This is a genomic window from Staphylococcus caprae, assembly GCF_002902725.1.
In the GTDB taxonomy this organism is placed as follows: domain Bacteria; phylum Bacillota; class Bacilli; order Staphylococcales; family Staphylococcaceae; genus Staphylococcus; species Staphylococcus caprae.
The window spans coordinates 1-57,671 of the sequence record NZ_PPRT01000021.1 but is presented as its reverse complement, the minus strand read 5'-3'; the positions used below and the strand labels follow the sequence as shown (position 1 = coordinate 57,671).

Sequence of the window (57,671 nt, the reverse complement as noted above, 5' to 3'; positions counted from 1 at the left end):
TGTTCATCAGGGTGACCGCTTAAATATACTTTTAACTAAGATGGGGAAAGAACCTGGTCAAGGTGTAGGTTATCTAGATGATGGTACGATGGTAGTTGTTGACAACGCGAAGAAATTAATTGGTCAACAGGTTAATTTAGAAGTAGTGAGTCTATTACAAACTTCTTCAGGTAGGATTGTTTTTGCGAAACATCATGAAGAAGACACTCCCAATTCTGAAAATTAAATCAAAAGCAGGTTTCATGTGAAACGGTATATTTTGAACTGAAATATGAATTTTACATGAAACCTTTTTATATATAAAGAGAAGTTTGAAGAAGACTTACGTAAACAATAGACTTATCAAAGACGGATTTAAGTGCTACAATATTACTGAATGTTATGTAAGAATGAATAATCAATTATTGAGGGAAGTTATTCACAAAGGAATGGTCCAACACATCATTAACTTTTGAATAACTTTTTTAAAATTGAATTAAACCATCAAAAACTTGGCAGCTTACATGCTTAAATTGGTTTGAAAAGTGGCTAAAAAATAAAGAAATTACAATTGCTTTTAAAATGTAATGATTTCTTTTAATCAACTTCTGCCATTACATCAGCCCATAATTAATAATCATAGGAGTGAATATAATGAGTGAACGCATTAGAGTAAGATATGCACCGAGTCCAACTGGATACTTGCATATTGGTAATGCTCGAACAGCATTATTTAACTATTTATTTGCGAAACATTATGATGGAGATTTTGTTGTTCGTATTGAAGATACAGATAGCAAACGTAACCTCGAAGACGGAGAATCTTCTCAATTTGATAACTTAAAATGGTTAGGCTTAGATTGGGATGAATCTATCGATAAAGATAAAGGTTATGGCCCATACCGCCAATCTGAACGTGCGGACATTTATAACCCACTAATTCAACAATTACTTGACGAAGATAAAGCATATAAATGTTATATGACAGAAGAAGAATTAGAAGAAGAACGTGAAGGACAAATTGCTCGTGGTGAAATGCCTCGTTACGGTGGTCAACATGCACACTTAACAGAAGAACAACGTCAACAATTCGAGGCAGAAGGCCGTAAACCTTCTATTCGATTCCGTGTGCCTAAAGATAAGACTTATACATTTAACGATATGGTTAAAGGTGAAATTTCATTCGACTCTAATAATATAGGCGACTGGGTTATCGTGAAAAAAGACGGTGTACCAACATATAACTTTGCAGTTGCTGTAGATGATCATTATATGAAAATTTCAGATGTTATTCGTGGCGACGACCATGTTTCTAACACACCAAAACAATTAATGATTTATGAAGCGTTTGGTTGGGAACCACCACGTTTTGGACATATGGCCCTTATTGTTAACGAAGAACGTAAGAAGTTAAGTAAACGCGACGGTCAAATCCTACAGTTTATTGAACAATATCGTGACTTAGGCTACTTACCAGAAGCACTATTCAACTTTATTACATTATTGGGTTGGTCACCTGAAGGCGAAGAAGAAATCTTTTCTAAAGAAGAATTTATTAAAATCTTTGATGAAAAACGTTTATCTAAATCACCTGCAATGTTTGATAGACAAAAATTAGCTTGGGTAAACAACCAATACATGAAAACGAAAGACACTGAAACAGTATTTGAATTGGCTTTACCGCATCTAATCAAAGCAAACCTCATCCCTGAAAATCCTTCTGAAGAAGATAAAGATTGGGGACGCAAACTTGTTGCACTTTATCAGAAAGAAATGAGTTATGCAGGTGAAATCGTTCCATTATCAGAAATGTTCTTCCATGAAATGCCTGAACTTAATGAAGAAGAACAAGAAGTTGTGAATGGTGAACAAGTTCCAGAATTAATGAACCACTTGTATGGTAAATTAGAAGCTTTAGAACCATTTGAAGCTGCTGAAATCAAGAAAACAATTAAAGAAGTTCAAAAAGAAACTGGAATCAAAGGTAAACAATTGTTTATGCCTATTCGTGTAGCTGTAACAGGACAAATGCACGGACCAGAATTACCAAATACAATTGAAGTATTAGGTAAAGAAAAAGTATTGTCTCGTTTACAAAAATATGTATAAGAGCTTTCAAGATTGTCATTTACATTCGCTAAACTCATTTTTCCAAGAAGCGTATGTTACGACTTGAAATTTCACTACTAACGCCCTATTATTATAACTATAAAATGAATCAAAGGATTAGTAATTAATCATTATATGACTCAGAGAGTGTGCGGTAGCTGCGAGCATACCATATAGATTAATGAATGCACCTTTGCTACTTTAAATAAATAATGATAATGAGAGTAATGAATACGAGTAAAAGTATCATTGCTGAATGAAGAGTGGAACCGTGCGATAGCGCCTCTAGCAACTGAATTGTTAGAGGCGCTATTTTGATATCATGAATTTTTAAATCAGGCACATGTATTAAAAAAGCATTGATGAAATAAAAATCAATTTGATTAGGCTAAGGGGGAGAAGGTCTTGTTAAAAAGAATGAGAGACGATATAAAAATGGTGTTTGAACAGGATCCAGCAGCACGCTCAACTTTAGAAGTTGTTACTACTTACGCGGGATTACATGCAGTATGGAGTCATTTAGTAGCGCATAAACTTTATAATAAAAAGCGCTATGTTGCAGCGAGAGTTATTTCACAAGTGTCACGATTTTTCACAGGAATAGAAATTCATCCTGGTGCTAAAATAGGCAAACGTTTATTTATTGACCATGGTATGGGTGTCGTTATTGGTGAAACATGTACAATCGGGGATAATGTCACAATTTACCAAGGTGTGACACTAGGCGGTACAGGAAAAGAAAAAGGGAAACGTCATCCTGATATTGGAGATAATGTTTTAATCGCCGCAGGTTCTAAAGTTTTAGGTAATATACAAATTGATTCAAATGTAAATATTGGTGCGAATTCTGTTGTACTACAATCTGTACCAAGTTATACAACTGTTGTCGGTATTCCAGGTCACATTGTTAAGCAAGAAGGCAAACGAATTGGTAAAACATTTGACCATCGTAATTTACCGGATCCACTTTTCGAACAAATTAAACATTTAGAACGACAACTTGAAAAAGCTAAGAATGGAGAGATTCAAGATGATTACATTATATAATACGTTAACACGTCGGAAAGAAACATTTGAGCCGATTGAACCAGGTAAGGTGAAAATGTATGTGTGTGGTCCGACGGTTTACAATTATATTCACATCGGGAATGCACGACCTGCGATTAATTATGATGTAGTCAGAAGATATTTTGAATATAAAGGATACGAAGTTATTTACGTTTCAAATTTTACTGACGTAGATGATAAGTTAATCAACCGCTCTAAGGAATTAAATGAAAGTGTCCCAGAAATTGCTGAGAAATATATCAAAGCATTTTACGAAGATGTTGGCGCTTTAAACGTCAAAAAAGCAACATCAAATCCACGCGTGATGAATCATATGCAAGAAATTATTGATTTCATCAAAGAACTCGTAGATGAAGGATATGCTTATGAAAGTGATGGCGATGTTTATTTTAGAACACGTCAGTTTGACGGATATGGTAAACTCAGCCATCAATCGTTAGATGACCTCAAAGTAGGTGCACGAATTGAAGCTGGTGAGCAAAAGGAAGACGCCCTAGACTTTACGTTATGGAAGAAAGCGAAACCTGGAGAAATTAGCTGGGATAGTCCATTCGGTGAAGGCCGTCCAGGTTGGCATATTGAATGCTCTGTAATGGCTTACCACGAGTTAGGACCAACGATAGATATTCATGCTGGTGGTTCCGATTTACAATTCCCACACCATGAAAATGAAATTGCCCAATCAGAAGCACACAATCACGCACCATTTGCTAACTACTGGATGCATAACGGTTTTATTAATATCGACAATGAAAAAATGAGTAAATCATTAGGTAACTTTATTTTAGTGCATGACATTATTAAAGAAATAGATCCTGATGTGCTTCGATTCTTCATGATTAGTGTACATTATCGTAGTCCTATCAATTATAATTTAGAACTTGTGGGTGCAGCTCGAAGCGGTTTAGAACGTATACGTAACAGCTATAAACTTATAGAAGAACGTGAAGCGATTGCTACAGATTTAGAAGAACACACAGACTATATGAATCAAATTGATGAAATTCTTAAACAATTCGAAACTGTAATGGATGACGACTTCAACACTGCCAATGCTGTAACTGCATGGTATGATTTAGCTAAACTCGCTAATAAATATGTTCTTGAAAATACAACTTCCACAAAGGTATTCAATAAATTTAAAGAAGTATATCAAATCTTTAGTGATGTTCTTGGCGTTCCTCTTAAAGGAAAAGAAGCTGATGAGTTATTAGATGAAGAGATTGAGAAATTAATAGAAGAGCGTGATGAAGCCCGTAAAAATAAAGATTTCGCTCGTGCGGATGAAATTAGAGATATGCTTAAAGAACGCAACATTATTTTAGAAGATACACCACAAGGTGTAAGATTTAAGCGTGGTTAAATGATGAATGTTAAATTGTTAAATCCGCTTACACTTGCATACATGGGCGATGCTGTTTTGGATCAACATATTCGAGAATACATTGTTCTTAAGTTGCAAAGTAAACCCAATCGTTTACACCAAGTATCAAAACAATATGTTTCTGCTAAAAGTCAAGCACAGACATTAGAACGATTAATCTCAGATGATTGGTTCACTGAAGAAGAGTTGAATGTCTTGAAAAGAGGGCGCAACGCTAAAAGTTACACAAAAGCTAAAAATACAGATATTCAAACATATCGAAAAAGTTCAGCATTAGAAGCTGTTATAGGTTTTTTATATTTAGATCATCAACAAACGCGTTTAGAAGAATTACTTCATAACATTGTTGAAATAGTAAATGAAAGGTAGTGTGGATGTGGAAGATATCGTCATAGTAGGCAGACATGCAGTTAAAGAGGCAATTATTTCAGGCCATGCCATTAATAAAATTTTGATTCAAGATGGTATAAAAAAACAACAAATCAACGAAATTTTAAAAAATGCAAAAGCTCAAAAACTGATTGTTCAAACAGTACCGAAATCTAAATTAGATTTTTTATCAAATGCACCTCACCAAGGCGTTGCTGCATTAGTCGCCCCATATGAATATGCAGATTTTGACCAATTTTTACAAAGTCAAAAAGATAAAGATGGTTTTTCTACTGTAATGATTTTGGATGGTTTAGAAGATCCGCATAATCTTGGTTCAATATTAAGAACTGCTGATGCTTCAGGTGTCGATGGCGTTATCATACCTAAAAGACGTTCAGTAGCCTTAACACAAACTGTTGCTAAAGCTTCAACAGGAGCAATACAACATGTTCCAGTTATTCGTGTAACTAACCTTTCTAAAACGATTGACGAATTAAAGGATAATGGTTTTTGGGTTGCAGGCACTGCAGCGAATAATGCTACAGATTATAGAGACTTACAAGCGGATATGTCTTTAGCTATCGTTATTGGCAGTGAAGGTCAAGGTATGAGTCGCTTAGTCAGTGATAAATGCGACTTTTACATTAAAATACCTATGGTCGGTCATGTAAATAGTCTTAACGCTTCTGTAGCAGCGAGTTTGATGATGTATGAAGTTTTCCGTAAAAGAAATGAAACTGAGGCATCCTCATGAAAGAAAGATATTTAATTATCGATGGCTATAACATGATAGGGCAATCGCCGACACTCAGTGCGGTAGCTAAAGAAAGTTTAGAAGAAGCACGAGAACAACTTTTAGACGCTATTGCGAATTACAATGCACTGATTGCAGATGAAATTGTTTGTGTTTTTGATGCGTATGAACAATCAGGTATCGAACGAGAATATGTGTATCACGGTGTAAAAACAGTGTTCACTAAAGAAAAGGAAACTGCAGATAGCTTTATTGAGCGCTATGTCTATGAGTTATATGACAAACATACAACGCATATTACTGTTGTAACGAGCGATATGAGTGAACAACATGCAATATTTGGCTCAGGTGCCTACCGTATTTCCTCAAGAGAAATGTGGCGCGATTTAAAAGAAAATGAAATAACAGTGAGTAAATCCATTGATGATTTTAGTGAAAAGAAGCCAAGAACTCGAATTCAGCTATCAAATGAAATACTAGAAGAATTTGAAAAAATAAGACGCGGAAACCATCATAAAGACTGATTTGGTACTATTGCGAATTTGACCTTTCTTCATTTAAACTAACCTAAATTTATGCGGAAGGTTAGGTAAATCAGTTTGAACAATAAACATCACGAGCAAACATCAAAGTGTTATTTTACTGATGCAAATGAAGACATTGATCAATTATTTATAACGTTACTTGAAGAATTAAGTCCATTTATTTTTAGAAAGATTGGTTACTTAACATCAAATCAATTTGATATTGAAGATATGTATCAAGATATTCTCATAAAAATGTATCTAGCTCTTCAAAATTTTGATTTTAGTAGGTCTATACCATTTAAAAGGTATTTATATTTTCTTATCCGTTCTGTTAAATATGACTATTTGAGAAAGTTGAAAGCTGAACGCCACCGTGAGCCATTACTTATAAATGAGTGTGTAGTGGATTACAATTGTGCTTTAGCAATTGATGAAGTTGAGCGGTCATTTTTCAGAAAGGAATTGTCGAAGGAATTCAACAAACAAGTATTTACATTAAGCAGAATGGAAAAGGAGATTATACATTTAGTAAGAAGAGAGTATAAACCGAGAGAAATAGCGCATATATTAAGATTAAGAGATAAAGACGTTTACAATGCTATACAACGTTGTAAAATTAAAATGAAACGGCAATTAAAGAAGTAATATATGTATGATAATTCTTATTATCTAAGCAATTTCATCTAGAAAAGGAAGTTTGACATTTATAACGACATTTATGTATAGTATATTGGTATTATAATGAGTAAAGGTGAATAAACGTGAAGAAAGTACCTTTAAATTGTGAAGTTTGTGGCAATCGAAATTATAATGTCCCTAAAAAGGAAGGTTCAGCAACAAGATTAACTTTAAAAAAGTATTGCCCAAAGTGTAATGCGCATACAGTTCATAAAGAATCAAAATAGAGTAATATTAAGTTGAATGTGACTTTGAATTGAGTCTGAAAATGTGGAGGTCTTACTAATGGCTAAAAAAGAGAACTTCTTTAAAGGCGTTAAGTCAGAAATGGAAAAGACAAGTTGGCCAACAAAAGAAGAATTGTTCAAATATACTGTAATCGTTGTATCTACAGTTATTTTCTTCTTAGTCTTTTTCTATGCGTTAGATATAGGAATTAATGCATTGAAACAATTATTATTAGGTTAGGAGTGGAGACATGTCTGAAGAAGTGGGCGCAAAGCGTTGGTATGCTGTGCATACCTATTCTGGATATGAAAACAAAGTTAAAAAGAATTTAGAAAAAAGAGTAGAATCTATGAATATGACAGAACAGATTTTCAGAGTTGTCATACCAGAAGAGGAAGAAACACAAGTTAAAGACGGTAAAGCGAAGAAACTTGTTAAAAAAACATTCCCTGGCTACGTACTTGTAGAATTAGTAATGACTGATGAATCATGGTATGTAGTTAGAAATACACCTGGTGTTACAGGGTTCGTAGGTTCAGCAGGAGCAGGTTCAAAACCGAACCCGCTACTTCCTGAAGAAGTGCGCTTCATTCTTAAGCAAATGGGACTTAAAGAAAAAACAATTGATGTTGAACTTGACGTAGGTGAACAAGTTCGCATTAAATCAGGACCTTTTGCAAATCAAGTTGGCGAAGTACAAGAAATTGAAGCTGATAAATTTAAATTAACTGTACTTGTAGATATGTTTGGTCGTGAAACACCTGTAGAAGTTGAATTCGATCAAATAGAAAAGCTGTAATCTGAATTTATAAAGGCTCATTTGAAAAACGATAAAAAACTTTCGATTAAAAGATGAAATTTTACTATTGATTTTTCAATAGGGCGAGTGTTAAAATAATGTGGTCGCGCTTTTAGAGCGTTCATTTCGTCACGAAATGTTTAAGAGTGGGAGGGCAAAACTGAGCCCTGTGACCACATCACGATATCAAGGAGGTGCACATCGTGGCTAAAAAAGTAGAAAAAGTAGTTAAATTGCAAATTCCTGCAGGTAAAGCGAACCCAGCACCACCAGTTGGTCCAGCATTAGGTCAAGCAGGTGTGAACATCATGGGATTCTGTAAAGAGTTCAATGCACGTACTCAAGAACAAGCAGGTTTAATCATTCCGGTAGAAATCAGTGTTTATGAAGACCGTTCATTCACATTCATTACCAAAACACCACCGGCTCCAGTACTACTTAAAAAAGCAGCTGGCGTAGAAAAAGGTTCAGGTGAACCTAATAAAACAAAAGTTGCATCAGTAACTAAAGATCAAGTACGCGAAATTGCTCAAACTAAAATGCAAGACTTAAACGCTGCAGACGAAGAAGCAGCTATGCGTATTATCGAAGGTACTGCACGTAGCATGGGTATCACTGTAGAATAATTGAAGTTAAACTATAAATTAATTTTTTAAAACGAACTTAATTTAGACGATAAAAGCAGGTAACAGAGAAGGTAAACAATTGATATTGTCTATTCATATGAGGTTGAGATAATGCAATCATTCGTTAAAGATAAGATGATTATCTCGCTCAATTTCCACTGTTATCTGCTCTTAACTTGCAAGAGGCAAGTAAATGTGGGAGGAAATTCCGCTAAAACCACTAAAGGAGGAACAATAAATGGCTAAAAAAGGTAAAAAGTATCAAGAAGCAGCTAGTAAAGTTGACCGTACGCAACACTACAGTGTTGAAGAAGCAATTAAATTAGCTAAAGAAACTAGCATTGCTAACTTTGACGCATCTGTTGAAGTAGCATTCCGTTTAGGAATTGATACACGTAAGAATGACCAACAAATCCGTGGTGCAGTTGTTTTACCAAACGGAACTGGTAAATCTCAACGTGTATTAGTATTCGCTAAAGGCGATAAAATCACTGAAGCTGAAGAAGCAGGTGCAGATTACGTAGGCGAAGCAGATTACGTACAAAAAATCCAACAAGGTTGGTTTGACTTTGACGTAGTTGTAGCTACTCCAGACATGATGGGCGAAGTTGGTAAATTAGGTCGTGTGTTAGGACCTAAAGGTTTAATGCCAAACCCTAAAACTGGTACAGTAACGATGGACGTTAAAAAAGCAGTTGAAGAAATCAAAGCTGGTAAAGTAGAATACCGTGCTGAAAAAGCTGGTATCGTACATGCTTCTATCGGTAAAGTTTCATTTGACGATGAAAAATTAGTTGAAAACTTCAAAGCTTTACAAGACGTTTTAGCAAAAGCTAAACCATCTTCTGCTAAAGGTACTTACTTCAAATCTGTTGCTGTTACTACAACAATGGGTCCTGGAGTTAAAGTTGATACTTCATCTTTCAAACTATAAATTTAAAATAGTCAACACGATTACAGACTGAAGGAAGCAATCTTTCGGTCTGTAAATTTTTTGTTGACTTATTACATCAAAGAAGTTATATTATTAATTGTGATTATTTTACCTAAGACAGTAGGAGTTATTTATAACTTAAAACTTATCCTACCGAGGCTAAAATTGACTTGAACGTGATGATTAATGATCTTTCAAGCACTTTTTGCCGTGGGTAGAAAGTGCTTTTTTTATTGCAATTAAAAAAAGCACCAAAAAATATAAATGGAGGTGTCTGAATGTCTGCTATCATTGAAGCAAAAAAACAACAAGTAGATGCAATTGCTGAACAACTTAAAAATTCAGTATCAACAGTTATCGTTGACTACCGTGGTTTAACAGTAGCAGAAGTTACTGAATTACGTTCACAATTACGTGAAGCTGGTGTTGAGTACAAAGTTTACAAAAACACTATGGTTCGTCGTGCAGCTGAACAAGCAGGTATCGAAGGCTTAGATGAATTCTTAACAGGTCCAACAGCTATCGCAACTTCAACTGAAGATGTTGTAGCTCCAGCGAAAGTTATCGCAGGATTTGCTAAAGAACACGAAGCTTTAGAAGTTAAAACAGGCGTTATGGAAGGTAGCGTAATCTCAGCTGAAGAAGTTAAAACTGTTGGTTCATTACCTTCACACGATGGTCTTGTATCAATGCTTTTATCAGTATTACAAGCTCCAGTACGCAACTTCGCTTATGCAGTTAAAGCCGTTGGTGAACAAAAAGAAGAAAGCGCTGAATAATTGCGCATAATAAAATTAAAATTAATGGAGGAATTATAAAATGGCTAATCAAGAACAAATCATTGAAGCAATTAAAGAAATGTCAGTATTAGAATTAAACGATTTAGTAAAAGCAATTGAAGAAGAATTTGGTGTAACTGCAGCAGCTCCAGTAGCAGCAGCAGGCGCAGCTGGTGGCGGCGACGCAGCAGCTGAAAAAACTGAATTTGATGTTGAATTAACTTCAGCTGGATCTTCAAAAATCAAAGTTGTTAAAGCAGTTAAAGAAGCAACTGGCTTAGGCTTAAAAGATGCTAAAGAATTAGTAGACGGAGCTCCTAAAGTAATTAAAGAAGCTATGCCTAAAGAAGACGCTGAAAAACTTAAAGAACAATTAGAAGAAGTTGGAGCTACTGTAGAATTAAAATAGTTTCTACTTTCTAATTAAATAGTTAGGTTGAAACGTCATGTTCGATCAACTTCTTTAGTCTAGTCAACATGCATACAACCTGAATTCTTTGAGAAATTAAAACCCCGTTATTGCGATAACGGGGTTTTTAGTTAGTTTATGGTAATATATCGTATTTTGTAATCACGCACATGCGTATTTGATAAATTTGATTCGAGGTGGAGAAATGGGTCACTATTATGATGAAAATCCAGAAGTGAAAAGTAATCAAAAGAAAATTAGCTATCATTTCGATAAAACACGTCTAGAGTTCACTACGGATGCAGGAGTATTCTCGAAAGATAAAGTAGATTTTGGTTCAGACTTACTGATTCAAACCTTTTTGAAAGAGCATCCTCCAGGTCCTAGTAAATATATTGCAGATGTAGGGTGTGGATATGGGCCAATTGGTTTAACAATTGCAAAGATTTCTCCGCATCATCAGCTGTCATTACTAGACGTTAATAACAGGGCTCTAGCGCTTGCGGAAATAAATAAAACAAAAAATCAAATTGAAAACGCTGAAATTATTGAAAGTGATTGTTTATCAGCTGTAGATAATCAACGATTTGATTATGTTTTAACTAATCCACCCATTCGTGCAGGTAAAGATATTGTGCATCGTATTTTTGAAGAAGCTTATGAAAAGCTTAAAGCACAGGGCGAACTTTACGTTGTGATTCAAAAGAAACAAGGTATGCCATCTGCGAAGAAAAAGATGGAAGCTCTTTTTAATAACGTAGAAGTTGTTAATAAGAGTAAGGGATATTATATTTTGAAAAGTTCAAAAGGTTGATTTCAAAATCGTATTCTGATATAGTTATAAAATGTAAAAATTTATGTTCAATAAGTGTGTACTTTTACGTAAAAAGGATAAATAAATTAAGTATAAATATAAATCGAAAATGGTGTCATCATAAGTGTTGCCGTTTTCTTTTTGTCTTTTATATTCGTTATTGTTTCCTTTTAAAAAGTATCAGTAAAACACACAATTTTTGAGGGGTGAATCTGTTTGGCAGGTCAAGTTGTCCAATATGGAAGACATCGTAAACGTAGAAATTACGCGAGAATTTCAGAAGTATTAGAATTACCAAACTTAATAGAAATTCAAACTAAATCTTACGATTGGTTCCTTAAAGAAGGTTTATTAGAAATGTTTAGAGACATTTCTCCAATTGAAGATTTCACAGGTAACCTATCTTTAGAATTTGTAGATTATAGATTAGGTGATCCGAAATACGATTTAGAAGAATCTAAAAACCGTGACGCTACTTATGCTGCACCTCTTCGTGTGAAAGTACGTCTCATTATTAAAGAAACAGGCGAAGTGAAGGAACAAGAAGTCTTCATGGGTGATTTCCCATTAATGACTGACACAGGTACATTCGTTATCAATGGTGCTGAACGTGTTATCGTTTCTCAATTAGTACGTTCACCATCCGTTTATTTCAACGAGAAAATTGATAAAAATGGACGCGAAAACTACGATGCAACTATCATTCCTAACCGTGGTGCTTGGTTAGAATATGAAACAGATGCGAAAGATGTAGTATACGTTCGTATCGATAGAACTCGTAAATTACCATTGACAGTATTATTACGTGCACTAGATTTCTCAACTGATCAAGAAATTGTTGATTTACTAGGTGAGAGTGAATATTTACGTAATACATTAGAAAAAGATGGTACTGAAAATACTGAACAAGCATTATTAGAAATTTATGAACGTTTACGTCCTGGCGAACCACCAACAGTTGAAAATGCTAAAAGCTTATTATACTCACGCTTCTTCGACCCTAAACGTTATGATTTAGCAAGTGTTGGTCGTTACAAAGCTAACAAAAAGTTACATTTAAAACACCGTTTATTTAATCAAAAATTAGCAGAACCTATTGTTAATAGTGAAACAGGTGAGATTGTAGCTGAAGAAGGTACTGTATTAGATCGTCGTAAAATTGACGAAATCATGGACGTTTTAGAAACAAACGCTAACAGTGAAGTTTTCGAATTAGAAGGTAGCGTTATTGACGAACCTGTTGAAATTCAATCAATTAAAGTCTATGTACCTAATGATGAAGAAGGTCGCACAACTACTGTAATTGGTAATGCATTACCAGATTCAGAAGTTAAATGTATTACTCCAGCTGATATCATTGCGTCAATGAGTTATTTCTTCAACTTATTAAATGGTATTGGTTATACAGATGATATCGACCACTTAGGTAACCGTCGTTTACGTTCAGTTGGTGAACTTTTACAGAACCAATTCCGTATCGGTTTATCAAGAATGGAACGTGTTGTTCGTGAAAGAATGTCTATTCAAGACACTGATTCAATCACACCACAACAATTAATCAACATTCGTCCGGTTATTGCGTCTATTAAAGAATTCTTCGGAAGTTCACAATTATCGCAATTCATGGACCAAGCTAACCCATTAGCTGAGTTGACTCATAAACGTCGTCTATCAGCATTAGGACCTGGTGGTTTAACGCGTGAACGTGCCCAAATGGAAGTGCGTGACGTTCACTATTCTCACTATGGCCGTATGTGTCCAATCGAAACACCTGAGGGACCAAACATTGGTTTAATCAACTCATTATCAAGTTATGCACGAGTAAATGAATTTGGTTTTATTGAAACACCTTATCGTAAAGTAGATTTAGATACGAATTCTATCACTGACCAAATTGATTACTTAACTGCTGATGAAGAAGATAGTTATGTTGTTGCCCAAGCGAACTCTCGTTTAGACGAAAATGGTCGTTTCTTAGATGACGAAGTTGTTTGTCGTTTCCGTGGTAATAACACAGTTATGGCTAAAGAGAAAATGGACTACATGGATGTATCTCCTAAACAAGTAGTATCTGCAGCGACAGCTTGTATTCCATTCTTAGAAAATGATGACTCTAACCGTGCATTAATGGGTGCGAACATGCAACGTCAAGCAGTACCATTGATGAATCCAGAAGCGCCATTTGTTGGTACAGGTATGGAACATGTAGCCGCACGTGATTCAGGTGCAGCGATTACTGCTAAACATAGAGGACGCGTTGAACACGTTGAATCTAACGAAGTATTAGTACGTCGTTTAGTAGAAGAAAACGGCACTGAACATGAAGGTGAATTAGATCGTTACCCATTAGCTAAATTCAAACGTTCAAACTCTGGTACATGTTATAACCAACGTCCAATTGTTTCTGTTGGTGATGTAGTAGAATACAATGAAATTTTAGCTGACGGTCCTTCAATGGAATTAGGTGAAATGGCATTAGGACGTAACGTTGTAGTTGGTTTCATGACTTGGGACGGTTATAACTACGAGGATGCTGTTATCATGAGTGAACGTTTAGTTAAAGATGACGTTTATACTTCTATTCACATTGAAGAATATGAATCTGAAGCTCGTGATACTAAGTTAGGACCTGAAGAAATTACTCGTGACATTCCTAACGTATCTGAAAGTGCACTTAAAAACTTAGACGATCGCGGTATCGTTTATGTTGGTGCTGAAGTTAAAGACGGTGACATCTTAGTAGGTAAAGTAACGCCTAAAGGTGTAACTGAATTAACAGCTGAAGAAAGATTATTACATGCTATCTTCGGTGAAAAGGCTCGTGAAGTCCGCGATACATCATTACGTGTACCACATGGTGCAGGCGGTATCGTTCTAGATGTTAAAGTATTCAATCGTGAAGAAGGCGATGATACGTTATCTCCAGGTGTAAACCAATTGGTACGTGTTTATATCGTTCAAAAACGTAAAATTCATGTAGGGGACAAAATGTGTGGTCGTCACGGTAACAAAGGTGTTATCTCTAAAATTGTTCCTGAAGAAGATATGCCATACTTACCAGATGGTCGTCCAATCGACATCATGTTAAACCCACTTGGTGTACCATCACGTATGAACATCGGACAAGTACTTGAGTTGCATTTAGGTATGGCTGCTAAGAACTTAGGCATCCATGTAGCATCTCCAGTATTCGATGGTGCAAACGATGATGATGTATGGTCAACAATTGAAGAAGCAGGTATGGCTCGTGATGGTAAAACTGTATTATACGATGGACGTACAGGTGAACCATTCGATAACCGTATTTCTGTAGGTGTCATGTACATGCTTAAACTTGCTCACATGGTTGACGATAAATTACACGCACGTTCAACTGGACCATACTCACTTGTTACACAACAACCACTTGGTGGTAAAGCACAATTCGGTGGTCAACGCTTCGGTGAGATGGAGGTATGGGCACTTGAAGCATATGGTGCTGCATACACATTACAAGAAATCTTAACTTATAAATCTGACGATACAGTAGGTCGTGTTAAAACTTACGAATCTATCGTTAAAGGTGAAAATATCTCTAGACCAAGTGTTCCAGAATCATTCAGAGTATTGATGAAAGAATTACAAAGTTTAGGATTAGATGTTAAAGTGATGGACGAGCAAGACAACGAAATTGAAATGGCGGACGTTGATGATGAAGATGCAACTGAACGCAAAGTAGATTTACAACAAAAAAATGCTCCCGAATCACAAAAAGAAACAACTGATTAATAAGCACTTAAGATAAATGAATCCTAAAGAGGTTATGAGATGGTTGCCATTTCAACCTCTTTAAGGTATTCGATTTCAATGAATGTAAATCAATCAAATAGCACAGCTAATCTAAATTGAAGGAGGTAGGCTCCTTGATTGATGTAAATAATTTCCATTATATGAAAATAGGATTAGCTTCACCTGAAAAAATTCGTTCTTGGTCTTATGGTGAAGTTAAGAAACCTGAAACAATAAACTATCGTACTTTAAAACCAGAAAAAGATGGTCTTTTCTGTGAAAGAATTTTCGGACCTACGAAAGACTGGGAATGTAGTTGTGGTAAGTACAAACGTGTACGCTACAAAGGTATGGTATGTGATAGATGTGGCGTTGAAGTAACTAAATCAAAAGTGCGTCGTGAAAGAATGGGACACATAGAATTAGCAGCACCTGTATCACATATTTGGTATTTCAAAGGAATTCCAAGTCGTATGGGTCTATTGCTTGATATGTCTCCAAGAGCATTAGAAGAAGTCATCTACTTCGCTTCTTATGTTGTAGTTGATCCAGGTCCAACTGGTTTAGAAAAGAAAACTTTACTATCTGAAGCTGAATTCAGAGAATACTATGACAAATATCCAAATCAATTCGTAGCTAAAATGGGTGCTGAAGGAATTAAAGACCTATTAGAAGAAATTGATTTAGATGAAGAATTAAAAATGTTACGTGACGAGTTAGAATCAGCTACTGGTCAAAGATTAACTCGTGCAATCAAACGTTTAGAAGTTGTTGAATCATTTAGAAATTCTGGTAATAATCCTTCATGGATGATTTTAGATGTACTTCCAATTATTCCACCAGAAATTCGTCCAATGGTTCAATTAGACGGCGGACGTTTTGCAACAAGTGACTTAAACGATTTATATCGTCGTGTAATCAACCGTAACAATCGTTTAAAACGTTTATTAGATTTAGGTGCTCCTGGCATCATCGTTCAAAACGAAAAACGTATGTTACAAGAAGCAGTAGATGCTTTAATTGATAACGGTCGTCGTGGTCGTCCTGTAACTGGTCCAGGTAACCGTCCATTGAAATCACTTTCACACATGTTGAAAGGTAAACAAGGTCGTTTCCGTCAAAACTTACTTGGTAAACGTGTTGACTACTCAGGACGTTCAGTTATTGCGGTAGGACCTAGCTTGAAAATGTATCAATGTGGTTTACCGAAAGAAATGGCACTTGAACTATTCAAACCATTTGTAATGAAAGAATTAGTTCAACGTGAAATCGCAACAAACATTAAAAATGCGAAAAGTAAAATCGAACGTATGGATGACGAAGTTTGGGACGTATTAGAAGATGTTATTACTGAACATCCAGTACTACTTAACCGTGCGCCTACGCTTCACAGATTAGGTATCCAAGCATTTGAACCAACATTAGTTGAAGGACGTGCAATCCGTCTTCACCCACTTGTAACTACTGCTTACAACGCAGACTTTGATGGTGACCAAATGGCTGTTCACGTACCTCTATCTAAAGAAGCTCAAGCCGAAGCACGTATGTTAATGTTAGCTGCTCAAAACATCCTTAACCCTAAAGATGGTAAGCCGGTCGTTACACCATCTCAAGATATGGTATTAGGTAACTATTACTTAACATTAGAACGTAAAGATGCTGTTAATACTGGTGCTATCTTTAATGATACAAACGAAGTATTAAAAGCATATGCGAATGGCTATGTTCATTTACACACTCGTATTGGTGTACATGCAAGCTCATTCAACAATCCAACGTTCACTGATGAACAAAATAGTAAAATTTTAGCTACGTCTGTAGGTAAAATTATTTTCAATGAAATTATTCCGGATTCATTTGCATATATAAATGAACCAAGCCAAACAAACTTAGAAAGTACAACACCTGATAGATACTTTGTAGACCCTACACAATTAGGTGAAGGTGGCTTAAAAGAATACTTTGAAAATGAAGAACTTATTGAGCCATTTAATAAGAAATTCTTAGGAAATATCATTGCAGAAGTATTCAACAGATTCAGTATTACAGATACTTCTATGATGTTAGATAGAATGAAAGACTTAGGTTTCAAATTCTCATCTAAAGCTGGTATTACAGTTGGTGTATCTGACATCGTGGTACTTCCAGATAAACAAGATATCTTAGACGAACACGAAAAATTAGTTGAACGTGTTACTAAGCAATTTAACCGTGGTTTAATCACTGAAGATGAACGTTATAACGCTGTTGTTGAAATTTGGACTGATGCGAAAGACCAAATTCAAGGCGAATTAATGCAATCACTTGAGAAAACAAACCCAATCTTCATGATGAGTGACTCTGGTGCCCGTGGTAACGCTTCTAACTTCACGCAATTAGCAGGTATGCGTGGATTAATGGCTGCACCATCAGGTAAAATCATCGAGTTACCTATCACATCTTCATTCCGTGAAGGTTTAACAGTGTTAGAATACTTCATTTCTACACACGGTGCGCGTAAAGGTCTTGCCGATACAGCCCTTAAAACAGCTGACTCAGGTTACCTTACTCGTCGTCTTGTTGACGTTGCACAAGATGTTATCGTTCGTGAAGAAGACTGTGGTACTGACAGAGGTTTATTAGTTTCTGATATCAAAGAAGGTACAGAAATGATTGAACCGTTTATCGAACGTATCGAAGGTCGTTATTCTAAAGAAACAATTCGTCATCCTGAGACTGATGAAATTATTATCCGTCCAGATGAACTCATCACAGCAGATATCGCTAAACAAATCACAGATGCTGGTATCGAACAAATGTACATCCGCTCAGCATTTACTTGTAACACGCGTCACGGTGTATGTGAAAAATGTTACGGTAAAAACCTTGCAACTGGTGAAAAAGTTGAAGTGGGTGAAGCAGTTGGTACAATTGCCGCTCAATCAATCGGTGAACCAGGTACACAGCTTACAATGCGTACCTTCCACACTGGTGGTGTAGCAGGAAGCGATATCACACAAGGTCTTCCACGTATTCAAGAGATCTTCGAAGCGCGTAACCCTAAAGGTCAAGCGGTTATTACTGAAATCGAAGGTGTCGTTGAAGATATTAAATTAGCTAAAGACCGTCAACAAGAAATCATCGTTAAAGGTGCTAATGAAACTAGATCTTATCTAGCTTCAGGTACTTCAAGACTTAAAGTAGAAGTAGGTCAATCTGTAGAACGTGGTGAAGTTCTTACAGAAGGTTCTATTGAACCTAAGAACTACTTAGCCGTTGCTGGCTTGAATGCAACTGAAAGTTACTTACTTAAAGAAGTACAAAAAGTTTACCGTATGCAAGGTGTTGAAATTGACGATAAACACGTTGAAGTAATGGTAAGACAAATGTTACGTAAAGTTCGTATAATCGAAGCTGGTGACACTAAATTATTACCAGGTTCACTTGTAGACATCCACAGCTTTACAGATGCTAACAGAGAAGCATTCAAACATCGTAAACGCCCTGCAACTTCTAAACCAGTATTGCTTGGTATTACTAAAGCTTCACTTGAAACTGAAAGCTTCTTATCAGCTGCATCATTCCAAGAAACAACACGTGTACTTACAGATGCGGCTATCAAAGGTAAACGCGATGACTTACTCGGACTTAAAGAAAACGTTATTATCGGTAAGTTGATTCCAGCTGGTACTGGTATGAGACGTTATAGTGATATTCAATATGAGAAAACATCAGCTCCTGTAACAGAAGTTGATGAAGAAGTAGAAATCACTGAATAAGATATTCTTTGAGAGTGGGAGAGACCATTTCCCACTCTCTTATATTAATTTATAAAAGCATAGATATAATGTTGACTATGTGTACTAAAAAATGTTAATATATTAAAGGTTGATGCAAGCAGAACTTTGGAGGATATGTACATGTCTAATGAAAAAGTTGCACGCTTTAACAAACAACACTATGTAGTTGGTCTTAAAGAAACGCTTAAAGCGTTAAAGAAAGATCAAGTTACATCATTGATTATTGCTAAAGACGTTGAAGTTCATCTATTGACTCGCGTGTTAAGCTATATCAATCAAGAAAATATACCAGTTACATTTTTCCGAAGCCAACGTGCTTTAGGAGAATATGTAGGTATCAACGTTAATGCAACGATTGTTGCGTTATTGAATGAGAATTAGTAAGTATTTTACTTACTAAATTTTATTTAACCTTAAAATGAACCACCTGGATGTGTGGGATTAAAAAATGAAGAGAGGAGGACACATTCAATGCCAACTATTAACCAATTAGTACGTAAACCAAGAAAAAGCAAATCTAAAAAATCAGATTCACCAGCTTTAAACAGAGGTTTCAATAGTAAAAAGAAACAATTTACTCACTTAAACTCACCTCAAAAACGTGGTGTTTGTACTCGTGTAGGTACTATGACACCTAAAAAACCTAACTCAGCGTTACGTAAATATGCACGTGTGCGTTTATCAAACAATATTGAAATCAACGCATACATCCCTGGTATCGGACACAACTTACAAGAACACAGTGTAGTACTTGTACGTGGTGGACGTGTAAAAGACTTACCTGGTGTGCGTTATCATATCGTACGTGGTGCACTTGATACTTCAGGTGTTGATGGACGTAGACAAGGACGTTCATTATACGGAACTAAAAAACCTAAAAATTAAGTTTAAGATTACGTAAATTTTAAATACATTTTTAAAGATTATACTATAATAGGAAGGGAGGATTTACATTATGCCTCGTAAAGGATCAGTACCAAAAAGAGACGTATTACCGGATCCAATTCATAACTCTAAGTTAGTTACTAAATTAATTAACAAAATTATGTTAGACGGTAAACGCGGAACAGCTCAAAGAATTCTTTATTCTGCATTCGACCTAGTTGAACAACGTAGTGGTCGTGATGCATTAGAAGTATTCGAAGAAGCAATCAATAACATTATGCCAGTATTAGAAGTTAAAGCTCGTCGTGTGGGTGGTTCTAACTACCAAGTACCAGTTGAGGTACGCCCAGAACGTCGTACTACTTTAGGATTACGTTGGTTAGTAAACTATGCTCGTCTTCGTGGTGAGAAAACTATGGAAGATCGTTTAGCTAACGAAATCTTAGACGCTGCAAATAATACAGGTGGTGCAGTCAAAAAACGTGAGGACACTCACAAAATGGCTGAAGCAAACAAAGCATTTGCTCACTACCGTTGGTAAGATGAAAGCTTTTACCCTGAGTGTGTTCCGTTATATGGTTTACCAATAATGGCTCATGCTTAGGGCATCGCCATATCTATAGTACTTATTCAGTAAATACTGGAAGGAGAAAAACACATGGCAAGAGACTTTTCTTTGAAAAATACTCGTAACATCGGTATCATGGCTCACATTGATGCTGGTAAAACTACTACGACTGAACGTATTCTTTATTACACAGGTCGTATCCACAAAATTGGTGAAACACACGAAGGTGCTTCACAAATGGACTGGATGGAACAAGAACAAGACCGTGGTATCACAATCACATCTGCTGCAACTACAGCACAATGGGATGGACACCGTGTAAACATTATCGATACACCTGGACACGTAGACTTCACTGTAGAAGTTGAACGTTCATTACGTGTATTAGATGGTGCGGTAACTGTACTTGATGCTCAATCAGGTGTAGAACCACAAACAGAAACTGTTTGGCGCCAAGCAACTACTTACGGTGTACCACGTATCGTGTTTGTAAACAAAATGGATAAATTAGGTGCGAACTTCGACTATTCAGTAAGCACTTTACATGATCGTTTACAAGCAAACGCTGCACCTATTCAATTACCAATTGGTGCTGAAGATGAATTCGAAGCAATCATTGACTTAGTTGAAATGAAATGCTTTAAATATACAAACGATTTAGGTACAGAAATCGACGAAATTGAAATTCCAGACGATCACAAAGAAAGAGCTGAAGAAGCTCGTGCTCAATTAATTGAAGCCGTTGCTGAAAACAATGACGAATTAATGGAGAAATATCTTGGTGACGAAGAAATTTCAATCGACGAATTAAAAGCTGCTATCCGTAAAGCAACTACTGACGTAGAATTCTACCCAGTACTTTGTGGTACAGCATTCAAAAACAAAGGTGTTCAATTAATGCTTAACGCAGTAATTGATTACTTACCTTCACCATTAGACGTTAAACCAATTATTGGTCACCGTGCTAATGACCCTGAAGAAGAAGTGATTGCTAAACCAGACGATTCAGCTGAATTTGCTGCATTAGCATTCAAAGTTATGACTGACCCTTACGTTGGTAAATTAACTTTCTTCCGTGTATACTCTGGTACATTAACTTCAGGTTCATACGTGAAGAACTCAACTAAAGACAAACGTGAACGTGTAGGTCGTTTATTACAAATGCACGCAAACTCACGTCAAGAAATCGATACTGTTTACTCAGGCGATATCGCTGCTGCGGTAGGTCTTAAAGAAACAGGTACTGGTGATACTTTATGTGGAGAGAAAAACGACATTATCTTGGAATCAATGGAATTCCCAGAACCAGTTATCCACTTATCTGTTGAACCAAAATCTAAAGCTGACCAAGACAAAATGACTCAAGCTTTAGTTAAATTACAAGAAGAAGACCCAACATTCCATGCACACACTGATGAAGAAACTGGACAAGTTATCATTGGTGGTATGGGTGAATTACACTTAGACATCTTAGTTGACCGTATGAAGAAAGAATTTAACGTTGAATGTAATGTAGGTGCGCCAATGGTTTCATACCGTGAAACATTCAAGCAAGCTGCACAAGTTCAAGGTAAATTCTCTCGTCAATCTGGTGGTCGTGGTCAATACGGTGATGTTCACATTGAATTCACACCTAACGAAACAGGTGGCGGTTTCGAATTCGAAAACGCTATCGTCGGTGGTGTAGTTCCACGTGAATACATTCCATCAGTTGAACAAGGTCTTAAAGATGCTATGGAAAATGGTGTCTTAGCTGGTTATCCATTAATCGATGTTAAAGCTAAATTATTTGATGGTTCATACCATGATGTCGATTCATCAGAAATGGCCTTCAAAATTGCTGCATCATTAGCACTTAAAGAAGCTGCTAAAAAATGTGATCCAGTTATCTTAGAACCAATGATGAAAGTAACTATCGAAATGCCTGAAGAATACATGGGCGATATCATGGGTGACGTAACTGCTCGTCGTGGACGTGTAGATGGTATGGAACCTCGTGGTAATGCACAAGTTGTAAATGCCTTTGTACCACTTTCAGAAATGTTCGGTTATGCAACTTCATTACGTTCTAACACTCAAGGTCGCGGTACTTACACTATGTACTTTGACCACTATGCAGAAGTTCCTAAATCAATCGCTGATGAAATCATCAAGAAAAATAAAGGTGAATAATATAACTTGTTAAGACTAGCCATGCTAGGTTAAAATACAGGTTGAGCTTATTGTTAAGCTATCACTTTTATGATTTGATTTTTAGGGGTAAATGCATTATAAAAGAATTATAAATTCTTTTAGGCTAAACTCAATCAATTATCTTCTCATGATGGTGAGAAACTATCATGAGAGATAAATTTGAAATAACTTTTACTAAGAATAGGAGAGATTTAATAATGGCAAAAGAAAAATTTGATCGCTCAAAAGAACATGCCAATATTGGTACTATCGGTCACGTTGACCATGGTAAAACAACTTTAACAGCTGCTATCGCAACTGTATTAGCTAAAAATGGTGACACTGTTGCACAATCATACGACATGATTGACAACGCTCCAGAAGAAAAAGAACGTGGTATTACAATCAATACTGCACACATCGAGTATCAAACTGACAAACGTCACTATGCTCACGTTGACTGCCCAGGACACGCTGACTATGTTAAAAACATGATCACTGGTGCTGCTCAAATGGACGGCGGTATCTTAGTAGTATCTGCTGCTGACGGTCCAATGCCACAAACTCGTGAACACATTCTTTTATCACGTAACGTTGGTGTACCAGCATTAGTTGTATTCTTAAACAAAGTTGACATGGTTGACGACGAAGAATTATTAGAATTAGTTGAAATGGAAGTTCGTGACTTATTAAGCGAATATGACTTCCCAGGTGACGATGTACCTGTAATCGCTGGTTCAGCATTAAAAGCTTTAGAAGGCGATGCTCAATACGAAGAAAAAATCTTAGAATTAATGCAAGCAGTTGATGACTACATTCCAACTCCAGAACGTGATTCTGACAAACCATTCATGATGCCAGTTGAGGACGTATTCTCAATCACTGGTCGTGGTACTGTTGCTACAGGCCGTGTTGAACGTGGTCAAATCAAAGTTGGTGAAGAAGTTGAAATCATCGGTATCCACGAAACTTCTAAAACAACTGTTACTGGTGTAGAAATGTTCCGTAAATTATTAGACTACGCTGAAGCTGGTGACAACATCGGTGCATTATTACGTGGTGTTGCTCGTGAAGACGTACAACGTGGTCAAGTATTAGCTGCTCCTGGTTCAATCACACCACACACTAAATTCAAAGCTGAAGTATACGTTTTATCTAAAGACGAAGGTGGACGTCACACTCCATTCTTCAGTAACTACCGCCCACAATTCTATTTCCGTACTACTGACGTAACTGGTGTTGTAAACTTACCAGAAGGTACTGAAATGGTTATGCCTGGCGACAACGTTGAAATGACAGTTGAATTAATCGCTCCTATCGCAATTGAAGACGGTACTCGTTTCTCAATCCGTGAAGGTGGACGTACTGTAGGATCAGGCGTTGTAACTGAAATCTTCGAATAATATTAATTATTTGATACAAAGGACTCCCTTTTGGGGGTTCTTTTTTTGTGCGCAATTTATCCTATCATGTTTCACATCGTCTTCTAGAGTTATTATTTCTAAAAAAGCGATACTCGAAATACAACCACTTGATATATTTTTCAAAAATAAAAAAGGTAGCGTATGAGTGCTCACTTGTTTAAAAGTAAGAATCATACACTACCTTTGTATCTAAAAACTAAAATACCTGTTCAATTTCTAAAATCTTCAAGAATTCACTTGCTGCATATTTAAAAGCTGTCTCATCAATATCGAAATATGGATTATGATGAGGTGCTGTAATTCCTTTATCCTCATTACCACAGCCTGTTAAGAAGAAAGCACCAGGACGTACTTTAAGATAATGTGAGAAATCTTCTCCAATCATCATCAAATCAGACTCATTAAATCTCAAATGTAAATCATTTGCTGCTTGTTTAACGACTTCATACGCTTGAGGATGATTATGCACTGGAAGATACCCTTTAATATACTCCATCTTATATGTGATGTCGTTAGCAACTGCTAACCCTTGTAAAAGTTTATCCATTTTTTCTTGGATATGATTTTGTAGTGCAGTATCAAAGGTGCGAACGGTTCCTTTACAGAACGCGGTATCAGGAATCACACTATCTGTAGAACCAGCTTGAACCATGCCAAACGTTAATACGGCTTCTTTAACTGGATCAATCGTACGAGAAACAATCTTCTGAGCACTCAATATAAATTCAGCCATGATAACGATAGGGTCAATCGTTTCATGAGGCTTTGCACCATGACCACCTTTTCCTTGGATCGTAATACTAAATTCATCAGGCGATGCCATAATCGCTCCGGGTCTTGAATAAATTGTACCTGATGGATAACCACTCCATAAATGCGTTCCATAAATCTTATCAACATCTTGAAGACATCCAGCATCAATCATTTCTTGAGAACCACCTGGCATGATTTCCTCACCATATTGAAAAATGAACACCACATTACCCTTCAACAAATGACGATGTTCATTCACAATCTCAGCAACGCCAAGTAAGATGGCAGTGTGACCATCATGACCACATGCATGCATACAGCCTTCATGTTTAGAGCGATATGGAACATCATTTAATTCTTGAACAGGTAAGGCATCAAAATCTGCACGAAACGCAATTGTAGGACCGTCTTCAGCGCCTTTGAACGTCGCCTTAATACCATTGCGTCCAACTGGCGTTTCAATGTTGCATGATAACTGGCTTAATTGATTCACAATAAAGTCATGTGTACGTTTTTCTTCGAAAGAGAGTTCAGGATATTGATGTAAATATCGTCGCAGCTGAACCATTCTCTTCTCTTTTTTGCTTGCCAATTGGAACCAATCAAACACGTTTACCACTTCTTCCGTCATATTATCGTTATAAGTATATCATTATTGCCATAGCTACAGTAGACCTTCATATGAATTATTTTCAAGAGTGTTAAACAGTTATAATGCTCAAATGATAAGGCTTTCATGATTTTGAAAATTAAGGTATCATTAAAGAAAATAGACAATGCAAGGGGGATTCCATTGTGGTTCAATCACTACATGAGTTTTTAGATGAAAATATTCAATACTTAAAAGACAACGGCTTATACAATGAAATTGATTCAATTGAAGGTGCCAACGGACCTGAAATTAAAATTGATGGAAAAACATATGTTAATTTATCATCAAACAACTACTTAGGACTAGCAACAAACGATGATTTAAAAGCAGCAGCCAAACAAGCTATCGATACACATGGTGTGGGTGCAGGTGCTGTACGATCTATTAATGGTACGTTAGATTTACATGATGAATTAGAAGAAACACTTGCAAAGTTTAAAGGAACTGAAGCAGCTATCGCATATCAATCAGGATTTAACTGTAATATGGCTGCTATTTCAGCTGTCATGAATAAGAACGACGCGATTTTATCTGACGAACTCAACCATGCTTCTATTATTGATGGCTGTCGTTTATCTAAAGCTAAAATTATCCGTGTAAATCATTCAGATATGGATGATTTACGTGCAAAAGCTAAAGAAGCGGTAGAGTCAGGTCAATATAATAAAGTGATGTACATCACTGATGGCGTATTCAGTATGGATGGAGACGTTGCCAAACTACCAGAAATCGTTGAAATTGCTGAAGAATTTGGTTTATTAACATACGTTGACGATGCGCACGGTTCAGGCGTGATGGGCAAAGGTACAGGTACAGTTAAACATTTTGGATTACAAGATAAAATCGATTTCCAAATTGGCACATTGTCTAAAGCAATCGGTGTAGTAGGTGGTTACGTTGCCGGATCTCAACAATTAATCGACTGGCTGAAAGCACAATCAAGACCATTCTTATTCTCAACATCACTTGCACCTGGAGATACGAAGGCTATTACTGAAGCTGTTAAAAAGTTAATGGCTTCTACAGAACTACACGATCAGTTATGGGAGAATGCACAATACTTAAAGGATGGACTTTCTAAATTAGGGTTCGATACTGGAAAATCAGAATCACCAATTACTCCTGTAATAATTGGTGATGAGAAAGATACACAAGCGTTCAGTAAACGTCTTAAAGAAGAAGGCATCTACGTTAAATCAATCGTCTTCCCAACAGTTCCTAGAGGCACTGGCCGTGTAAGAAACATGCCTACAGCTGCGCACACGAAAGACATGTTAGACAAAGCGCTCGCTGCTTATGAAAAGGTCGGAAAAGAATTAAATATTATATAAATTGCTATTATATAGGGAGTGGGAAATGAAAGTAATTTTACTAAATTATATTTCTACCCCACTTCCTTAATTTTTCTATTTAAAATGCTTTAATATGATGGGGCATTCATTTTACAATAAAAAGTGACAAGAATGGATGAGAAGAGGTATGACGGTGTGGAAGAATTAAGGCAACTTACGTATAAAGACGAAGAAGCATTCAAAGTTTATATTCAAGAATGGTATGACAATGATGAGAAAGTAGTCCCAGGAAATACAAATTTGAAAGAATATCAATCATTTAAAGCTATGGTTGATGAGCTTAATCAAGAAAAGCCGAGTGAGGGTGGTGTTCCTTCAACGACACTATTCTATTTTGTTGACGGAAATATCGTGGGCGCAGTAGATATTAGACATGAACTTAATCATAGGTTAAGTAATATTGGTGGTCATGTTGGATACGGTGTCGCGTCATCATATAGAGGTAAAGGGTATGCCTCAATCTTATTAGGACAAGCTCTTAATTATTTAAAATCTCTCAATGTTGAAACAGTGCTCATGACTACAAATCCATTCAATTATGCTTCACAAAATGTAATAAAAAAGTACGGTGGCTATGAAATCGAACCCTATATTAAAAAGAATGGGAAAGTCGTTAATCGATATCAAATTTTGAATAAATAATAAAAATAAAAAAATCATCCTTCGAAAACGAAGAATGATATGTGTCAAAAGTTAGTTAAATAGTTTTGCTTATATAAAAGCAAAATCGCAAGGTAATGTGTTAGTGCACATTGCCTTTTATTTATAAATAAAAGAATAGCACGGAATTTACATTGCCACAACATAAATTTAATAAATCCAACACTTTTGTTTCAAATATCGGATTTAGTCAATATATCATCTAGAAAAGTTAAATGCTTATGTATCATAGCACATGAAAATAAAGTCACATAAATAGGAGCAAACAATGAAGTATTTAATTTATGGAATGAACCTATTGAATTATCTTATTTTAATCATTTGGATTTGTATCAATTTCAACAATATAAGTAAATTTGGGCTAGATATTATATCAATTTTTGGTTTGTTTAGTATCACTTTACTTATCATTTCATTATGCTTGAGATTTCTACTTCAACGTCAAAATTTGATTAAAAATGTTCTTAATGTCAGTATTTTCATTAATCTCTTTAATGTCATTGTACTTCTTCCAATATTACTACCGATTTTGTTTTAAAATTAATTAAAGTGTTACATCCTCTTTTCATAGGGAATGTTATTAAAAAAGAGGCTTTTTCATTAATAAGGAGTGATTAAATGCGATATTTAGACGAACAAACTCAAGCAGAGTTATTAAATATGAATGAAGTTATCGAAGAGGTAGGACAAGCGCTTCAGGCATTTTCAGAAGGTAAGACAGAAACACCGCTACGACATGTCATACCATTTAATGAAGAGAATCGTTATTTAGTCATGCCAGCATTATCAGATGAATTAAAAATTGTTGGGTTAAAAACAGTTTCTTTCGTTCCTGACAATCCTAAAAAAGGAAAATCAACGATTACTGGTTCAGTCATATTAAGCGATTATGAAACAGGGGAAACGCTAGCAGTATTAGATGGTGGTTATTTAACTAAAATTAGAACAGGCGCGATCTCTGGTGTTGCTACCAAATACTTGTCTCGTGAAGATGCTAAAGTACTAACCATCATTGGTGCTGGTGTACAAGCTGAAGGTCTCATAGAAGCTGTAATGGCTGTGAGAAATATCGAGGAAATTCACTTTTCAAGTAGGACAAAGGAAAAGGCTGAAAAACTTGCTAAAGCAACTCAACAACAATTCGGAGTTAAAGTAAAAGTTTATGATGAAGCTGATGAGGCAATGGAAGGAGCAGATGTTGTTGTAACAGCTACAAATGCTTCAAAGCCAGTATATTCACATACGTTACATCCGGGCGTACATCTTAATGCAGTAGGATCATTCAAGCCTGATATGCAAGAGTTACCTTCAGAGTCTATGATGGTTGCTAATAAGATCGTTGTAGAATCAACTGAAGCAGCTATGGAGGAAACAGGTGACTTAAAAGTGCCTCAAGATGAGGGTGTATTGACTGAAGATATGTTATACAGTGAGTTAGGTGATATCGTATCAGGAAAGAAAGAAGGTCGTGAAGACGAAAAAGAGGTCACATTATTTAAATCAGTAGGATTAGCAATTGTAGATATCGTTGTTGCACAGTATTTTTATAAAAAGTCACTAGAAAATAAAAAATCATAATCAGATGAGGGTAAACAAAAGCATTATCCTTAAAAGATAAACAAAAAGTAGCAGTAAGATGATTTTCCATTGAAGTCATCTTGCTACTACTTTTTTAATGGAATTATGTCCCGATCTCCTATTTAAAATCACTTATGGTCGGCGACGATAATTTGAAATAATGCGCATAACGTTGAGCACACAAAGAAACAGAAATCCAATTAAACTAAAGCTACAAAGAAGAATACGAGTTAATTCTTGTTTCGTGCAAAGGATATGTATATCTTGATAGATAAAACATATAAACACGATTAAAGAAATGATTAAACCCAATTGTTCTTGTTTATATGTTTTTGGTGCCTCTTTCATGTCAATCATCCTTGTACTTTACGATTATATAATAAATGATACCGTTCTCAATTATCATTTTCAAATGTTTTCAAAAAAGAGGGTGTTCACTCTGACTTCAGACAAACCTCAGACTGAATAGAAGAGATTAATGCTTTAAGTTATTTCCCGAGAAATAATACTTCCAAATAACATGATAAACTATTCATAATCTTTGGGATCAATTGCTACAACGTTCGAACATACTTCACGATATGCACTTAAATCATGTTGGTTATCTGTAATAAGTGTATCAATCTTTTCAATTGGACTCACTTGATAGAATGCAACTTTATCTAACTTCGTACTATCAGTAAGTAAATAGACTTCATGCGCTTGTTCGACCATTTGTCTTTTTGCAGCAATAAATTCTTCACTATAATGCGTCATACCTTTGACAGCGTCTAAAGCAGGCGTCGCTATAAATGCCTTCATAGAATTAAAGGATTGTAATGTTTGAGTTGTTATAAAGCCGTTGAGTACATAGTTATTATGATATAATACGCCACCTGTTACGATGACACGATGATTCGTGGAACGTAAAACTGAGGCAATATGAATATCATTAGTGATGACAGTGAGATTCTGTTTATGTACTATCGCTCTTGCAAATTGTAATGTCGTTGAGCCAGAATCAATGATGAGTGTATCTCCGTCATTGACAAATTTCGCTGCCTTTTGACCGATTCCTAATTTTTCATAGTAGTTTGTAGTTTCTCGATCATCAAAATTAAGTTCACTTGATACGTCAGTGCTGTTTAAGACGACACCACCATGAGTACGTCTAATTTGATTATATTGTTCAAGTTTAATTAAATCACGACGTATGGTTGCGTCATGTACGTTGAACTCTGCAGCTAAGGTATGAACCGTTGCAGTTTTATGTTTTTTCAAGTATGAAATTATATTTTGTTCTCTTTCTGCTGGTAACATAGGCGTCGTCTCCATTTTCGATATCATTGATTTGTGTAAAATGTATGATATGTATTTGTATCTCGAGATTTTATATTAATTTTCAATAAATAAGAGTTATCTTCAACGTTATTATAACAAACGAAGAGAAAAGGCTGTAGAAAGAAAGGAATCTAATTCTCTCTACAGCCTATTACCTATTCTATTTCGCCGTATTGTTGGCTTTTAGGCATCTTTATAAAGAACGTTAAAATAGTACTAATGAAATACAATATACCAAGAATCCAAATGACTCCTAAATCACCTAAAGGATCTAAGAAGAATCGTACAATCATAGGACCTACGAATACAGGTAAACCTGCACCTAAGTTTAATATAGAAAGTGTTGCACCTTTGTCTTTCTTAACGAGTGAAGGGATTAAAGCAGTTAAAGGAACATAAGCTGCGATGAAGATACCCCAAGCAACACCGACTACTGTAAGTAAGATAATATTACCATGAGTCCAAATAGGCACATAGCCCATTAATAGACATGAAATACCACTACCAATACCACCAAAAATCATAACAGTATTACGACAACCAATTTTATCACCGATCATTCCCCAAATTAGATTAAAGACGATATTTCCGAAGAAAATAGCTGACCATACAGCAAGCCATTTAGAGGTAGGAATACCATAATGTTCTAAATAGAGAGGTAGGAATACAGGAAATGCAAATTGTGCAGTTGTGTTAATTACACGGACAATACCGCCTAAAAGAACTTTAGGTTGTTCCACTACAATTGTAAAACCTTTGCCCATCTCTAATAATTTAGATTTAGCATTACTTTTATCCGTAGGTAATTTATCTCGATTCAACGCTAACGCTAAAATAGCACCGAGAATAACCCAGAAGAGTGAGCTCCATAATGTTCCAATATGTCCGAAATATTTAATCGCGAAAATTGAGTATAACGCACCTAGCACATTTAAACCGCCAGTAAAGACGAGCCAGAACCAGCCAACTGCTGCGCCTAAAGTACGTTGTTCAGAACGATAAGAAATCCAAACTAAGAAAGAATAGGCGAATAGTGGATAACCTAGTCCTCTTAATGCATAAGCTGGATACATAATTGCTAAACTTTCTGATGGTAGGGCAATACCTACGAAGCAGACAGTTCCAATCACATATAAAATGAGCCCAATAAACATCGTACGTTTTCCACCAAGTGCTTCTGCAAGTACACCACTGAACCAACTTGCAATGGCTACTGTTATACCGTAACAACTGAATAACCAACTTACTTCGTGACTATTAAAACCATTATGTTGTAAGTATGGACTTAGCCATCCAATTTCTAAGCCATCACCCATCATAAAGACAAGTATACCTATATATCCCCAAACAATTTTGCGTGGCATACCTAAAATAGTGTTTTGATTTATCATATGACTCTCTCCTTAGATGTAATTAACCTAAGCCCAGTGATATTGAAGATATGTTTTCTTCCAACCTTTATGAGCTGCAGTGTCATCCATTGCTTTTTTAAGATCCTCAGTGCTATAAATATCATAGTAATCTTCTGGAATTAATTTTTTTAACGCTTCTTGGTATTCCTCGTTTTCGAATGCTTGAATTAATTGTTCGAATTCTCTTTTTGTACTTCGAGAACTACCAGATAGAGTTAATCCTTTTTCTAAGACATCTCTCGTATTTATTCCAACAAGTTCTTCAGTGACACCCATCAATACGAGTTGGCCTTGACGATCGATTAAATCAATCGCTTGGTTAATTGCTGACTCTGAGAATTTACCACCACAACATTCAAACACAGTATGTACACCTCTATGACTGTTAAAGTCATAATCAAAAACAAGATGCGTTGTAGCAAAACTTTCGAATGATTTTAATTTCTCTTCAATCGCACCGAAGACAATTAAATTTTCTTTATCGATACCATAAATGTAGTGAAGTGCAGTAGCAGCAAGATAGCCTACAGGTCCGTCACCAAAGACTGCTACTTGAGGAGAAGACTGAGTTGTGACTTCTTTTAATTGATTAATTGGAAATAGTGATACAGAACAAAGTTCTGCTAATAATGCGACGTCTTCATCCAAATGATCAGGAATTTTTACGATATTTTCTCCAGGTACGACCATTCTATTTTGGCAAATACCGTCATAACCGCTACCCATAAACACGGCATTTTCATCGTAATTATCTAATAAATCTGTCTCTGCGAAATCACCTGTTCTAAGACGAGATGGAATATTTGGTACAATCACTACTTTGTCGCCTTTATTAAAATTAGGATGTTTCGATTCTTCGATTGTGCCAATACCTTCATGGAATAATGCCATAGGTAATTTTTTCTCTAACGCTTCTTTACGACGATTACCTGTGTAATAACGTAAATCTGCGTGACACACACTTGCTTTTTTAGGATTTACGATGACATCTCCATCGTTAAATTCATGTGTGATAGTAGTGAATTCAAATTCTCCCGGTTTTACTAAACGATATGCATCTGCATTAATGCTCATTTATGTTCAACTCCCCTTAATTCGATTGCTCTTTTTTGTTTATGTGAATAATAGTAAACGCTTACAATTGTAATTGTCAATCACTTTTGTTCAAAATCTGCACATTTATGTTTCGTTGGAAACTTTATCATTGATTTATTGTTTATTTATGCTTATTATTTAAGAAAACGCTTTCTTAAGCTATTGATAAAGAGATGTTAAAGATAGATACTATCGGGGGTATTACGAATGACATATAGTATAGGTGTAGATTATGGTACAGGCTCAGGTAGAGCTTTTTTAGTGAATACAGATAATGGGAGCATTGTTGCTAAGTATGTAAAGCCGTATACACATGGCACAATAGAACGATCATTAAATGGTACAAAGTTACCTCAAAGTTTTTCTTTACAAAATAGTAATGACTATATGGAAGTTTTAGAAGAAGGGATACCAGCAATTATTGAAGAATCTGGTGTCGATGCAAGTGAAATCGTAGGAATTGGAATAGATTTCACATCTTCTACGGTCATGTTTACAGATGAACATTTAACACCGATTCATAACCTGCCGGGGTTCGAAAATAATCCGCACGCATACGTCAAATTATGGAAACATCATGGAGCTCAAGCTGAAGCAGATTTACTATTTCAAACAGCACTAGATAACCAAAATCGTTGGCTAGGATATTATGGATTTAATGTGAGCAGTGAATGGATGATTCCAAAAATTATGGAAGTGAAAAATAAAGCGCCTGAAGTTATGAATGTGACTCAGAATATTATGGAAGCCGGTGATTGGATTGTTAACCAACTTACTGGTCAAAATGTGAGATCGAATTGTGGGCTTGGTTTCAAATCATTTTGGGAAGAAAATGAAGGATTCCATTATGATTTATTTGATAAAGTCGACGATGAATTATCTGCAATCGTGCGTGACAAAGTCGATGCGCCAATCGTAAAAATTGGAGAAACAGTTGGTACAATATCTAAAGAAATGGCTCAGAAATTAGGTTTGAGTAAAGAAACAAAGGTCAGCCCATTTATTATCGACGCCCATTCTAGTTTATTAGGTATTGGTTCACAAAAAGATAAACAAATGACGATGGTTATCGGTACGAGCACATGTCATTTGATGCTTAATGAGGAACAACATAAAGTCCCAGGTATCTCTGGTTCGGTAAAAGGCGCAATTATTCCGGAATTGTATGCATACGAAGCTGGTCAATCAGCAGTTGGAGATTTGTTTGAATACGTTGCGAAACAAGCACCGAAAGAATATGTAGATGAAGCACAACAAAGAGACATTTCAATATTTGAATTATTAAATGAAAAAGTTGAACATCAATTACCAGGTGAGAGTGGGTTGGTTGTGTTAGATTGGCACAATGGTAATAGAAGTGTACTTAGTGATAGCAATCTTAAAGGTTGTATATTTGGAATGTCTTTACAAACAACTCATGAAGAAATATATCGTGCTTATTTAGAAGCTACTGCGTTCGGTACTAAAATGATTATGCAACAGTATCAAAGTTGGAATATGGATGTAGAAGAAGTCTTCGCTTGTGGTGGTATTCCTAAAAAGAATCCTCTAATGATGGATATTTACGCTAACGTGTTAAATAAAAAAATTACAATCATTGATAGTGAGTATGCACCTGCTATAGGAGCAGCAATACTAGGTGCGTTATGTGGTGGGGCACATAGTAATTTAAATCAGGCAATTGGTGCAATGAAAGAACCTGTACTATATGAAATTGAGCCAACACCAGAGAAAGTGAAACGTTACAAAAAGTTATTTAGTGCGTATAAAGAACTTCATGACATACATGGTTATAAAAAAGCGAGAATTATGCGCAATGTGGGTAAACTAATGGAAGTATAGAACGATCATTAAATTTTAAAAAGTGACTCTGAGAATAGAGGTTCAACTCAGAGTCACTTTATTTTTATGCTGACTTCTTATGAGGTTGTGCTGTTTTTGATGTTGAATTTTTAGAGTGAGTATGTTGGTTAGAATCACTTGTGGATTTCTTAGCTGAGCTTGGTTTACCATTAATCACTCTTACAGGATGAGTAGTATTATATTTACTTAGATCATGTTTTTGGATATAACTGCCTACAACTTCGTCTAACGAAATACCTTCTTCACGTTTTCCTCCAAACATATCATAGCCATCACCTTTATTAGCAGTGAAGTCATTCGTAGCTACATAATATGTCTTATTAGGGTCTAATTTTTCAAACTTTCCAGTATCGTGATTAACCACTTGAATGTCTTTCACTCTTGAACCAGATTTTTGATTGATATCATAATAAACGCGTATGGATTTAGAAACCTGTAAGAAACCGCCGTTTGATGAGAGTTGTTTCTTGCCATTCTTAGTTTCAGTTGGTGCACTTAAGCTATGTTCAAAAGCTTTCTTCACATCTGAACCTTTAACTTTAATTTGAGATATTAAATTACCGAAAGGAAGAACAGATATAATATCATATTTTGTAACCTTCCCTTTGGAAATTGATGCACGAATACCGCCACCATTTGTGATAGCGAAATCAGGTTTATGTTTAAAGTTCTTAGTTGCATAATCTTCCATTGCATCCGTAATTAAATTGCCTAGATTTGTTTCTTGTTTACGAGCTATATTTCTTTCGCCGTTTAATTCGACTTTATTATTAGGAATGACAACAGTGGAAGTTTGTTTTTTGAATTCATCATTTGCTTTATTGACTTGTTTTTCAAGAGCTGGGTCAGCTTTCACATTGCTTGTGTCTTTAACATTAATCAGACTCGCTGTTAAATCTGAAACTTTACCATGGTTAAAAGTGAAATCAATTTTACCAACATTTTCTAAAGCAGTCCCAGTCTGAGCTAAGATGTCATTATGAAATTTCATACCATGTTTAATAGCCGTGTGAGAATGACCGTCTAATACAATAATAGGTTGTTTAAATGATTTGTCCTTCGATAATTGATCCGTTAAATAATCGCCTCGCCACTGTTCTTTCGTATTTTTATCGATACCAAGGTGAGATAAAACAATATAAACGTCAACTTTGCCGTCAATGTGTTTCATAGCATTTTTAACGCTATTTAAAGGATCTTTAAACTCTACATTCTTAACAGCGTCTGGAGAAGTTTTAATTTTGGTTTCTGGAGTTGTGACACCAATAATTCCATAACGTACGCCATTCCTTTTAATCACTGTGGAAGGTTTGAAAACTCTTTTGCCGTTTTTATAAATATTAGAAGAAAGCATCGGAAATTTCACTTTACTTTGTAACTTTAATAATTGGTTATAGCCAAAGTCGAATTCATGGTTACCGATAGCCATGGCATTATAACCAACCGTATTCATCGCTTCAGCCATTTCTTCACCTTTTGAATGGTTTGAAACAGGTAATCCTTGAAAGGCATCTCCTGAATCTAGAACTAAATCAGGATTTTCTTTATTTTTTAATCCTTTTAATTTTGGCATGCCTATCACACGACCTTTTTCTTCTACAAAGCGACCGTGAATATCATTTGTATGTAATATCTTATGTTTACTTAGAGACTGGTCTTGATTCGAGTGACTCGAACTCGTATGTTCAGCTGCAAAGACGTCATTTACGTTAGGTACAATACCTAAACCAACGAGTAGTGTAATGATGATACTAATAAGTATTCTCTTCATATTTTCCTCCTTTATAAAAATGGATTTACAATGTAATATTACCATATAAAAAGAATAGATAATTATTTTATTAAAATTTTTAACTTTAAATTTAGACCTATTTAACAAAAAGTAAAATCACTGAGTATAAAGCACAGTCACTAATATGGTTATAACTCCAAATTTTAAAACTCCAAATATTATTTTCATACAATTATGTGCTCACTACATATACAAGAAAGCGCTTTTATAATATAATATAGATGTAAATTAAGAATATGTACATATCAGAAGGACATCGCATTTTTATAAATGAACAAGGGGAGATTTCGTGATGAAAAAGATAATGATTACAGGCGCATTAGGCCAAATTGGAACCGAGTTAGTTGTGAAATGTAGGGAAATTTACGGTACTGAAAATGTATTGGCTACTGATATAAGGGAACCTGAAGTCGATTCTCCGGTTCAAAATGGACCGTTCGAAATTTTAGATGTTACAGATAAAGATCATATGTTTGAATTAGTAAAAGACTTTGAAGCAGATACATTGATGCATATGGCAGCATTATTATCTGCGACTGCTGAAAAGAACCCATTATTTGCATGGGATTTAAATATGGGTGGGTTAATGAATGCCTTAGAAGCGGCACGTACATATCACTTGCAATTCTTTACACCAAGTTCTATTGGGGCGTTTGGTGCGTCAACGCCTAAAGTCAATACGCCACAGGTAACAATTCAACAGCCTACAACGATGTATGGTGTAAATAAAGTCGCAGGTGAATTATTATGCCAGTATTATTTCGTTAAGTTTGGTGTAGACACTCGTAGTGTAAGATTCCCTGGACTTATTTCACATGTGAAAGAGCCTGGCGGAGGTACAACAGACTATGCAGTAGAAATATACTTTAAAGCAGTGAGAGAAGGTCGTTATACAAGTTATATCGATAAAGACACATACATGGATATGATGTACATGGATGATGCAATCGATGCCATTATTAAATTAATGGAAGCTGATGGTGCTAAATTAGAAACACGCAATGGATATAACTTAAGTGCAATGAGTATTGAACCTGAAATGGTTAAGAATGCGATTCAAGAATTTTATCCAGACTTTGAATTAGATTATGATGTTGATCCAGACCGTCAACAAATTGCATCAACTTGGCCAGATAGTATTGATACAAGTTGTTCTCGTGGCGAATGGGGATTTGATCCTAAGTATGATTTAGCTTCAATGACAAAGGTAATGCTTGAGGCTATCGAAGAGAAAGAAAAGGTTGCTAAATAACCACTCACTATTTACAACGAAGTTCACTTATTTTTTACTCCTTTTAAAGTTAAAATTCTTTAAAAGGGGTTTTTTTAATTTGTTGCGAAGTTAATTTCTTATTCAAGTATTTTGTATAATATAAATAACGAAACTTGTAACTTTAGTATGGTAATGTTTAACTAATTAAGAATACATAATTACATTTGGGTATTTATTTTGAATATTTAGAAAACTTATTGAATAGTAAATATACGATTGATATAATCTAGTATAACTATTCGATTGGGAGAAATTATTAGGAGGCAATAATCATGTCAGAAAAAGTAAAATTTGAACAACGAGATAACTTAAAAGAGAAGCCAGATCCATCCAATTTAGGCTTCGGTCAATATTTCACAGACTACATGTTAAGTCTGGATTATGACGCAGATAAAGGTTGGCATGATATGAAGATTGTGCCTTACGCACCATTAGAAGTTTCACCAGCTGCGCAAGGTTTACATTATGGTCAAGCAGTTTTCGAAGGTCTTAAAGCATATAAACATAATGATGAAGTCGTTTTATTCCGTCCAGACCAAAATTTCAAACGTATTAATAATTCATTAGCACGTTTAGAAATGCCTGAAGTAGATGAAGAGGCTTTACTAGAAGGATTGAAACAACTTATTGATGTTGAACGTGATTGGGTACCAGAAGGAGAAGGACAATCTTTATACATTCGTCCGTTCGTCTTCGCAACAGAAGGTATACTTGGTGTACGTGCGTCTCAACAATATAAATTATTAATTATCTTATCACCATCCGGTGCTTATTACGGTGGAGACACATTGAAAGCAACAAAAATCTATGTGGAAGATGAATATGTACGTGCCGTTCGTGGTGGTGTAGGATTCGCTAAAGTTGCTGGTAACTATGCTGCTAGCTTACTTGCACAAACCAATGCTAACAAGCTCGGATATGACCAAGTTTTATGGCTAGATGGTGTTGAGCAGAAATATGTTGAAGAAGTGGGTAGCATGAACATCTTCTTCGTTGAAAATGGAAAAGTAGTTACGCCAGCATTAAATGGTAGTATTTTACCAGGTATCACTAGAAAATCAATTATCCAATTAGCTGAAGATTTAGGATATGAAGTTGAAGAACGTAAAGTTTCTATCGAAGAATTATTCAATGCTTACGATAAAGGTGAACTTACAGAAGTATTTGGTTCAGGTACAGCAGCAGTTATTTCACCTGTTGGTACACTTCGCTATGAAGACAGAGAAATTGTTATCAATAACAACGAACCTGGTGAAATTACACAAAAACTTTACGATACTTATACAGGAATCCAAAGTGGCAAATTAGAAGATAAATACGGCTGGAGAGTAGAAGTCCCTAAATATTAATTTGTCTTTTTCAGAAAGAGCTTTCTCATATGAGAGGGCTCTTTTTAAATACCATTATTATCAATAACAATCCTCTTTTCTATAATTATCGATGTCTCTATATTACAATAATAGATAAACGTATAAACTAATAAAATCATTTTCAGGAGAGAAGTAAAGATGGAATGGATATTATTTGATAAAGATGGCACGCTCATCGAATTTGATAAAAGTTGGGAGAAAATTGGTGTCCGTCTCGTTGATAAACTATTAGAAACATTTCCGGTTCATGACAAAGAGGTTGCGCATCGTCAACTTGGAATTATCGATGACAAAATTGTTCCTGATTCAGTGATGGGTTCAGGATCTCTAGGAGATATGATTAAATCTTTTAATGATGTGACGGGTCAAGATACAACGGACTGGACAAGAGATACAAGTCAAGAACTTGTTGATACGAGAGTTCCTGAAAATAACTGGATTGAAGGCGTACAAGATGTGATTCAAGAACTTAGAAATGAAGGCTATAAAATTGGTATTGTCACAAGCGATACGAAAAAAGGCGTGAATCAATTTTTAGAGGAAACACAGTCGAAATCATTATTCGATCTCATCATCTCTACAGAAACACATGCTGAAGAGAAACCTAATCCAAAGGTGTTGGCACCCTTATTTGATGCATATGATGTTTCACCAAATCAAGTGGCGATGATAGGTGATACAGCCAACGATATGAAAACGGCAATTAATGCTAAACTAGGACTAGGCATTGGTGTACTCACTGGGATTGCTAAAAGAGAAGAATTGCATGGAGCGGATGTCATTATTGATAGTGCTAAAGATGTGAAACAAATTTTAGACCAGTACAAAAATGAATCAAATTGATATAGAAAAGCGTGGGAACTTGAATCACTATACTAAACCAAAGTACAACTTTTGGGTACAGTACAGACTCAAGAAAAAGACCACGCTTTTTAAAATATCTTAGTTGCGCTTTAACGTTTTGCTTTATTCTAATCCTAAACGCATACGGAAGGTTTCATCTTGATAAGCACTTCTGAATCGTCCACGTTTTTGTAATTCAGGTACAATCAATTCCACAAAATCTTCTAAACTATAAGGTAAAGAAGGTGGCATAAGATTAAAACCATCAGCGACGCCTTCATCTATCCATTTCTCCATGGTATCTACAATTTCTTCGGGTGTACCTATTAGAGTAAGATGGCCACCTCCCGCACTCAAATATCCTAGTAATTCGCGTACAGTAGGTTGTTTGTCTTCAATAATGGCGAGCACGGTTTCATAACGGCCAACGGGGCCTTTGAACGCTTCAACAGGTGGTAAGTCTGGTACAGGTTGATCCAGTTCCCAATTTGAACAATCTTGTTGAACGAAAAAGCTCAATTGCTTTAAGGCATCTTCAATAGGTAGGTAACGATCTAATTCTGCTTTTTTAGCCATTGCTTGCTCGTGTGTCTCTGCCACGTACGTAACTAAACCAGGAAAAATTTTGATGGTTCTATTTGGGTTTTCACTTTTAGCAATGGCATCAGACAATTTGTCACGGTAAGCACGTGCTTGTTCAATATTCCAAGAGACAGAATAAACAGCATCAGCATATTTTGCGGCTAGTGCGACACCTTCTTTAGAGGCACCGGCCTGCATAGATATTGGTTTTCCTTGAGGGCTTTGTGGCGTTGTTAATGGCCCACGTACTTGAAAGTTGTCATCTTTATGATTGAAAGGTTGAATATCGTTAGATTCTAGTATTTTATCGTCCTGTCTGTTAGGAACGAAAGATGAAGTTGACCATGATGTAAACAATTGGTTCATGACTGACGCAAATTCATCCGCTTTTTTATAACGTTCAGATCTTTCTGGTAACTTTTTAAGACTGTGATTTTGAGCTTCTGCATCGGTCATAGATGTGACTAAGTTCCATCCCACTCGACCTTGAGTTATATGATCTAGACTGAGTAATTGTCGTGCTGCTGTAAATGGATTTGAAAAGGTGCTAGAGATTGTGGGTACCAAACCAACATGAGAGGTCACTTGAGCAATTGCGGTTAAATTAATGATAGGGTCAAACCAAAACGCAGGCAACGTTGTATCATCACTTGCATTAAAAGCTTGATTATCTGCAAAAAATACAACATCAAAATATCCTTTTTCAGCAATTTGAGCCAGATGCTGATAGTACGATATGTCTCCGATTTGTTCTATATACGAATCATCCATTCGCCATGCTGCTTGATGATGTCCACATCCATAAAGTAAAACACCTATGTTAAGTTCACGAGATTCTTCCAATTATGACACCTCTTTGTCTCTCTATTTTAATAAAGAATGACTCGAAAAATTGAGACATTAATTCATTGTTAATCCGCCATCAACTGTAATATTTTGACCAGTGATGCCACGAGCTTCATCTGATGCCAAATAGGCCACCATATTTGCTACATCTTGTGGTGTAGTTACCTTTTTTAAAGGTGTAGTTTGAGCAATTAAATCAAATACTTCAGGTGTCGTGACTGCACTTGCGTCTGTTGTTTTTAATAATCCTCCAGAAACGACATTTGCAGTAATCCCATATTGTCCTAACTCTGCTGCAATGTTACGTGTGAATCCTATCAAGCCAGCCTTTGCAGTAGTATATTCATGATAAGGAACTACAGGATTTTGATATAAATTTGTGCCGATATTTATAATTCTGCCATCTTGCTGGTTGATAAATTGCGGAATGACACTTTGAGTGACATTGAATGCAGCTTTTAAAGTGCCGTCCAGTTGTTGTTGGTAATCATCCCATGTTAAATCTTTGAAACTTTTTTGTTGATTAGGATCAAATTTAAAGTTAACTAACGCATTATTAATCACAATATCGATGTTTCCAAAGTGTGCTGTAGCTGTTTCAATCATTTGTTTAACTTCATCACGACACGTCACATCTGCTTGAATTGCGATGGCTTTTTCATCACTTATATGTTCAATTAACGCTTCGGCTTTTTCTTTACTCTGCTTGTAATTGACGACGACATTATAACCTTTCTCAATTAATGTTTGAGCGATTTTAGCGCCTAGGCCACGACTGCTTCCTGTAACGATTGCTGTTTTTGACATAATAATCCTCCAATAAAATAATTGTAATTAGGTAAAAAAATGCACAACCCTTCCGTAAGAAAAGTTGTGCATCTTAGTGATTAAATATTAAAACAGTTTAATGGTAAGATTGATGTCCACACTTTCCTACGCTAGTTCGAACTAGTTCAGGTTCAAAGGGTTTGGATTGTCTCCATCTCAGTTAAAAAACACCCCTAGTGCAAATAATTAACTTGTAATATTAACGTATATTTAATTTATATGGTTGTCAAACATAGGATATGAACTATGTTTCAAGTCGTTTTACGATCTTGTATCTACATTTCGATGTGTCTGTATGATGTGTGCAATTTTCTCAATAATTGGGTCTAATGAATCGAAATCTTCATGAATATCATACTCATTGATATTGACTCGCACGACAGGACACGCATTGAAATTGTTAATCCAATCTTCATAACGTTTAAATAACTTCTTCCAATATTCTGGATCTGTATTGATTTCCATGTCACGACCACGTTGCTTAATACGGTCAATGACCTCGTCATAATCACATTCTAAATAAATCAGTACATCTGGTTTTGGAAAATAAGGTGTCATTACCATAGCATTAAATAATTCTGCGTATGTATGGTAATCTTCCTGACTCATTGTACCTTGTTCTTCGTGCATTTTCGCAAAGATATCAACATCTTCATAGATAGAGCGGTCTTGCACAAACCCGCCACCATATTCAAACATACGTTTTTGTTCCTTGAAACGTTCCGCTAAAAAGTATATTTGTAGGTGAAAACTCCAACGTTCGAAGTCGTGATAAAACTTATCTAAGTAAGGATTATGATCAACATTTTCAAAAGAAGTTTTAAAATTTAATTTGTCAGCAAGTGCTTGCGTTAATGTAGATTTACCTACACCTACAGTACCTGCAATCGTAATCACTGCATTTTGAGGAATGCCAAAATTATTCATCTTTGCTATCTCCAATCATGGGTTTTATTAATTCTAAAATTTCTTTATAATCGTTATCATTTTCCACAAAATCTTTCTCGGTTGTATCAATAAGGATCACGTTTGCGCCTTCCTTTTTTAAAGATTCATAATATGCTTTATAATCTTTTTTCAATGTTAATAAATAATCATCTTCAATCGTATGTTCGAAGTCACGATTACGTTTGGCTATTCTAGATTTCAAAATATCTAAATCTGCATCTAAAAAGATAATCATATTAGGCATTTCAAGATCCTCAGTTAAAATATCATAAATACGGCTGAATTTATCAAATTCTTTCTCATCTAACGTATTGCTCGCAAAAATTTTATTCTTATGTATGTGGTAATCACTTACAACACCTTGATCTAACGCTTCAAGATCTCTAATTTGTTTATATCTATTACACAAAAAGAACATTTCAGTTTGCAAACTCCATTTTTCAATATCGTCATAAAAATCTGAGAGAAATGGATTTTCGTCAACAATTTCTCGTTCTTCATAATAGTTAAGCGTCTGACTGAGCTTGTGTGCAAGTGAGGATTTACCTACACCTATAGGTCCTTCAATTGCAATAAATGGTTTATTCATATTCACTTCTCCAAATGTTAAAATAGACATTGAGTATTGTACCATAAGTGAGGTATTGCAACACATATGAGAACTGATAATGATTACATGCGTTTAGCAATTAAAGAAGCAAGAAAGGCTCAAGAACTAGGGGAAGTTCCAATTGGCGCTGTCATCGTGAAAGATAATCACGTTATTGCTCGCGCTCATAATTTGAGGGAAACATTACAACAACCCACGGCTCACGCTGAACACATTGCTATCGAAAGAGCGTCAGAAGTGATTGGGAGTTGGCGTTTAGAAGATTGCACGTTGTACGTCACTTTGGAACCGTGTGTGATGTGTGCAGGTGCAATTGTGATGAGTCGTATTCCACGCGTCGTTTACGGTGCTGTTGATCCTAAAGGTGGCTGTACAGGGAGTTTAATGAACTTATTAGCACAGCCGCAATTTAATCACAGAGCGATAGTTGAGTCTGGTATTTTGGAAAATGAATGCAGCACACTGCTACGTGAATTTTTCAAAAATATACGCCAACACAAAAGAGCCCTCAAACAAGCCAAGATACAAAATGACACAAATTTGTTAGAATAACTGTGTAAATTAAAGGTGACTATTCACGTTCGCCTTTTCAAAAAATAAAACATAAATATTACCTTCAAACAGGAAGAAACGAGGTCAATGAATGATAAAGTTAATTGCAACAGATATGGATGGAACGCTACTTAATGCAGCACATGAAATTACTCCAGAAAATCAAGCAGCTATTAAATTTGCGCAAGAACACGGTATTACAGTCGTTATCGCAACAGGACGTGCCTTTTACGAAGCGAATACACCCGTTGCTGAAACAGATTTGAAAGTACCATATATCTGCCTGAACGGAGCAGAAGTTCGCGACGAAACGTTCAATATCATGAGCACGTCTCATCTCAATCATTCCTTAGTGAATAAGATTACAACTACGTTGAAGAAGGAAGACATTTATTATCAAGTCTATACAAATAGAGGAATTTATACAGAAGATCCTCAAAGAGATTTAGAAATATATATTGATATCGCTGAACGTGCCGGTCAAAAAGCAGATGTTGAAAAAATTAAAAATAGTATTCAAAAACGTATCGATAATGGAACTTTAAAAATTGTAGATAACTATGACAAAATTGAAGACATCCCTGGCGAATTGATTATGAAAATTTTAGCGTTCGATTCTGATTTAGGAAAAATTGATCTTGTAGGTCAAGAACTAGCCAAATCACCTAATCTTGCCGTTTCTTCTTCTTCAAGAGGTAATTTAGAAATTACGCATTCAGATGCACAAAAAGGGATTGCCTTAGCGACCATTGCTAAACAACTTGGTATTGACTTAGAGAATGTCATGGCACTCGGAGATAACTTAAATGATATTTCGATGCTAGAAAGAGTAGGCTACCCTGTAGCCATGGATAATGCTGCACCAGAAGTGAAAGCTGTGGCTAAGTATGTCACTGATACAAATGAAAATAGTGGCGTCGGTAAAGCAATTATGAAATTTTTAAAAGATGAAAATCAATTATCATAAACAAGAGGTGTAAATAATGAAAGGATTAATTATAGTAGGTAGTGCTAGAGTAGGTTCACATACGAACGCGTTAGCTAAATACCTTACAGGTCAATTAGACGAACACGGGGTGGATGTTGAAATATTCGATTTAGCTGAAACGCCTATTCATCAATTAGACTTTTCAGGTACAACTCAAGCGGTTGATGAGATTAAGAAGAATGTGAAAGATCTTCAAGAAAAGGCCATGAATGCTGATTTCTTCATTCTAGGAACGCCTAATTATCATGGTTCATATTCTGGAATTCTTAAAAATGCACTCGACCATCTCAACATGGATTACTTTAAAATGAAACCCGTAGGTCTAATTGGTAATAGTGGAGGCATAGTAAGCTCAGAACCTTTATCTCATTTAAGAGTGATTGTACGTAGTTTATTAGGGATTGCCGTACCAACGCAAATCGCTACACATGATTCAGATTATGCTAAATTGGACGATGGTACATTATATTTAGAGGATAATGAATTCCAATTACGTGCAAAATTATTCGTAGACCAAATCGTCTCATTTGTAAATAATAGTCCATATGAACATTTGAAATAAAAAGTATCATAGCGAACGGTTCCTCTATTTATTACAATCGCCATTTCCTAGAGGTTCCTCATACACTGTCGACAAAGCTTTTGCTTTTGTTGGCAGTGTTTTTTGTAACATAAATTTCCAAATAGTATCCCTCTAAAAAAGGGGGGAATAGGAACATAATTTAGCCCTCTACTGCCCATATGTTAAAAAAGGCTAAGACAATAAATAATGCCTTAGCCGCCTGTCCAATACCACTAGTTAAATAAACTTAATAGCTGTTCCCATCTTTTTATAATGGCGTCTTTACTATAATTTTGTGACGTTTCAATACTGTTTTTGGAATACATTTTTTGTAATTCAGGATTTAAAAGTAAATTTCTAACCTTTTCATATAGCTGATTCTCATCATTAAAATTAACGAGTAATCCGTTATAATCATTGATAATTAATTCGCTTGGTCCATATTTAATATCATAGCTAATCGTAGGTACACCATGTGATTGCGATTCTAATAACGCTAATGAAAAACCTTCCATATTACTTGTTACCAAACTTACATATGCCGTCTTGAACTCATCAGACAAATCATTAATAAAACCTCTTAGGAATACATGATTATTTAAATGATATTCTTGAATTAAATCTTTTAGTTTTCTTTCTTCAGCACCAAATCCATATAAATGTAATTCAATATGAGGAAATTCATCTTTTAATTTATTTACAAGTCGAACCTGTTGTTCTAATTGTTTTTCAGGAGAATATCTCGCCACTGATATTAATTTTTGATTCTGATAACCGAAGTTAGACTCGGCCGCCTCCTCTGAAAAGCCTACAGGAATCGCATAAACAGGGATCACATCACGAATTCTATGGCTCACATCTTCTTTTTGTTGTTGTGTCGAAACAACGATTGCACGATAACGCCCTAAATGGTCGAACACACCTTTATACACATTTTTTATACGAGAGTGTTCTAAATCGCTGATATCTTTGACATGCGTACTATGTAAAACAGCGACTACAGGAATAGTGTTTGATACTGAATTGAAAACATGTGATGTAATTAAATTTCTATCACTAAAGAATACATCGCCATTTTGATATAATTTTTCTATGAAAAATGCACCTAATTCATTGTCATTATTGAAAAATAAGACTCTTTCACAGTAATTCAATAGTATTTTCTTTGCTACGTTAGGTTCATTTGAATCAATATCATAGTACTTTTCAATTTTTACTTCGCCACTTGGAGAATGATAAAACTCTGATTGTATTTTTTGATCTGTTGATAAAATTCTTGTACAACTTAAAAATCCGCGCGTATCATAGAGTTCTCGTTTAATTTTTCTACGAGATGTATCAAAATAGTTGATATAATCAATTTTTCGTAGTGTGTCATCACTAAAATGAGCGTACATAATAAAGTTTTCACCATCATACACCCGCACATCGTTCGCTTGGTGCACATCTCTAACAGTATAGCCACATTCTTCTTCCCAATAATGTAACCAATTTTTACTAAATATAGACATCACATTTGTTGATTCTTGTAAATAATCATACATATTAATGTAATCTTCATTAGTTATATAATTTGAAGCCGTATCTGTTAAATAACGATTCCATGCTAGTAGCACAATTCTTGCTGAATAATGATATTCTTTAAAAAGATTTAAACGATTAATAATAGCTTTTTCTATACCAGTGATTTTTTGACCTATATTATTTCCTACAAAATAAAACATTCAATACCTCTTAAGTTTAAATTTATTTTACAAATATTGTAACATAATAAAATCTTTAAATATAAAATGAACTAAAAATAAAAAAATAGAAAAATTGATTAATCCTACTAATATCAACGATTTGCATGTAATCAAACCAACCTAACAGTCAGAAAATTTAAAATATTGTTAGCGCTTACACACATTTTTATGATAGACTTACACGGAAGAGATGTTTCAAATAAAGGGGTGGGGGATACAATGAAACGTTATCGATATTTTATTATTACGATGATTGTCATTATGACAATGATTAATTACATCGATCGTGGCGCAATTTCTTATGCACAAGAAGATATCATAAAGGAATTTGGCTTTGACAATATTGCTTGGGGGTCTATCCTAGGCTACTTCGGTTACGGTTATATGTTTGGTTCATTACTAGGTGGAATTACAGCAGATAAAAAGGGACCAAAATTTGTTTGGATTTTAGCGGGCGCAGCATGGTCAATCGTTGAAATTGCTATGGCATTTGCGGGTGAGCTCGGTATAGCTGTATTTGGAGGATCAGCACTTGCAGGTTTTGGTTTACTGCGCGTACTTTTCGGTATCTCAGAAGGACCAATCTTTTCAACAATTAGTAAAACAAATGCCAACTGGGCAGCGCCAAAAGAACGTGGCGTATTATCAGCCTTAGGATTAATTGGTGTTCCATTAGGCGCACTCATTACTGCACCGATTGTGTCAGGTTTCCTTTCAGTCGCGAACTGGCGTATACTCTTTGTTTTATTAGGGATTCTCGGTCTAGTCTGGGTTATGATTTGGGCAAAGGTTTTTACAGATTACCCAGAAGATAATAAAAAGGTTTCAGAAGAAGAGTTAGACGAAATCCGATCCACGGAAGATAGTCTAAATGTCGAGAAAACAGTCGAAACAGAAGACGCAAGTGAAAAATGGTATCATTTTTTCAAAAGTCCAACACTTGTCGGGAATATGATTGGCTACTTTGGATTCCAGTACGTGAACTTTCTCATTTTGACTTGGACACCAAAGTATCTCCAAGATGAATATCATTTTCAAATCCATTCATTATGGTATCTAGGAATGATTCCATGGATTGGCGCATGTTTTACTGCCTATTTCGGCGGTCAAATGTCCGATTGGCTCCGTAAAAAGACGGGTAGTTTAAGAATCGCACGATCATATTTTTCAATTGCAGGCATGATTTGTGCGGCAATCTGTTTCTTAATTATTCCATTCACACATAGTATTGTCGCTGTCATGATACTGATGATGCTCGGTAACGCATTTATCTTCCTACCAAACGCTGTTTATTGGGCAGTCATTATTGATACAGCACCAAATAAGACCGGCACATATGGAGGGATTACACACTTCTTCGTTAATACCGCTACTGTGATTGCACCAACTTTAACAGGTTATCTCGTTGCAACACATGGTTATTCAACAATGTTTATCTCAGCAGTTGTCGCTTCAATCGTTAGTATTGTAGCAATGTGCTTTGTTAAACCAGGTGAGAAGAAGATGGCCAAACATTAGCTTACGCCTGGCGCAACTTTTATTTGGTAAAAGGTCTATGCTATACGCTCATGAGAAGTTATAAATTAAATTAAAGAAAAAACAGGCATTGCTTCGCACGTAGTGAGGCAATGCCTGTTTTCATAACAATAAAAGTATATTATTTAGACTGTAGAAAACCTTATTAAACGATTAAGTAGGGAAACTAATACTTCGTATTGTTTAGCTCCCTTGCCGCGGGCATGGCTTGGGAGTGATACAGAATTCTAGAATTTAAGAATTCGTATTATCACCCCCGCAAGGATGATTAGATGTTGAGCCATTTTATGAGCTCAATATCAATCAGCTACTGCGTAGCCTGTCTTTTAAAAATCAACTGACTTACAAGTAGTCTCAAGACGCATGCTATTCCTGCAGGCGTGTCGCCACAATACTCCTTTTGGCGACATGTGCTTTTATTTTCTATATTTTAGGCGGGCGAATGCGTCGTGTTGGTGAATAGATTCTTCGTTACGACATTCTATATCGAAGCCATCAATCCAATCAAAATCAACTAAATCTGCTGCAATTAATCGAATTAAATCTTCTACAAAGCGTGGGTTTTCATATGCACGTTCTGTTACACGTTTTTCATCTGGACGTTTCAAGATTGGATATAAAATCGAACTCGCATTGGCTTCCATCGCATCTAAAATTTTATCTTTATAATCATCAACGACATCTGTGTCTTTATTTAAATAAGTTTTGACCGTAACGATACCACGTTGATTGTGCGCTGAGTATTCACTAATCTCTTTAGAGCAAGGACATAACGTTGTCACTGCAGCTTCGATAGTTAGTTCTTTACGTGTCACTTTTTCGCCGTCGATGGCTAAACCGTATGTGACATCAGCATTTCCAATCGCTTTTATATGAGTGACTGGGCTAAAACGGTCAAAGAACCATTTTCCTGATACATCAACCCCAGCTGCATTTTGGTTCATTTTTTCTTGAAGTGTACGTAAGACTTGATAAAGCGTATTGAATTCAAGTTCAATGCCGTTGTTATAATGCTTTTCAACGCTTTCTAATATACGGCTCATGTTGATGCCTTTTTCATCTTTATTTAAACTCGTTGAAAAACTAAATAATCCAGCAGTTTGATACTGATCAATCAACACAGGATATGTTAAATTTTTAATTCCTACTTCTTCTATTTCAAATAGGAAATTTTTATGTGTACTTTGTAAATCGGTCATTTCATTTTTAGTTGTAGGTTTTGTACCTTCGACAGGGTCTACAGAGCCGAAATGTTTCCAGCGACCCTCTCGAGTAGATAAATCAAATTCTGTCATGTTTTACCTCCATTTAAGATTCGAAGTGATATGTCCAAAATGGCTCAACTTTTAAGAAACTTTGTGCTTGTCCATCAATATCAGGACTCGCAATTTGTTTTAAAAAAGGTCCTGTTTGTGAAGCATGTGCTTCAAAGGCTTTGAGTTTTAAATCACTATATTTAGAAATATCGTTTTGGATATCTGGTTGTCCTAGAATATCTGGTGCGTCGTTACTAAATGCGACAAGTGTAAGTCTTGGACGTTCAGATTCTGGCATGCGACCAACTGTACGAACGACAGCTTCGGCAGTCGCTTCGTGGTCAGGATGTACTGCGAATTTAGGATAGAATGAAATGATTAATGATGGATTTGTTTCTTCAATTAGATTTTTAATCATATTATCCATCTGATCATGTGGTTCGAATTCTACAGTTTTATCTCGTAATCCCATTTTTCGTAGGTCTGTAATACCGATTGCTCGGCAAGCATCTTCAAGTTCGCGTTCACGAACTTTAGGTAGTGATTCTCTTGTCGCAAAAGGAGGATTACCTAAGTTACGGCCCATTTGTCCTAGTGTTAAGCAAGCGTATGTGACTGGAACGCCTGCATCAATGTAACTTGCAATAGTTCCAGCAGATGAGAAAGTTTCGTCATCTGGATGTGGGAAGATGACAAGTACGTGTCTTTCATCAGTCATGAATCATAACCTCCTTTTATATTGTAAATGGCTTTTCGCTAATTTCTATTGTAGCTGCCAATTGTCCTTCGTAATTAAATCCTGCGATGAGGAATTCGTTGTCTTCGTTGACTTCAAAGTGTGTTAGCCCTTGTACATAAACCCAACCGCCATCGCGTAATTTGAGACCAACGCGATAAGGATCTTTTTCGCCACCTTTAAGTTGTGCATGTTCGTATGTGACTTGAATATTTCTTAGAAATGTACCAGCGTTAAATACACGTTCATCGAAATGGTTTGCATAGGCTCCATTTGTTGTCTCAACGTGTAAGTATATGGGTTTATTCTCATAAGAAGTTAACAAATTTAATACTTCTTGCTCATTAATAGGTTCCAACACGTTCACTCCCTTATCATTTGCAGTCTATTGTAAAGCTTTAGTAAAGGTATATCGCAACTTGTTTGTTTATAAAGCATCTATTATTCATAATTGATTTAAAAATGATGGCTATAAATAACATAATGCGATAATAGAATATCTGCAAATTCGTTTATCTATCTATTTTACTAGAAAGCGTTAAATATTTGTACACGAATGCTTGATTTAGTTAGGAAAATTTTCAATACCGGATTAAAGAGGACATATTTAAGTTTGTTAAATTACTTTAAATTAAGAATTATATTTTGTTAAATGTGTATATAACGAGTATATTATAATGGTAAGTTGGAAAGGTGTAAGTAGACAGAATTAAAATATGCCGAGGTGTTTAAAGTGAAAATCATCAATTTAGGTACAAAAAAACTTGCTTCATTTTACGTAGCGTGTGAACTATTTAAAGAAATGAGTCAACAATCTAATAGCAAGTTAGGTCTAGCTACTGGCGGGACAATGACTGATGTATATCGATATTTAGTAGGTTTATTAGAAAAGAATCAACTAGACGTCTCACATGTAGAAACATTTAATTTAGATGAATATGTCGGGTTACAGCCTAAGCATCCTCAAAGTTACCATCATTACATGGACGAAGTATTATTTAACGCATATCCTCATTTTAAAAAGGATAATATTCATATACCAAAAGGGGATAGCAAGCATTTAGAAGAGGAAGCAGAACGTTATAATCAATTACTCAATGATAAAGGACCAGTAGATATACAAATATTAGGTATTGGGGAGAATGGTCATATAGGATTCAATGAACCAGGTACGGATTTGCATAGTGAGACACATATTGTTGATTTAACTGAAAGTACGATACGTGCAAATAGTCGTTATTTTGAAAGTGAGCAAGATGTACCAAAACAAGCAGTTTCAATGGGACTTGCAAGTATATTAAAAGCGAAACGAATTATTTTACTAGCATTTGGTGAAAAAAAGAAAGAAGCCATTCATAAATTGATGACGAACCAAGTGACAAGAGACATTCCTTCTACAATTTTACATGCCCATCCGAATGTGGAAGTTTATGTAGATGATGAAGCGGCTCCAGACAGTAATGAATAAGCACATCGCTAAGGTGATTATATTTAGGTCAGTTTTAAAAAAGTAATGAAGGGTAAACACGTTCATATAAGAGTTAAATACTCGAAAATGAAAGGATGTTTTCATTGGAATTACAATTAGCAATTGATTTATTAAATAAAGAAGAAGCCGCTGAATTAGCAAAAAAAGTTGAAGAATACGTAGATATTGTTGAAATTGGTACACCGATTGTGATTAATGAAGGTTTACCATCAGTACAACACTTAAATGAAAATATTAATAATGCAAAAGTATTAGCAGATTTAAAAATTATGGACGCAGCAGATTATGAAGTAAGCCAAGCCGTTAAATTTGGCGCAGATGTTGTAACAATTTTAGGTGTAGCAGAAGATGCTTCAATTAAAGCAGCAGTTGAAGAAGCGCATAAACATGGTAAAGAATTATTAGTGGATATGATTGCCGTTCAAGATTTAGAAAAACGTGCGAAAGAATTAGATGAAATGGGTGCAGATTATATCGCTGTACACACTGGTTACGACTTACAAGCTGAAGGTCAATCTCCATTAGATAGTTTACGTACTGTTAAATCAGTGATTAAAAACTCTAAAGTCGCTGTAGCTGGTGGTATTAAACCAGATACAATTAAAGATATTGTTGCCGAAGAACCAGATTTAGTCATTGTTGGTGGCGGTATCGCAAATGCTGACGATCCTGTAGAAGCAGCAAAACAATGTCGCGATGCGATTGAAGGTAGATAGGATGTCAGAATTTAATAATTACCGTCTTATACTTGAAGAATTAGAGCATACGTTATCTCATGTTGATGATACGGATTATGAACGCTTTACGAATGATGTCATTGGTGCAGACAGAATCTTCGTAGCCGGCAAAGGCCGTTCAGGTTTTGTAGCAAATAGTTTTGCGATGCGTTTAAATCAACTTGGTGAAGATGCGTTTGTTGTAGGGGAATCAACAACACCATCTATTAAAGAACATGATTTATTTATTATTATTTCAGGATCAGGTTCAACTGAGCACTTAAGATTATTAGCTGATAAAGCAAAATCAATCGGTGCAAAAGTTGTCTTGATTACTACAAAAGCTGAGTCCTCTATTGGAGAATTAGCTGAAACAATAGTTGAATTACCGGCAGGGACTAAGCATGAGGTTGAAGGTTCAAAGCAACCATTAGGTAGTTTGTTTGAACAAGCATCGCTTGTATTTTTAGATAGCGTTGTATTACCATTAATGGATGCATTTCACATTGATGAAGAAACAATGCAGAAGAACCATGCAAATTTAGAATAATGAATAATTAAGCCATTGATTTTGTAAATTTGATACAAAGTCGATGGCTTTTTTACAATTTATCGAAATTTTAATCAAAAAAGTGTATATTTATAATGTGATTACTATTTAAGAGGTGAAACATCATGAATTTTGACAACTATATTTTTGATTTTGATGGGACTTTGGCAGATACGACTTCATGCCATGTATATGCAACGCAAGAAGCTTTTAAAAATTTAGAATTAGAAATACCTAGTGAAGATGAGATATTAAAAGTAATGAATCAACCTTTAGAAGTGGGATTTAAGTATTTAGTTAATAAAGATGTGACGAAAGCACAAGTTGAAGCATTTATCCAAGCGTATCATCAATACTATGATCGTTATGAGGTACATCATTTAAAAGAATATGCAGGCATCAGCGAAATGCTGCAATTGTTACATAATAAAAAGAAAAAACTCTTTGTGGTATCCAGTAAAAAATCAGATGTTGTGACAAAGCACTTAAATTATTTGGGACTGAATCGTTTTATGACAGATGCGTTAGGATTACATTCAAGGGAACATTTGAAGCCACATCATGAAACGTTACAGACGCTGATTCAAAATAATCATTTGAATTCAGGTCGAACAGTTTATATTGGCGATACAATTTATGATGTTAAAAGTGCCAATGCTTCAAATATTAAATCATGTGTGGTGACTTGGGGAGCACAATCTGCTCATGATTTATTACAAGAAAATCCTCATTATGTAGTTAATGAACCAGAAGAAATTATTACAATTTTATAAGTATATAACGCCTTAATTTCTGTGATGGAAGTTGAGGCGTTCTTTTTTGCGATGAGTTCTGCAGTAAATAATGTTAACATATTAATGTATAAAGTTTACATATGGTGATGACATGTTAGAAATAGTAAAAAATTTATATCGTTTTTCAGAGAGTAAACCTCATCAATTAGCACTCGTCTTTGATGAAGAGAAGTTTACCTATAGAGAGTTCATTCAAGTGATTGATGAAAGAACGAATCTATTAACTGATATCCAAAAGAATGAGAGAGTAGGTTTATTGAGCGATCATCCTATAAATAATCTTATTAATTATTTCGCAATTCATAATCTTGGTGGTCTTCCATGCTTTTTAAATCATCAATGGAGTGAATCTACAGTAAAGCAACTCGTTGAGAAGTATCAAATTGAATGGTTAATTCAAGATAAAGAGTTACTTTCAACTGGATGTGATGATAAAAACTTTGAAGATAATATTAAAAATCCGTTACTTCACATTGGATTTACTTCAGGAACGACAGGTTTGCCTAAAGCTTATTATCGGAATGAACCTTCGTGGTTAATTTCTTATGAAGAAAATGAAAAATTAATTAATCATACGTCACAAGTGATTGTAGCGCCTGGCCCTCTATCGCATTCACTCTCACTATATGCGTGTATTTACGCATTGTTTACTGGAAGAACTTTTATCGGACAAAAAGTATTTAATGCAGAGGCATTAATAGATAACATAATCAAGGTTCATCAACCGAGTGCTTTGTTTGTTGTACCGACAATGCTCCATCAACTTGTTATGAATGATTTATATGCCTCTAATATTAGCACTATTTTTAGTAGTGGAGCGAAACTTTCAAAAGAGCAATTCGATAATGTGACACAACGCTATCCTTATATAGATTTAATCGAGTTTTTCGGTACTTCTGAAGCAAGTTTTATAAGTTATAACTTGAATCAATCGGCGCCGGAGCAGTCAGTTGGTACACTGTTTCCGAATGTTGAAATTCAACTTTTAGAGCAAGATTCGAATCAAATCGGTTTGTTGATGGTGCGAAGTGACATGACATTTAGTGGATATGTAAATGAACTCGTAGTTGATGAAACATGGATTGAGACAGGTGACTATGCCTATATTGAAAACAGAAATTTATATTTAGTAGGTAGGAAGAGTGACCGACTTATAGTTGGCGGTGTGAATGTCTATCCATCTGAAATTGAACGATTGGTGATGAAGCTTAATTGTGTTGAAGAAGCTATAATTATTGGTCAACCTCATCACAAATTTGGAGAAATATTAGTTCTGTTATATACAGGTAATGAAGAATTGGAATATATAAAGTTGAAACAGTATTTAACGAAGTATCTTTCTAGGTATGAAGTTCCGTCTAAAATAAAGAAAATCGACGCTATGATTTATACAGAATCTGGAAAAATTGCTAGAGGAAAGATGAAATCTAAATATTTGAATGGGGAGATTTATTCATGAAGCAACCAGTGATTGTTACTGCCAAACGAACGGCTTTTGGTAAATATGGTGGTAACTTAAAGCATTTAGAACCTGAGCAATTGTTACAACCATTGTTTAATCATTTTAAGGAAGAATACCCTGAAATAATGGAATATATTGAGGACGTAATAATTGGAAATACAGTTGGCAATGGTGGGAATATTGCTAGGAAATCATTACTTGAAGCAGGTTTAAGCCACACGATTCCAGGTGTTACTATAGATCGACAATGCGGGTCAGGATTAGAAACCATCATCCAAGCGTGTAGGATGATACAGAGTAATGCGGGCCAAGTTTATATTGCTGGTGGTGTGGAGAGTGTGAGTAGAGCGCCATGGAAACTAAAACGTCCACAATCAGTTTATGAAGCGGAGTTTCCTCAATTCTTCGAAAGAGCATCATTTGCACCTGATGGGCAAGATCCCTCAATGATTGAAGCAGCAGAAAATGTCGCTCAAACATACCACATTTCAAGAGAAAGACAAGACGAGTTTGCCTATCGAAGTCATCAATTGACCAATGAACATATAAATAACGGGAATATTTCCCGAGAAATACTTCCTATTAAAGTTAAAGGTGCTTGGTTTGATAGAGACGAAAGTATTAAACCACGACTTACTTTAGAAAAATTAAATAGATTTAAACCTTTGCTAAATGAAGGTACTGTTACAGTAGGAAATAGTTGCATGAAAAATGATGGGGCAGTTTTACTGCTTATTATGGAAGAATCACTTGCAAAAAGGTTAGGTTTTAAAGAGGGATTAAAATTTATAGAAAGTAGCACAGTGGGTGTTGATCCTAAGTATTTAGGTATAGGTCCAGTGCCAGCTGTAACAAAGTTGATGAAAAGAACCAATATAAGTATGGAGGCTATCGATACATTGGAACTTAATGAAGCGTTTAGTTCTCAAGTCATCGCATGCCAGGATGAACTGAATATACCGATTGCGAAACTGAATCGATGGGGTGGTGCCATTGCATCTGGCCATCCATATGGTGCAAGTGGAGCAGCTTTAGTCGCTCGATTATTTCATATGAAATCCTATTATAGATCTATTGCTACTATGGGGATAGGGGGAGGCATGGGTAATGCAGTATTATTTGAAAGATGGTGAAGAAAGAAGAACGGTTACGTTTCATGAAAGTGATGTTCAAAAATATTGTCTCCTTTTCAATATAGAATTCAATGGTCACGTTCCTACTTTGATGTGTGCAAAGTTATGGCCTGAATTTGAAATTTATAAAAGTTTTGTAAAGGAAACTTTAATTTTAAAAGAGACATATATTAAAGAAATTAATAAATTAGTAACTAATGAAGACTATAGCGCGATTTTACGTAAAATTTCAGAGAAAATAATCAAAAATATTGTCAAGTATAGATATAGTTTGGAAATTAATAAAAATAACTATAAATGTATATATATAGAACAAGAA

At 35.4% G+C, this 57,671-nt stretch carries 54 protein-coding genes, 1 riboswitch and 1 other annotated feature (1 of these 56 running past the window's edge); of the genes, 41 read left to right on the top strand and 13 right to left on the bottom strand.

The window, feature by feature from the left end; all coding sequences use genetic code 11:
- From CD155_RS04175 to tuf, 23 genes are all read left to right on the top strand, one after another.
- Nucleotides 1–226, top strand: partial view of a PIN/TRAM domain-containing protein gene (locus CD155_RS04175; RefSeq protein ID WP_002441071.1) — the final stretch only. It extends 839 nt beyond the left edge of the window; only the last 226 of its 1,065 coding nucleotides appear in the window; the start codon falls outside the window, past its left edge; the stop codon is at nt 224–226.
- Between the two features lie 407 nt (nt 227–633).
- On the top strand, nt 634–2,088 hold the full coding sequence (gene gltX, locus CD155_RS04170) for a glutamate--tRNA ligase (RefSeq protein WP_002441075.1): 1,455 nt from the start codon (nt 634–636) through the stop codon (nt 2,086–2,088).
- A 417-nt stretch (nt 2,089–2,505) separates the two neighbouring features.
- Nucleotides 2,506–3,135: a serine O-acetyltransferase gene (cysE, locus tag CD155_RS04165; protein WP_002441077.1), complete on the top strand. Its 630-nt coding sequence runs from the start codon at nt 2,506–2,508 to the stop codon at nt 3,133–3,135.
- A complete protein-coding gene (gene cysS, locus CD155_RS04160; RefSeq protein ID WP_103212605.1) occupies nt 3,119–4,519 on the top strand; it encodes a cysteine--tRNA ligase in 1,401 nt (466 codons plus the stop codon). The genes cysE and cysS overlap by 17 nt, the downstream gene beginning before the upstream one ends.
- 3 nt (nt 4,520–4,522) lie before the next feature.
- A complete protein-coding gene (locus CD155_RS04155; RefSeq protein ID WP_037541525.1) occupies nt 4,523–4,909 on the top strand; it encodes a Mini-ribonuclease 3 in 387 nt (128 codons plus the stop codon).
- Between the two features lie 7 nt (nt 4,910–4,916).
- Nucleotides 4,917–5,666: a 23S rRNA (guanosine(2251)-2'-O)-methyltransferase RlmB gene (gene rlmB, locus CD155_RS04150; protein ID WP_037541526.1), complete on the top strand. Its 750-nt coding sequence runs from the start codon at nt 4,917–4,919 to the stop codon at nt 5,664–5,666.
- Nucleotides 5,663–6,190: an NYN domain-containing protein gene (locus CD155_RS04145; protein ID WP_002441085.1), complete on the top strand. Its 528-nt coding sequence runs from the start codon at nt 5,663–5,665 to the stop codon at nt 6,188–6,190. The genes rlmB and CD155_RS04145 overlap by 4 nt, the downstream gene beginning before the upstream one ends.
- 69 nt (nt 6,191–6,259) lie before the next feature.
- A complete protein-coding gene (locus CD155_RS04140) occupies nt 6,260–6,838 on the top strand; it encodes an RNA polymerase sigma factor (RefSeq protein ID WP_172605876.1) in 579 nt (192 codons plus the stop codon).
- 116 nt (nt 6,839–6,954) lie between these two features.
- Nucleotides 6,955–7,098, top strand: coding sequence for a 50S ribosomal protein L33 (gene rpmG / locus CD155_RS04135; protein ID WP_002441090.1), 144 nt, complete (start codon nt 6,955–6,957; stop codon nt 7,096–7,098).
- 58 nt (nt 7,099–7,156) lie between these two features.
- A complete protein-coding gene (gene secE / locus CD155_RS04130) occupies nt 7,157–7,339 on the top strand; it encodes a preprotein translocase subunit SecE (protein WP_037541116.1) in 183 nt (60 codons plus the stop codon).
- Between the two features lie 10 nt (nt 7,340–7,349).
- Nucleotides 7,350–7,898 carry a transcription termination/antitermination protein NusG gene (nusG, locus tag CD155_RS04125; RefSeq protein ID WP_002441094.1) on the top strand — a complete coding sequence of 183 codons (549 nt, stop codon included), beginning with the start codon at nt 7,350–7,352 and terminating at the stop codon, nt 7,896–7,898.
- A gap of 203 nt (nt 7,899–8,101) precedes the next feature.
- Nucleotides 8,102–8,524, top strand: a complete 423-nt coding sequence (gene rplK / locus CD155_RS04120; RefSeq protein ID WP_002433084.1) for a 50S ribosomal protein L11 — start codon at nt 8,102–8,104, stop codon at nt 8,522–8,524.
- A 238-nt stretch (nt 8,525–8,762) separates the two neighbouring features.
- Nucleotides 8,763–9,458: a 50S ribosomal protein L1 gene (gene rplA / locus CD155_RS04115; protein WP_002441096.1), complete on the top strand. Its 696-nt coding sequence runs from the start codon at nt 8,763–8,765 to the stop codon at nt 9,456–9,458.
- A gap of 93 nt (nt 9,459–9,551) precedes the next feature.
- Nucleotides 9,552–9,698 (top strand) — a sequence feature (ribosomal protein L10 leader region).
- 38 nt (nt 9,699–9,736) lie between these two features.
- Nucleotides 9,737–10,237 (top strand): 50S ribosomal protein L10, encoded by a 501-nt coding sequence (gene rplJ / locus CD155_RS04105; RefSeq protein ID WP_002441098.1) that lies wholly within the window; start codon nt 9,737–9,739, stop codon nt 10,235–10,237.
- A gap of 40 nt (nt 10,238–10,277) precedes the next feature.
- Nucleotides 10,278–10,646 carry a 50S ribosomal protein L7/L12 gene (gene rplL / locus CD155_RS04100; RefSeq protein WP_002433406.1) on the top strand — a complete coding sequence of 123 codons (369 nt, stop codon included), beginning with the start codon at nt 10,278–10,280 and terminating at the stop codon, nt 10,644–10,646.
- 205 nt (nt 10,647–10,851) lie between these two features.
- Complete coding sequence (locus tag CD155_RS04095; protein WP_103212603.1) at nt 10,852–11,460, top strand: class I SAM-dependent methyltransferase; 609 nt, start codon at nt 10,852–10,854, stop codon at nt 11,458–11,460.
- Nucleotides 11,461–11,676: 216 nt separating this feature from the next.
- The gene (rpoB, locus tag CD155_RS04090) at nt 11,677–15,228 is read left to right on the top strand and encodes a DNA-directed RNA polymerase subunit beta (RefSeq protein WP_103212602.1); all 3,552 of its coding nucleotides are present in this window, start codon (nt 11,677–11,679) and stop codon (nt 15,226–15,228) included.
- 161 nt (nt 15,229–15,389) lie between these two features.
- The gene (gene rpoC, locus CD155_RS04085) at nt 15,390–18,986 is read left to right on the top strand and encodes a DNA-directed RNA polymerase subunit beta' (protein WP_002441104.1); all 3,597 of its coding nucleotides are present in this window, start codon (nt 15,390–15,392) and stop codon (nt 18,984–18,986) included.
- A 141-nt stretch (nt 18,987–19,127) separates the two neighbouring features.
- The gene (locus tag CD155_RS04080) at nt 19,128–19,388 is read left to right on the top strand and encodes a ribosomal L7Ae/L30e/S12e/Gadd45 family protein (RefSeq protein ID WP_002441106.1); all 261 of its coding nucleotides are present in this window, start codon (nt 19,128–19,130) and stop codon (nt 19,386–19,388) included.
- A 90-nt stretch (nt 19,389–19,478) separates the two neighbouring features.
- A complete protein-coding gene (gene rpsL / locus CD155_RS04075) occupies nt 19,479–19,892 on the top strand; it encodes a 30S ribosomal protein S12 (protein WP_037541120.1) in 414 nt (137 codons plus the stop codon).
- A gap of 70 nt (nt 19,893–19,962) precedes the next feature.
- Nucleotides 19,963–20,433 carry a 30S ribosomal protein S7 gene (rpsG, locus tag CD155_RS04070; RefSeq protein WP_001137495.1) on the top strand — a complete coding sequence of 157 codons (471 nt, stop codon included), beginning with the start codon at nt 19,963–19,965 and terminating at the stop codon, nt 20,431–20,433.
- A gap of 117 nt (nt 20,434–20,550) precedes the next feature.
- Nucleotides 20,551–22,632, top strand: a complete 2,082-nt coding sequence (gene fusA / locus CD155_RS04065; RefSeq protein ID WP_002441110.1) for an elongation factor G — start codon at nt 20,551–20,553, stop codon at nt 22,630–22,632.
- Nucleotides 22,633–22,850: 218 nt separating this feature from the next.
- Complete coding sequence (gene tuf / locus CD155_RS04060) at nt 22,851–24,035, top strand: elongation factor Tu (RefSeq protein ID WP_002432994.1); 1,185 nt, start codon at nt 22,851–22,853, stop codon at nt 24,033–24,035.
- Between the two features lie 217 nt (nt 24,036–24,252).
- Here tuf and CD155_RS04055 read toward each other — a convergent pair whose 3' ends face one another.
- Nucleotides 24,253–25,419 carry a M20 family metallopeptidase gene (locus tag CD155_RS04055; protein WP_070832704.1) on the bottom strand — a complete coding sequence of 389 codons (1,167 nt, stop codon included), beginning with the start codon at nt 25,417–25,419 and terminating at the stop codon, nt 24,253–24,255.
- Between the two features lie 185 nt (nt 25,420–25,604).
- Between CD155_RS04055 and CD155_RS04050 the strand changes: the two genes are divergently transcribed.
- The 3 genes from CD155_RS04050 to CD155_RS04035 all read left to right on the top strand — a co-directional run bounded on the left by CD155_RS04050 (nt 25,605) and on the right by CD155_RS04035 (nt 29,051).
- Nucleotides 25,605–26,792, top strand: a complete 1,188-nt coding sequence (locus tag CD155_RS04050; protein ID WP_103212601.1) for a glycine C-acetyltransferase — start codon at nt 25,605–25,607, stop codon at nt 26,790–26,792.
- A gap of 156 nt (nt 26,793–26,948) precedes the next feature.
- Nucleotides 26,949–27,455: a GNAT family N-acetyltransferase gene (locus CD155_RS04045; protein WP_070832710.1), complete on the top strand. Its 507-nt coding sequence runs from the start codon at nt 26,949–26,951 to the stop codon at nt 27,453–27,455.
- Between the two features lie 636 nt (nt 27,456–28,091).
- Nucleotides 28,092–29,051, top strand: coding sequence for an ornithine cyclodeaminase family protein (locus CD155_RS04035; protein ID WP_103212600.1), 960 nt, complete (start codon nt 28,092–28,094; stop codon nt 29,049–29,051).
- 528 nt (nt 29,052–29,579) lie between these two features.
- Here the strand turns inward: CD155_RS04035 and CD155_RS04025 are convergent.
- From CD155_RS04025 to CD155_RS04015, 3 genes are all read right to left on the bottom strand, one after another.
- Complete coding sequence (locus CD155_RS04025; protein ID WP_103212599.1) at nt 29,580–30,350, bottom strand: DeoR/GlpR family DNA-binding transcription regulator; 771 nt, start codon at nt 30,348–30,350, stop codon at nt 29,580–29,582.
- A gap of 176 nt (nt 30,351–30,526) precedes the next feature.
- On the bottom strand, nt 30,527–31,762 hold the full coding sequence (locus tag CD155_RS04020) for an MFS transporter (protein WP_103212598.1): 1,236 nt from the start codon (nt 31,760–31,762) through the stop codon (nt 30,527–30,529).
- Between the two features lie 27 nt (nt 31,763–31,789).
- Nucleotides 31,790–32,857, bottom strand: a complete 1,068-nt coding sequence (locus CD155_RS04015; RefSeq protein WP_002441125.1) for an alcohol dehydrogenase catalytic domain-containing protein — start codon at nt 32,855–32,857, stop codon at nt 31,790–31,792.
- A gap of 228 nt (nt 32,858–33,085) precedes the next feature.
- On the opposite strand from CD155_RS04015, the gene CD155_RS04010 reads away from it, so the two are divergent.
- The gene (locus CD155_RS04010) at nt 33,086–34,720 is read left to right on the top strand and encodes a ribulokinase (RefSeq protein WP_002441126.1); all 1,635 of its coding nucleotides are present in this window, start codon (nt 33,086–33,088) and stop codon (nt 34,718–34,720) included.
- A gap of 64 nt (nt 34,721–34,784) precedes the next feature.
- Here the strand turns inward: CD155_RS04010 and CD155_RS04005 are convergent, their stop codons facing one another.
- Nucleotides 34,785–36,512, bottom strand: coding sequence for a 5'-nucleotidase C-terminal domain-containing protein (locus CD155_RS04005; RefSeq protein WP_172605858.1), 1,728 nt, complete (start codon nt 36,510–36,512; stop codon nt 34,785–34,787).
- A gap of 313 nt (nt 36,513–36,825) precedes the next feature.
- On the opposite strand from CD155_RS04005, the gene CD155_RS04000 reads away from it, so the two are divergent.
- The 3 genes from CD155_RS04000 to CD155_RS03990 all read left to right on the top strand — a co-directional run bounded on the left by CD155_RS04000 (nt 36,826) and on the right by CD155_RS03990 (nt 40,019).
- The gene (locus tag CD155_RS04000) at nt 36,826–37,785 is read left to right on the top strand and encodes an NAD-dependent epimerase/dehydratase family protein (protein WP_044466951.1); all 960 of its coding nucleotides are present in this window, start codon (nt 36,826–36,828) and stop codon (nt 37,783–37,785) included.
- 293 nt (nt 37,786–38,078) lie between these two features.
- Nucleotides 38,079–39,155, top strand: coding sequence for a branched-chain amino acid aminotransferase (locus CD155_RS03995; RefSeq protein WP_002441129.1), 1,077 nt, complete (start codon nt 38,079–38,081; stop codon nt 39,153–39,155).
- A gap of 159 nt (nt 39,156–39,314) precedes the next feature.
- On the top strand, nt 39,315–40,019 hold the full coding sequence (locus tag CD155_RS03990) for an HAD family hydrolase (protein WP_103212597.1): 705 nt from the start codon (nt 39,315–39,317) through the stop codon (nt 40,017–40,019).
- A gap of 123 nt (nt 40,020–40,142) precedes the next feature.
- On the opposite strand, the gene CD155_RS03985 is transcribed toward CD155_RS03990, so the two are convergent.
- The 4 genes from CD155_RS03985 to CD155_RS03970 form a co-directional block, all read right to left on the bottom strand.
- The gene (locus CD155_RS03985) at nt 40,143–41,444 is read right to left on the bottom strand and encodes an LLM class flavin-dependent oxidoreductase (protein ID WP_103212596.1); all 1,302 of its coding nucleotides are present in this window, start codon (nt 41,442–41,444) and stop codon (nt 40,143–40,145) included.
- A gap of 57 nt (nt 41,445–41,501) precedes the next feature.
- Nucleotides 41,502–42,254: a 3-oxoacyl-ACP reductase gene (locus CD155_RS03980; protein WP_103212595.1), complete on the bottom strand. Its 753-nt coding sequence runs from the start codon at nt 42,252–42,254 to the stop codon at nt 41,502–41,504.
- 106 nt (nt 42,255–42,360) lie between these two features.
- A riboswitch (TPP riboswitch) is annotated at nt 42,361–42,460 on the bottom strand.
- A gap of 76 nt (nt 42,461–42,536) precedes the next feature.
- Nucleotides 42,537–43,202, bottom strand: coding sequence for a deoxynucleoside kinase (locus CD155_RS03975; RefSeq protein ID WP_002441135.1), 666 nt, complete (start codon nt 43,200–43,202; stop codon nt 42,537–42,539).
- On the bottom strand, nt 43,195–43,812 hold the full coding sequence (locus CD155_RS03970) for a deoxynucleoside kinase (RefSeq protein ID WP_103212594.1): 618 nt from the start codon (nt 43,810–43,812) through the stop codon (nt 43,195–43,197). Before CD155_RS03970 ends, CD155_RS03975 begins: the two co-directional genes overlap by 8 nt.
- 66 nt (nt 43,813–43,878) lie before the next feature.
- Here CD155_RS03970 and tadA point away from each other — a divergent pair, with 66 nt between their 5' ends.
- The 3 genes from tadA to CD155_RS03955 all read left to right on the top strand — a co-directional run bounded on the left by tadA (nt 43,879) and on the right by CD155_RS03955 (nt 45,935).
- Complete coding sequence (gene tadA / locus CD155_RS03965; RefSeq protein WP_103212593.1) at nt 43,879–44,385, top strand: tRNA adenosine(34) deaminase TadA; 507 nt, start codon at nt 43,879–43,881, stop codon at nt 44,383–44,385.
- Between the two features lie 91 nt (nt 44,386–44,476).
- Nucleotides 44,477–45,352, top strand: a complete 876-nt coding sequence (locus CD155_RS03960) for a Cof-type HAD-IIB family hydrolase (protein ID WP_103212592.1) — start codon at nt 44,477–44,479, stop codon at nt 45,350–45,352.
- Between the two features lie 16 nt (nt 45,353–45,368).
- Nucleotides 45,369–45,935 carry an NADPH-dependent FMN reductase gene (locus CD155_RS03955; RefSeq protein WP_002441143.1) on the top strand — a complete coding sequence of 189 codons (567 nt, stop codon included), beginning with the start codon at nt 45,369–45,371 and terminating at the stop codon, nt 45,933–45,935.
- A gap of 233 nt (nt 45,936–46,168) precedes the next feature.
- Here CD155_RS03955 and CD155_RS03950 read toward each other — a convergent pair whose 3' ends face one another.
- Nucleotides 46,169–47,659: a glycosyltransferase family 4 protein gene (locus tag CD155_RS03950; RefSeq protein WP_103212591.1), complete on the bottom strand. Its 1,491-nt coding sequence runs from the start codon at nt 47,657–47,659 to the stop codon at nt 46,169–46,171.
- Nucleotides 47,660–47,899: 240 nt separating this feature from the next.
- Between CD155_RS03950 and CD155_RS03945 the strand changes: the two genes are divergently transcribed.
- Nucleotides 47,900–49,198 carry an MFS transporter gene (locus tag CD155_RS03945; RefSeq protein WP_103212590.1) on the top strand — a complete coding sequence of 433 codons (1,299 nt, stop codon included), beginning with the start codon at nt 47,900–47,902 and terminating at the stop codon, nt 49,196–49,198.
- Between the two features lie 434 nt (nt 49,199–49,632).
- Here CD155_RS03945 and folE2 read toward each other — a convergent pair whose 3' ends face one another.
- Genes folE2 through CD155_RS03930 form a run of 3 tightly spaced genes read right to left on the bottom strand, consistent with a single transcriptional unit; the run spans nt 49,633 to nt 51,569 of the window.
- Nucleotides 49,633–50,511 (bottom strand): GTP cyclohydrolase FolE2, encoded by an 879-nt coding sequence (folE2, locus tag CD155_RS03940; protein WP_002441149.1) that lies wholly within the window; start codon nt 50,509–50,511, stop codon nt 49,633–49,635.
- A 13-nt stretch (nt 50,512–50,524) separates the two neighbouring features.
- Nucleotides 50,525–51,190, bottom strand: coding sequence for a bacillithiol biosynthesis deacetylase BshB2 (bshB2, locus tag CD155_RS03935; RefSeq protein WP_002441151.1), 666 nt, complete (start codon nt 51,188–51,190; stop codon nt 50,525–50,527).
- Nucleotides 51,191–51,206: 16 nt separating this feature from the next.
- Entirely contained in the window at nt 51,207–51,569 is a 363-nt protein-coding gene (locus CD155_RS03930; protein ID WP_172605857.1) for a YojF family protein, read from the bottom strand.
- A gap of 372 nt (nt 51,570–51,941) precedes the next feature.
- Here CD155_RS03930 and nagB point away from each other — a divergent pair, with 372 nt between their 5' ends.
- The 7 genes from nagB to CD155_RS03895 all read left to right on the top strand — a co-directional run.
- The gene (gene nagB / locus CD155_RS03925; protein WP_103212588.1) at nt 51,942–52,676 is read left to right on the top strand and encodes a glucosamine-6-phosphate deaminase; all 735 of its coding nucleotides are present in this window, start codon (nt 51,942–51,944) and stop codon (nt 52,674–52,676) included.
- A gap of 104 nt (nt 52,677–52,780) precedes the next feature.
- Nucleotides 52,781–53,413 carry a 3-hexulose-6-phosphate synthase gene (gene hxlA, locus CD155_RS03920; RefSeq protein WP_037541131.1) on the top strand — a complete coding sequence of 211 codons (633 nt, stop codon included), beginning with the start codon at nt 52,781–52,783 and terminating at the stop codon, nt 53,411–53,413.
- A 1-nt stretch (nt 53,414) separates the two neighbouring features.
- Nucleotides 53,415–53,963 (top strand): 6-phospho-3-hexuloisomerase, encoded by a 549-nt coding sequence (hxlB, locus tag CD155_RS03915; protein WP_070832756.1) that lies wholly within the window; start codon nt 53,415–53,417, stop codon nt 53,961–53,963.
- A gap of 125 nt (nt 53,964–54,088) precedes the next feature.
- Nucleotides 54,089–54,736, top strand: coding sequence for an HAD family hydrolase (locus tag CD155_RS03910; RefSeq protein WP_103212587.1), 648 nt, complete (start codon nt 54,089–54,091; stop codon nt 54,734–54,736).
- 112 nt (nt 54,737–54,848) lie between these two features.
- The gene (locus tag CD155_RS03905) at nt 54,849–56,216 is read left to right on the top strand and encodes an AMP-binding protein (protein ID WP_103212586.1); all 1,368 of its coding nucleotides are present in this window, start codon (nt 54,849–54,851) and stop codon (nt 56,214–56,216) included.
- Nucleotides 56,213–57,352, top strand: a complete 1,140-nt coding sequence (locus CD155_RS03900; protein WP_103212585.1) for a thiolase family protein — start codon at nt 56,213–56,215, stop codon at nt 57,350–57,352. Before CD155_RS03905 ends, CD155_RS03900 begins: the two co-directional genes overlap by 4 nt.
- On the top strand, nt 57,327–57,671 hold a 345-nt coding region (locus CD155_RS03895; RefSeq protein ID WP_103212584.1), incomplete at its 3' end, for a VraC family protein. The genes CD155_RS03900 and CD155_RS03895, both read left to right, overlap by 26 nt.

What these genes read in the sequence shown, in the direction of transcription:
- gltX (WP_002441075.1), top strand. Translation starts at nt 634, where the DNA reads ATGAGTGAACGCATTAGAGTAAGATATGCACCGAGTCCAACTGGATAC.
- cysE (WP_002441077.1), top strand. Translation starts at nt 2,506, where the DNA reads ATGAGAGACGATATAAAAATGGTGTTTGAACAGGATCCAGCAGCACGC.
- cysS (WP_103212605.1), top strand. Translation starts at nt 3,119, where the DNA reads ATGATTACATTATATAATACGTTAACACGTCGGAAAGAAACATTTGAG.
- CD155_RS04155 (WP_037541525.1), top strand. Translation starts at nt 4,523, where the DNA reads ATGAATGTTAAATTGTTAAATCCGCTTACACTTGCATACATGGGCGAT.
- CD155_RS04145 (WP_002441085.1), top strand. Translation starts at nt 5,663, where the DNA reads ATGAAAGAAAGATATTTAATTATCGATGGCTATAACATGATAGGGCAA.
- secE (WP_037541116.1), top strand. Translation starts at nt 7,157, where the DNA reads ATGGCTAAAAAAGAGAACTTCTTTAAAGGCGTTAAGTCAGAAATGGAA.
- nusG (WP_002441094.1), top strand. Translation starts at nt 7,350, where the DNA reads ATGTCTGAAGAAGTGGGCGCAAAGCGTTGGTATGCTGTGCATACCTAT.
- rplA (WP_002441096.1), top strand. Translation starts at nt 8,763, where the DNA reads ATGGCTAAAAAAGGTAAAAAGTATCAAGAAGCAGCTAGTAAAGTTGAC.
- rplJ (WP_002441098.1), top strand. Translation starts at nt 9,737, where the DNA reads ATGTCTGCTATCATTGAAGCAAAAAAACAACAAGTAGATGCAATTGCT.
- rplL (WP_002433406.1), top strand. Translation starts at nt 10,278, where the DNA reads ATGGCTAATCAAGAACAAATCATTGAAGCAATTAAAGAAATGTCAGTA.
- CD155_RS04095 (WP_103212603.1), top strand. Translation starts at nt 10,852, where the DNA reads ATGGGTCACTATTATGATGAAAATCCAGAAGTGAAAAGTAATCAAAAG.
- rpoC (WP_002441104.1), top strand. Translation starts at nt 15,390, where the DNA reads ATGAAAATAGGATTAGCTTCACCTGAAAAAATTCGTTCTTGGTCTTAT.
- CD155_RS04080 (WP_002441106.1), top strand. Translation starts at nt 19,128, where the DNA reads ATGTCTAATGAAAAAGTTGCACGCTTTAACAAACAACACTATGTAGTT.
- rpsL (WP_037541120.1), top strand. Translation starts at nt 19,479, where the DNA reads ATGCCAACTATTAACCAATTAGTACGTAAACCAAGAAAAAGCAAATCT.
- rpsG (WP_001137495.1), top strand. Translation starts at nt 19,963, where the DNA reads ATGCCTCGTAAAGGATCAGTACCAAAAAGAGACGTATTACCGGATCCA.
- fusA (WP_002441110.1), top strand. Translation starts at nt 20,551, where the DNA reads ATGGCAAGAGACTTTTCTTTGAAAAATACTCGTAACATCGGTATCATG.
- tuf (WP_002432994.1), top strand. Translation starts at nt 22,851, where the DNA reads ATGGCAAAAGAAAAATTTGATCGCTCAAAAGAACATGCCAATATTGGT.
- CD155_RS04035 (WP_103212600.1), top strand. Translation starts at nt 28,092, where the DNA reads ATGCGATATTTAGACGAACAAACTCAAGCAGAGTTATTAAATATGAAT.
- CD155_RS04025 (WP_103212599.1), bottom strand. Translation starts at nt 30,350, where the DNA reads ATGTTACCAGCAGAAAGAGAACAAAATATAATTTCATACTTGAAAAAA.
- CD155_RS04020 (WP_103212598.1), bottom strand. Translation starts at nt 31,762, where the DNA reads ATGATAAATCAAAACACTATTTTAGGTATGCCACGCAAAATTGTTTGG.
- CD155_RS04015 (WP_002441125.1), bottom strand. Translation starts at nt 32,857, where the DNA reads ATGAGCATTAATGCAGATGCATATCGTTTAGTAAAACCGGGAGAATTT.
- CD155_RS04010 (WP_002441126.1), top strand. Translation starts at nt 33,086, where the DNA reads ATGACATATAGTATAGGTGTAGATTATGGTACAGGCTCAGGTAGAGCT.
- CD155_RS04005 (WP_172605858.1), bottom strand. Translation starts at nt 36,512, where the DNA reads ATGAAGAGAATACTTATTAGTATCATCATTACACTACTCGTTGGTTTA.
- CD155_RS04000 (WP_044466951.1), top strand. Translation starts at nt 36,826, where the DNA reads ATGAAAAAGATAATGATTACAGGCGCATTAGGCCAAATTGGAACCGAG.
- CD155_RS03995 (WP_002441129.1), top strand. Translation starts at nt 38,079, where the DNA reads ATGTCAGAAAAAGTAAAATTTGAACAACGAGATAACTTAAAAGAGAAG.
- CD155_RS03990 (WP_103212597.1), top strand. Translation starts at nt 39,315, where the DNA reads ATGGAATGGATATTATTTGATAAAGATGGCACGCTCATCGAATTTGAT.
- CD155_RS03980 (WP_103212595.1), bottom strand. Translation starts at nt 42,254, where the DNA reads ATGTCAAAAACAGCAATCGTTACAGGAAGCAGTCGTGGCCTAGGCGCT.
- CD155_RS03975 (WP_002441135.1), bottom strand. Translation starts at nt 43,202, where the DNA reads ATGAATAATTTTGGCATTCCTCAAAATGCAGTGATTACGATTGCAGGT.
- CD155_RS03970 (WP_103212594.1), bottom strand. Translation starts at nt 43,812, where the DNA reads ATGAATAAACCATTTATTGCAATTGAAGGACCTATAGGTGTAGGTAAA.
- tadA (WP_103212593.1), top strand. Translation starts at nt 43,879, where the DNA reads ATGAGAACTGATAATGATTACATGCGTTTAGCAATTAAAGAAGCAAGA.
- CD155_RS03960 (WP_103212592.1), top strand. Translation starts at nt 44,477, where the DNA reads ATGATAAAGTTAATTGCAACAGATATGGATGGAACGCTACTTAATGCA.
- CD155_RS03955 (WP_002441143.1), top strand. Translation starts at nt 45,369, where the DNA reads ATGAAAGGATTAATTATAGTAGGTAGTGCTAGAGTAGGTTCACATACG.
- CD155_RS03950 (WP_103212591.1), bottom strand. Translation starts at nt 47,659, where the DNA reads ATGTTTTATTTTGTAGGAAATAATATAGGTCAAAAAATCACTGGTATA.
- CD155_RS03945 (WP_103212590.1), top strand. Translation starts at nt 47,900, where the DNA reads ATGAAACGTTATCGATATTTTATTATTACGATGATTGTCATTATGACA.
- folE2 (WP_002441149.1), bottom strand. Translation starts at nt 50,511, where the DNA reads ATGACAGAATTTGATTTATCTACTCGAGAGGGTCGCTGGAAACATTTC.
- bshB2 (WP_002441151.1), bottom strand. Translation starts at nt 51,190, where the DNA reads ATGACTGATGAAAGACACGTACTTGTCATCTTCCCACATCCAGATGAC.
- hxlB (WP_070832756.1), top strand. Translation starts at nt 53,415, where the DNA reads ATGTCAGAATTTAATAATTACCGTCTTATACTTGAAGAATTAGAGCAT.
- CD155_RS03910 (WP_103212587.1), top strand. Translation starts at nt 54,089, where the DNA reads ATGAATTTTGACAACTATATTTTTGATTTTGATGGGACTTTGGCAGAT.
- CD155_RS03905 (WP_103212586.1), top strand. Translation starts at nt 54,849, where the DNA reads ATGTTAGAAATAGTAAAAAATTTATATCGTTTTTCAGAGAGTAAACCT.
- CD155_RS03900 (WP_103212585.1), top strand. Translation starts at nt 56,213, where the DNA reads ATGAAGCAACCAGTGATTGTTACTGCCAAACGAACGGCTTTTGGTAAA.